Annotated in this window: 53 protein-coding genes, 1 tRNA gene and 1 pseudogene (1 of these 55 running past the window's edge); 45 read left to right on the top strand and 10 right to left on the bottom strand. The window is 61.8% G+C overall.

Translation table 11 applies throughout. The features are described from left to right. Positions 1-308, top strand: partial view of an exodeoxyribonuclease I gene (sbcB, locus tag PHS32_RS02235; RefSeq protein WP_301077136.1) — the 3' end only. The gene continues 1,150 nt to the left of window position 1, outside the view; 308 of the gene's 1,458 nt are visible here — the last part of the coding sequence; its start codon lies off the left edge, out of view; its stop codon occupies positions 306-308. A gap of 68 nt (positions 309-376) precedes the next feature. Here the strand turns inward: sbcB and PHS32_RS02230 are convergent, their stop codons facing one another. From PHS32_RS02230 to upp, 4 genes are all read right to left on the bottom strand, one after another. Next, positions 377-865: a hypothetical protein gene (locus PHS32_RS02230; RefSeq protein WP_301077135.1), complete on the bottom strand. Its 489-nt coding sequence runs from the start codon at positions 863-865 to the stop codon at positions 377-379. Between the two features lie 232 nt (positions 866-1,097). Beyond that, a complete protein-coding gene (locus tag PHS32_RS02225; protein ID WP_301077134.1) occupies positions 1,098-1,748 on the bottom strand; it encodes a response regulator transcription factor in 651 nt (216 codons plus the stop codon). Positions 1,749-1,759: 11 nt separating this feature from the next. Next, on the bottom strand, positions 1,760-3,958 hold the full coding sequence (locus tag PHS32_RS02220; RefSeq protein WP_301077133.1) for a cache domain-containing protein: 2,199 nt from the start codon (positions 3,956-3,958) through the stop codon (positions 1,760-1,762). A gap of 85 nt (positions 3,959-4,043) precedes the next feature. Then, positions 4,044-4,694, bottom strand: a complete 651-nt coding sequence (gene upp, locus PHS32_RS02215; protein WP_301077131.1) for a uracil phosphoribosyltransferase — start codon at positions 4,692-4,694, stop codon at positions 4,044-4,046. A 63-nt stretch (positions 4,695-4,757) separates the two neighbouring features. Between upp and PHS32_RS02210 the strand changes: the two genes are divergently transcribed. From PHS32_RS02210 to PHS32_RS02160, 11 genes and pseudogenes are all read left to right on the top strand, one after another. Further along, entirely contained in the window at positions 4,758-5,492 is a 735-nt protein-coding gene (locus PHS32_RS02210) for a YebC/PmpR family DNA-binding transcriptional regulator (RefSeq protein WP_301077130.1), read from the top strand. After that, positions 5,489-6,781, top strand: coding sequence for a phosphoribosylamine--glycine ligase (gene purD, locus PHS32_RS02205; RefSeq protein WP_301077129.1), 1,293 nt, complete (start codon positions 5,489-5,491; stop codon positions 6,779-6,781). Before PHS32_RS02210 ends, purD begins: the two co-directional genes overlap by 4 nt. 8 nt (positions 6,782-6,789) lie before the next feature. Then, positions 6,790-7,437, top strand: coding sequence for a 1-acyl-sn-glycerol-3-phosphate acyltransferase (locus PHS32_RS02200; RefSeq protein ID WP_301077128.1), 648 nt, complete (start codon positions 6,790-6,792; stop codon positions 7,435-7,437). Beyond that, complete coding sequence (gene hemF / locus PHS32_RS02195) at positions 7,434-8,366, top strand: oxygen-dependent coproporphyrinogen oxidase (RefSeq protein WP_301077127.1); 933 nt, start codon at positions 7,434-7,436, stop codon at positions 8,364-8,366. The genes PHS32_RS02200 and hemF overlap by 4 nt, the downstream gene beginning before the upstream one ends. 1 nt (position 8,367) lies before the next feature. Continuing rightward, positions 8,368-8,991, top strand: a complete 624-nt coding sequence (gene nadD / locus PHS32_RS02190; protein WP_301077126.1) for a nicotinate (nicotinamide) nucleotide adenylyltransferase — start codon at positions 8,368-8,370, stop codon at positions 8,989-8,991. Continuing rightward, the gene (gene rsfS, locus PHS32_RS02185; protein WP_301077125.1) at positions 8,991-9,635 is read left to right on the top strand and encodes a ribosome silencing factor; all 645 of its coding nucleotides are present in this window, start codon (positions 8,991-8,993) and stop codon (positions 9,633-9,635) included. The genes nadD and rsfS overlap by 1 nt, the downstream gene beginning before the upstream one ends. Before the next feature lie 11 nt (positions 9,636-9,646). Then, complete coding sequence (rlmH, locus tag PHS32_RS02180) at positions 9,647-10,114, top strand: 23S rRNA (pseudouridine(1915)-N(3))-methyltransferase RlmH (RefSeq protein ID WP_301077124.1); 468 nt, start codon at positions 9,647-9,649, stop codon at positions 10,112-10,114. Then, positions 10,107-10,688, top strand: a pseudogene (locus PHS32_RS02175) (Maf family protein); the annotation flags it as partial. The gene rlmH and the pseudogene PHS32_RS02175, both read left to right, overlap by 8 nt. A gap of 161 nt (positions 10,689-10,849) precedes the next feature. Next, complete coding sequence (rng, locus tag PHS32_RS02170) at positions 10,850-12,325, top strand: ribonuclease G (RefSeq protein ID WP_301077123.1); 1,476 nt, start codon at positions 10,850-10,852, stop codon at positions 12,323-12,325. Between the two features lie 21 nt (positions 12,326-12,346). Further along, positions 12,347-13,099 (top strand): polysaccharide deacetylase family protein, encoded by a 753-nt coding sequence (locus PHS32_RS02165; protein ID WP_301077122.1) that lies wholly within the window; start codon positions 12,347-12,349, stop codon positions 13,097-13,099. Next, on the top strand, positions 13,096-14,259 hold the full coding sequence (locus PHS32_RS02160) for a glycosyltransferase family 4 protein (protein ID WP_301077121.1): 1,164 nt from the start codon (positions 13,096-13,098) through the stop codon (positions 14,257-14,259). The genes PHS32_RS02165 and PHS32_RS02160 overlap by 4 nt, the downstream gene beginning before the upstream one ends. Positions 14,260-14,293: 34 nt before the next feature. Here the strand turns inward: PHS32_RS02160 and msbA are convergent, their stop codons facing one another. Then, positions 14,294-16,066, bottom strand: coding sequence for a lipid A export permease/ATP-binding protein MsbA (gene msbA, locus PHS32_RS02155; RefSeq protein WP_301077120.1), 1,773 nt, complete (start codon positions 16,064-16,066; stop codon positions 14,294-14,296). Positions 16,067-16,078: 12 nt separating this feature from the next. Further along, positions 16,079-17,287, bottom strand: coding sequence for an O-antigen ligase family protein (locus PHS32_RS02150; protein ID WP_301077119.1), 1,209 nt, complete (start codon positions 17,285-17,287; stop codon positions 16,079-16,081). Positions 17,288-17,471: 184 nt separating this feature from the next. Between PHS32_RS02150 and PHS32_RS02145 the strand changes: the two genes are divergently transcribed. The 9 genes from PHS32_RS02145 to PHS32_RS02105 all read left to right on the top strand — a co-directional run bounded on the left by PHS32_RS02145 (position 17,472) and on the right by PHS32_RS02105 (position 24,203). Beyond that, positions 17,472-18,257: a glycosyltransferase family 2 protein gene (locus PHS32_RS02145; RefSeq protein WP_301077117.1), complete on the top strand. Its 786-nt coding sequence runs from the start codon at positions 17,472-17,474 to the stop codon at positions 18,255-18,257. Continuing rightward, entirely contained in the window at positions 18,226-19,521 is a 1,296-nt protein-coding gene (tolB, locus tag PHS32_RS02140) for a Tol-Pal system beta propeller repeat protein TolB (protein WP_301077116.1), read from the top strand. Before PHS32_RS02145 ends, tolB begins: the two co-directional genes overlap by 32 nt. 21 nt (positions 19,522-19,542) lie before the next feature. Continuing rightward, positions 19,543-20,076, top strand: coding sequence for a peptidoglycan-associated lipoprotein Pal (gene pal, locus PHS32_RS02135; protein ID WP_301077115.1), 534 nt, complete (start codon positions 19,543-19,545; stop codon positions 20,074-20,076). Between the two features lie 26 nt (positions 20,077-20,102). Then, on the top strand, positions 20,103-20,861 hold the full coding sequence (ybgF, locus tag PHS32_RS02130) for a tol-pal system protein YbgF (RefSeq protein WP_301077114.1): 759 nt from the start codon (positions 20,103-20,105) through the stop codon (positions 20,859-20,861). A 20-nt stretch (positions 20,862-20,881) separates the two neighbouring features. Then, complete coding sequence (locus PHS32_RS02125) at positions 20,882-21,619, top strand: tRNA threonylcarbamoyladenosine dehydratase (RefSeq protein ID WP_301077113.1); 738 nt, start codon at positions 20,882-20,884, stop codon at positions 21,617-21,619. Positions 21,620-21,694: 75 nt separating this feature from the next. Then, positions 21,695-21,770 (top strand) — tRNA-Lys (locus PHS32_RS02120). Between the two features lie 188 nt (positions 21,771-21,958). After that, positions 21,959-22,303 carry a hypothetical protein gene (locus PHS32_RS02115; RefSeq protein ID WP_301077112.1) on the top strand — a complete coding sequence of 115 codons (345 nt, stop codon included), beginning with the start codon at positions 21,959-21,961 and terminating at the stop codon, positions 22,301-22,303. Positions 22,304-22,356: 53 nt separating this feature from the next. Then, positions 22,357-23,394, top strand: coding sequence for a methionine synthase (locus tag PHS32_RS02110; protein WP_301077111.1), 1,038 nt, complete (start codon positions 22,357-22,359; stop codon positions 23,392-23,394). After that, positions 23,391-24,203 (top strand): HpcH/HpaI aldolase/citrate lyase family protein, encoded by an 813-nt coding sequence (locus PHS32_RS02105; RefSeq protein WP_301077110.1) that lies wholly within the window; start codon positions 23,391-23,393, stop codon positions 24,201-24,203. The genes PHS32_RS02110 and PHS32_RS02105 overlap by 4 nt, the downstream gene beginning before the upstream one ends. A gap of 1 nt (position 24,204) precedes the next feature. Here PHS32_RS02105 and PHS32_RS02100 read toward each other — a convergent pair whose 3' ends face one another. Continuing rightward, positions 24,205-25,476, bottom strand: a complete 1,272-nt coding sequence (locus PHS32_RS02100) for a patatin-like phospholipase family protein (protein ID WP_301077109.1) — start codon at positions 25,474-25,476, stop codon at positions 24,205-24,207. Positions 25,477-25,552: 76 nt separating this feature from the next. Here PHS32_RS02100 and apbC point away from each other — a divergent pair, with 76 nt between their 5' ends. From apbC to PHS32_RS02015, 17 genes are all read left to right on the top strand, one after another. After that, complete coding sequence (gene apbC / locus PHS32_RS02095) at positions 25,553-26,644, top strand: iron-sulfur cluster carrier protein ApbC (protein ID WP_301077251.1); 1,092 nt, start codon at positions 25,553-25,555, stop codon at positions 26,642-26,644. A 169-nt stretch (positions 26,645-26,813) separates the two neighbouring features. Then, positions 26,814-29,081, top strand: a complete 2,268-nt coding sequence (locus PHS32_RS02090; protein WP_301077108.1) for a DUF6600 domain-containing protein — start codon at positions 26,814-26,816, stop codon at positions 29,079-29,081. Between the two features lie 104 nt (positions 29,082-29,185). Then, a complete protein-coding gene (locus tag PHS32_RS02085; RefSeq protein ID WP_301077107.1) occupies positions 29,186-30,934 on the top strand; it encodes an NADH-ubiquinone oxidoreductase-F iron-sulfur binding region domain-containing protein in 1,749 nt (582 codons plus the stop codon). 1 nt (position 30,935) lies between these two features. Next, the gene (fdhF, locus tag PHS32_RS02080; RefSeq protein WP_301077106.1) at positions 30,936-33,779 is read left to right on the top strand and encodes a formate dehydrogenase subunit alpha; all 2,844 of its coding nucleotides are present in this window, start codon (positions 30,936-30,938) and stop codon (positions 33,777-33,779) included. A 511-nt stretch (positions 33,780-34,290) separates the two neighbouring features. Next, entirely contained in the window at positions 34,291-36,459 is a 2,169-nt protein-coding gene (locus tag PHS32_RS02075; protein ID WP_301077105.1) for a PAS domain S-box protein, read from the top strand. Positions 36,460-36,551: 92 nt separating this feature from the next. Next, a complete protein-coding gene (locus tag PHS32_RS02070; RefSeq protein ID WP_301077104.1) occupies positions 36,552-37,130 on the top strand; it encodes a DUF3305 domain-containing protein in 579 nt (192 codons plus the stop codon). Next, the gene (locus tag PHS32_RS02065) at positions 37,123-37,695 is read left to right on the top strand and encodes a DUF3306 domain-containing protein (RefSeq protein ID WP_301077103.1); all 573 of its coding nucleotides are present in this window, start codon (positions 37,123-37,125) and stop codon (positions 37,693-37,695) included. The genes PHS32_RS02070 and PHS32_RS02065 overlap by 8 nt, the downstream gene beginning before the upstream one ends. Then, positions 37,692-39,818, top strand: coding sequence for a 4Fe-4S binding protein (locus PHS32_RS02060; RefSeq protein ID WP_301077102.1), 2,127 nt, complete (start codon positions 37,692-37,694; stop codon positions 39,816-39,818). Before PHS32_RS02065 ends, PHS32_RS02060 begins: the two co-directional genes overlap by 4 nt. 2 nt (positions 39,819-39,820) lie before the next feature. Continuing rightward, positions 39,821-40,444 (top strand): molecular chaperone TorD family protein, encoded by a 624-nt coding sequence (locus tag PHS32_RS02055; RefSeq protein ID WP_301077101.1) that lies wholly within the window; start codon positions 39,821-39,823, stop codon positions 40,442-40,444. Between the two features lie 184 nt (positions 40,445-40,628). Further along, a complete protein-coding gene (locus PHS32_RS02050; protein WP_301077100.1) occupies positions 40,629-40,829 on the top strand; it encodes a formate dehydrogenase in 201 nt (66 codons plus the stop codon). Positions 40,830-40,862: 33 nt separating this feature from the next. Then, on the top strand, positions 40,863-43,823 hold the full coding sequence (locus PHS32_RS02045) for a formate dehydrogenase subunit alpha (protein ID WP_301077099.1): 2,961 nt from the start codon (positions 40,863-40,865) through the stop codon (positions 43,821-43,823). Positions 43,824-43,893: 70 nt separating this feature from the next. Next, the gene (fdh3B, locus tag PHS32_RS02040) at positions 43,894-44,526 is read left to right on the top strand and encodes a formate dehydrogenase FDH3 subunit beta (protein WP_301077098.1); all 633 of its coding nucleotides are present in this window, start codon (positions 43,894-43,896) and stop codon (positions 44,524-44,526) included. Beyond that, the gene (locus PHS32_RS02035) at positions 44,523-44,744 is read left to right on the top strand and encodes a hypothetical protein (protein ID WP_301077097.1); all 222 of its coding nucleotides are present in this window, start codon (positions 44,523-44,525) and stop codon (positions 44,742-44,744) included. The genes fdh3B and PHS32_RS02035 overlap by 4 nt, the downstream gene beginning before the upstream one ends. 13 nt (positions 44,745-44,757) lie before the next feature. Continuing rightward, positions 44,758-45,927, top strand: coding sequence for a formate dehydrogenase subunit gamma (locus PHS32_RS02030; RefSeq protein WP_301077096.1), 1,170 nt, complete (start codon positions 44,758-44,760; stop codon positions 45,925-45,927). 9 nt (positions 45,928-45,936) lie between these two features. Then, positions 45,937-46,281: a hypothetical protein gene (locus tag PHS32_RS02025; protein ID WP_301077095.1), complete on the top strand. Its 345-nt coding sequence runs from the start codon at positions 45,937-45,939 to the stop codon at positions 46,279-46,281. Beyond that, positions 46,278-47,120 (top strand): formate dehydrogenase accessory sulfurtransferase FdhD, encoded by an 843-nt coding sequence (gene fdhD / locus PHS32_RS02020; protein ID WP_301077250.1) that lies wholly within the window; start codon positions 46,278-46,280, stop codon positions 47,118-47,120. The genes PHS32_RS02025 and fdhD overlap by 4 nt, the downstream gene beginning before the upstream one ends. Positions 47,121-47,182: 62 nt before the next feature. Further along, positions 47,183-47,632: a hypothetical protein gene (locus tag PHS32_RS02015; protein WP_301077094.1), complete on the top strand. Its 450-nt coding sequence runs from the start codon at positions 47,183-47,185 to the stop codon at positions 47,630-47,632. Here the strand turns inward: PHS32_RS02015 and PHS32_RS02010 are convergent. Next, entirely contained in the window at positions 47,629-47,799 is a 171-nt protein-coding gene (locus PHS32_RS02010) for a hypothetical protein (RefSeq protein WP_301077093.1), read from the bottom strand. The two genes, PHS32_RS02015 and PHS32_RS02010, sit on opposite strands and share 4 nt — an antisense overlap. Before the next feature lie 149 nt (positions 47,800-47,948). Here PHS32_RS02010 and PHS32_RS02005 point away from each other — a divergent pair, with 149 nt between their 5' ends. The 6 genes from PHS32_RS02005 to PHS32_RS01980 all read left to right on the top strand — a co-directional run bounded on the left by PHS32_RS02005 (position 47,949) and on the right by PHS32_RS01980 (position 55,690). Continuing rightward, positions 47,949-48,629 (top strand): response regulator transcription factor, encoded by a 681-nt coding sequence (locus PHS32_RS02005; protein ID WP_301077249.1) that lies wholly within the window; start codon positions 47,949-47,951, stop codon positions 48,627-48,629. Beyond that, positions 48,622-50,034: a HAMP domain-containing sensor histidine kinase gene (locus PHS32_RS02000; RefSeq protein WP_301077092.1), complete on the top strand. Its 1,413-nt coding sequence runs from the start codon at positions 48,622-48,624 to the stop codon at positions 50,032-50,034. The genes PHS32_RS02005 and PHS32_RS02000 overlap by 8 nt, the downstream gene beginning before the upstream one ends. Before the next feature lie 331 nt (positions 50,035-50,365). Then, positions 50,366-51,763: a cytochrome C gene (locus tag PHS32_RS01995; protein WP_301077091.1), complete on the top strand. Its 1,398-nt coding sequence runs from the start codon at positions 50,366-50,368 to the stop codon at positions 51,761-51,763. Between the two features lie 3 nt (positions 51,764-51,766). After that, a complete protein-coding gene (locus tag PHS32_RS01990; protein WP_301077090.1) occupies positions 51,767-52,486 on the top strand; it encodes a c-type cytochrome in 720 nt (239 codons plus the stop codon). Between the two features lie 66 nt (positions 52,487-52,552). Next, positions 52,553-53,119 (top strand): YceI family protein, encoded by a 567-nt coding sequence (locus PHS32_RS01985; protein ID WP_301077089.1) that lies wholly within the window; start codon positions 52,553-52,555, stop codon positions 53,117-53,119. Between the two features lie 51 nt (positions 53,120-53,170). Then, positions 53,171-55,690, top strand: coding sequence for an FtsX-like permease family protein (locus PHS32_RS01980; RefSeq protein WP_301077088.1), 2,520 nt, complete (start codon positions 53,171-53,173; stop codon positions 55,688-55,690). A 31-nt stretch (positions 55,691-55,721) separates the two neighbouring features. Here the strand turns inward: PHS32_RS01980 and PHS32_RS01975 are convergent, their stop codons facing one another. After that, the gene (locus PHS32_RS01975; protein WP_301077087.1) at positions 55,722-56,378 is read right to left on the bottom strand and encodes a Smr/MutS family protein; all 657 of its coding nucleotides are present in this window, start codon (positions 56,376-56,378) and stop codon (positions 55,722-55,724) included. Then, entirely contained in the window at positions 56,375-57,079 is a 705-nt protein-coding gene (radC, locus tag PHS32_RS01970; protein WP_301077086.1) for a DNA repair protein RadC, read from the bottom strand. Before radC ends, PHS32_RS01975 begins: the two co-directional genes overlap by 4 nt. A gap of 43 nt (positions 57,080-57,122) precedes the next feature. On the opposite strand from radC, the gene ispH reads away from it, so the two are divergent. After that, positions 57,123-57,671 (top strand): 4-hydroxy-3-methylbut-2-enyl diphosphate reductase (gene ispH, locus PHS32_RS01965; protein WP_301077085.1); only part of this gene is annotated, 549 nt, incomplete at its 3' end.

The following is a 57,671-nucleotide window of genomic DNA, read 5'->3' as shown; positions in this document are numbered from 1 at the left end:
ACCAGTTGCGTGGCCTCTCAAGTGAAAAGCTGGCCGCCGCGCGCACCGTGTTCGACGATCCGAGACTGCCGGAGTTGGTATTTCGCTACCGGGCACGCAATTTCCCGGCCAGCTTGAGTGTGCCGGAGCGCGCGCGCTGGGAAGAGCATCGTGCCGAGCGCTTGTTTGACGGCGCGGGCGGTGCGCGCACCCTGGAAGCCTTGTCGGCCGAGATTGACGCACTCAGCGAGAGCACCGACGAGCGCGGCGAAGAGATCCTGGGCGCGCTGTACGACTACACGGAGATGATTGCGCCGCAACGGCTGTGAAATCACTGGGTGCCAAAGATCCGGTCGCCGGCGTCACCCAGGCCCGGCAGGAGGCAAAACAGATCAAGCTATGTCTGCTGTACGGCAAACTCACTCTGGAAGTCATCACGGAACTCTTCGTCCAGATCGCGCATCAGCGCCCAGACGGCCCAAATGGCCGAGATGGCCCAGATGGCCCAAATAGCTGAGATCGCCGAGATGGCCGAGATCGCCGAGATGGCTCCAATGGCCCAGATAGCCCAGATAGCCCAGGTGACCCAGATAGCCCCGGTGGCCCAGATAGCCAAGATGGCCCAGGTGATCCAGATAACCCAGGTGGCCCAGATAGCCCAGATAGCCCAAGCGGTCCAGGCGGTCCAGATAGCCCAGGCGGTCCCGACGGCCCCAGCAGTCCCGATGGCCCAGATCGCCCAGATGGCCCAGAGAACCCCGATGACCCAGGTGATCCAGAGGGCTCGGATAGCCCGGATGGCCCCGATGGCCCGGATCAGAAACGCAACCGTGGAGATTGAGTTTCTTAATTTCAGGCCGAGATTTTTAAATGCAGGTGTAGCCATAGGGTCTATTCACGGTGTGGTACACCGCGATCAGGGTTCCATGCTCGGATTTACGGTTGCGCCGCAGCCCGCTATTCAGGCGCAACGCAATACTTTCAACATGCGCCAGATGCTAGGCTTCTGGGCGAAAAGTGAAATCGGGGGGAGGCTGAAAAGCTGCAGGGGATGCCCTGATTGATAACTAAGGGAAACCCTTAGTTTTTGGCGTACCAATGATTGGAACGGGCGGTTCTCAGGATGGCTCTATCCAGCGAGTGGCAAAGCGCACCAGTTCCAGGCTGCTCTTGAGCTGGAGCTTCTCCTGGATATTGCGGCGATGCGACTCTATCGTCTTGACGCTGCGGTTCATCAATTCGGCGCTGGCCCGCGTGCTCAATCCCTTGCCGACAAGTTTCAAGACCTCCAGTTCGGTATCGCTGAGCGTCTCCACCGGGGTGCTGGGCGCGTTGCCCTGGCCGTCGAAAATCTGCGCCAGCAACTTGGAGCGCATTTTGTCGCTGACATACATGTCACCCGCGAGGGTTTGGCGAATGGCTCGCAGAATGTTGTCCGGTGCCTCGTGTTTCATGATGTAGCCGCGCGCGCCGGCACGCAGCGCCCGTTCGGCGTAGATCGTTTCGTCGTGCATGGACATGACCAGAATCGGCATGTCGGCGTCGAGCGCCTTGATGGATTTGATCAGGCTGAGGCCGGAAACGCCCTCCAGCGACAGATCGACAATGACCAGATCGTGCCGGCAGTTCGCCAGCGCCTTCATGGCCACGGCTTCGTTGCCGGCTTCGCAACAGATTTCCAGGTCGTCCTCCTGATTGAGCATCTGACTCATGCCCCAGCGCACCACGGGATGGTCGTCGACGATCAGGATTTTGGACTTGACGGGCATGTTGGTCGGTGCTATTCGTGTTGGTAAGCGACGATCTCGGTTCCGCCCTCGGCGGCGGCACGGATGTCGAGGGTCGCACCAATCATGTTGGCGCGGTAGCGCATGATATGCAATCCCATGCCTGACGGTGGCGATGTTTTCGATGCGGCGACACCAACGCCGTTGTCCGTGATGCTGAGTCTGAGCTTTCCTTCGGCCTCGCTCAGCTCGATCAGGATGCGGCTTGCCCTGCCATGCTTGATTGCATTGTTGATCGCTTCCTGGGCGATCCGGTAGAAATTGATGGCGGTGATTCTATGCTCGACCAGGACCGGCGGGTCGCAACGGACCGAGCAGTCCACGCCGAAAACGTCGCTGGTTCTGCTTGCCAGGGAACCCAGCGCCGCCATCAGGCCGTTGGCTTCCACCTCGACTGGATACAAGCCGCGTGCCAACTGGCGCGTCTGGTCAATGGCCTGGGCCACCAGTTCGACGATCTTGCCGGCTGATGCGGTTTCCGGTCGCACCTGGTCGGCCAATTTTTTCTCCAGTCCCTTGCAGACGAAGGCGATGCCCGTAAGGAGTTGACCAAGGCCGTCGTGCAGTTCCTGCCCGATCGATTTCTGCCCTTCCTCGCTGATTTCGATGATCTCCTGCTCGAGGCGCCGCCTTTCGGCAATCTCGTTGCTGAGCGTCCGGTTGGTGGCATTCAGTGCCGCGGTGCGTTCCTCGACCCGCGCTTCAAGCTCCTGCTTGGCCTGCTGCAGGGCGCTTTCCATGCGCTTGCGTTCGGTGATGTTGGCCATCACCACGACGACACGCGGTGGTCCATCGGTTGCCATCACCGCGACGGCAATTTCGACTTCGAGGCGACGCTGGTCGCGCGTCAATATCGCTATTTCATAGCGATTGGTGAAATGTTCGCCGCTCAGGCGGCGCCGGTAGTTGCCGATGACGCGCTCGCGGTCGGCGGGGTGTGCCAGCATGGCGAACGACGGCAGTGCCAGGATTTCTTCCTGCGTATAGCCGTACAGGTGGCACAGCGCCTCGTTGGCGAAGCTTATGCGGTGGTTCTCAATGATGAAGACGCCTTCGCCGATTTCCGACTGGGCTTTCAGCAGCGTCTGGTACAGGTCGCGTTGCTGGCGCAACTCGCCGTCGAGTTGCTGGCGGCGAATTGCCAGCTCATTGAAGCTCTCCACCAGCAGCCCGATCTCGTCGTCATGCTGCACCGGTATCGGCGCAAACGGCGCCTTGCCGCTGGTCATGCGCCGGATTGCCGTGGCCGCCTGGTCGAGCGCGGAGAGTTGTCGCGTCAGCACGAAGCGTAGTGCCACGGCGATCAGCACCGACATCAGCAGGGCAATGATGTAGATCTGGCGCTTCAGCGTGCCAATCGGCTCGAACGCCTCCTGCGTCTTCAGGCCTGCCAGCACAAACCAGTCGGTGGTCTTCATGTTGCGAGCGACTGTGAAGACTTCATCGCCCAGCGAGTTGACGGTGACGCCGGCCGCCTCGTATCCCTGGTACATGCGCCGGTCGAACATGGGGTTCAAGCCCCTGGCCGGAACCGGTTGCAGCAGGCGGCGCTTGTCGGTTGCGGAAACGATGGTCCCGGTGCGGCGCGATATCACGACGAAGTAACCGGACTGGCCGATTTTTGATTCCCCGAGTTCACCGAACATATTGCCGTCGGACAGCGCAAGCGTGCCGATCAGGACGCCCTTGATGGTGCCGGCCGCATCGCGTATCGGCGCTGCCAAGCTGAGGATCGGTTCGTTGGAGAAGCGCCCCTGCACCGGCTGTCCGACCACGGTCTTGCCGCTCGCCATGGCTTCCTTGAAATACTCCCGGTCGGCGCGCGAGTTGCCGATGCGGCCTTCCTGAAACGGATGGAGCGCGAGGACCACGCCGTCTGTACTCAAAAGTTGAAGTCCGTGAGGAAATAGTTTGTAGGCGGTGATTTGACTGGCCATGAAGCGTTGCGCCCGGTCCGGGTTGGCGACCATGTCGCTACTGACCTGCCGGGCGATGTCGTCGATGGCCTGGACCCGCAGTTTGATTTCCGAATCGACTTCGCGCGCCACGTAGTCGACGGTACTGGTCATCTGGGCCGCCAACGATTGTTCCAGGTCCGATTCAAGCACGTAAGCCAGGCGCGTGGCGAGCCCCCAGATGCCTGCAAACATGAGCAGGGTGAAGACAAGCAAGATCCGGTTCTTGAGGCTCATGGGACCGCTTTCCGCCGCGGGTCACGAGCCGCCTTGGCTGCGGACGAAAAGCCCGTCGCAGTGGTCGATTCGTCTTTCGGAGCAATCACTGGGTGCCAAAGATCCGGTCGCCGGCATCGCCCAGGCCCGGCAGGATGTAACCGTGGCTGTTGAGTTGGCGGTCGATGGCGGCGGTGTAGATTTCCACATCCGGGTGCGCCTGGCGCAGCGTGGCAATGCCTTCCGGGCAGGTCAGCAGGCAGACGAACTTGATCGATTTGGGCTTCAGGGCTTTCACGCGGTCGATCGCCGCCACCGCTGAATTGCCGGTGGCCAGCATCGGGTCCACCACCACCACGTCGCGTTCCTGGGTGTCCTTGGGCATCTTGAAGTAGTACTCCACCGCTTGCAGTGTTTTGGGATCGCGGTACAGCCCGATATGGCCGACGCGCGCGCCCGGTACCACGCTCAGCATGCCGTCCAGAATACCGGTGCCGGCGCGCAGGATGGAGACAAAGACGAGCTTTTTGCCGTCGATCATTTTTGCGGTCATGGTCTCCAGTGGCGTTTCGATCTGGACGTCCTGCATCGGCATGTCGCGGGTCACTTCGTAGGCCATCAACATGCTGACCTCGTTGAGCAGGGTACGAAAGCTGTAGGTGCTGGCATCTTTTCTGCGCATCAGGGTCAGTTTGTGCTGAACCAGCGGGTGGCTCACCAAATGGACATGCGGGGAGGTGTTGTCTGAGAGGCTCATGTTGGTCTTTCTCAAAAAGTACAATTGACCCCAATAGCGTAACGAATTTTTGAAGGATTTCTCGTGGCAGGACACAGCAAATGGGCCAATATTCAGCACCGTAAGGGTCGTCAGGATGAAAAACGGGGCAAGATATGGACCCGCATCATCCGGGAAATCACGGTGGCGGCCCGCTCTGGTGGCGGCGATCTGGGCACCAATCCGCGCCTGCGCCTGGCGGTGGACCGGGCCAAGGCGGCCAACATGCCGGCCGACCGCGTCAAATACAACATCGACAAGGCCACCGGCAACCAGGAAGGCGTGACCTACGAGGAAATCCGTTACGAGGGCTACGGCATTGGCGGCGCTGCCATCCTGGTCGACACCATGACCGACAACAAGGTGCGCACGGTGGCCGAAGTGCGGCACGCCTTCAGCAAATACGGTGGCAACATGGGCACCGAAGGTTCGGTGGCGTTCCAGTTCAAACATTGTGGCCAGCTGATTTTTGCGCCCGGTACGAATGAAGACAAAGTGATGGAACTGGCGCTGGAGGCCGGCGCCGAGGATGTGATCGCGGACGACGACGGTGCCATTGAAGTGCTGACCGCGCCGGCCGACTTTGAGGCGGTCAAGAATGCGCTGGAAGTGGCCGGTCTGAAGCCCGAAGTGGCCGAGATCACGATGCGCGCCGAGAACCCGATTGAGCTGGGCGGTGACGAGGCGGCGCGCATGCAAAAACTGCTGGACGCGCTGGAAGAGTTGGACGACGTGCAAGAGATTTACCACAACGCAGAGATTGACAGCGAAGCGCTATGAAGATCCTGGTGATAGGCGGCGGTGGTCGTGAACATGCCCTGGCCTGGAAACTGGCGCAGTCGCCCAAGGTGCGCAAGATTTACGTCGCGCCGGGTAACGGCGGCACGGCCCTGGACCACCGGTTTGAGAACGTCAATATCACGGGCGTTGAAGAGCTGCGCGCCTGGGCCGCTGCAAAGAAAATAACGCTCACCGTGGTTGGACCGGAAGCGCCGCTGGCCGCCGGGGTGGTCGATGAATTTCGCAAACACGGCCTGCGCGTGTTTGGTCCGACCCGTGCCGCAGCGCAGTTGGAGAGTTCCAAGGCTTTCTCCAAGGCGTTCATGAAGCGTCATGCCATTCCGACGGCCGAGTACGAGACCTTTACCGACCCGCAGGCGGCGCACGCTTACATCGAGCAAAAAGGCGCGCCGATTGTGATCAAGGCCGACGGTCTGGCGGCCGGCAAGGGGGTGGTGGTGGCCCTGACGCTGGCGCAGGCGCATCAGGCGGTGGACTTCATGCTGGTCGATAACACGCTGGGAGTGAAGCACAACGAGGGCGGGGCACGGGTTGTCATCGAGGAATTTCTGCTTGGTGAAGAAGCCAGCTTTATCGTGCTGTGCGATGGCAAGAATGTGTTGGCGCTGGCCACCAGCCAGGATCACAAGCGTTTGCTCGATGGCGATCTGGGGCCCAATACCGGCGGCATGGGCGCCTATTCGCCGGCGCCGGTGGTGACCCCCGATGTACATGCCCGCGCCATGCGGGAGATCATCTTGCCGACCATCAAGGGCATGGAGAAAGACGGTATTCCGTACACCGGGTTTTTGTACGCCGGGCTGATGATCGATGGCAGTGGCCAGCCCAAGACGCTGGAGTTCAACTGCCGCATGGGGGACCCGGAGACGCAGCCGATTCTGATGCGTCTGAAGACCGATCTGGTGGATGTGATGCTGGCTGCCACCGAGCCGGGTCCGCACGGGCGCCTCGACAACATCGAATTGCAATGGGACCGGCGCACCGCCCTGGGCGTGGTCCTGGCGGCGCATGGTTACCCGCTGCAGCCGCGCTCGGGCGACCTGATTTCCGGCTTGCCCAAGGAGCAGGAAGATGCGGTCGTGTTCCATGCCGGTACCGCCCTGGTTGAGGGCAACCTCGTCACCTCGGGCGGTCGGGTGTTGTGCGTCACGGTGCTGGCGGACAACGTCAAGCAAGCCCAGCAACGCGCTTATGAAGTGGCGCTGGGCATTCATTTTGAGGGCAAGCAATACCGCACTGATATTGGCCATCGGGCTGCCAAGAACTGACGAAGTCGATGTCGGCGATCGAGTTCTCAAGACCGTTTCCGATCCGGTTTTCCGGCAGTCCAGCGGCCCGTTGGCTGTTGCAGCGGCTGGGCTGGCGCGTGCACTTTGAAGGGTTGCCTGCCAAGCAGGGCGTGTTGGTCGTTTATCCGCATACCAGCAACTGGGACTTTGTGATTTTGGTGCTGGCAAAGTGGGCGATCGGCATTCCCGTATGTTTTTGGGGCAAGGATAGGCTCTTTCGGGTGCCTCTGTTGGGACCGTGGCTGCGCTCGCTAGGGGGGGGGCCGGTGAACCGGTCGGCGTCGCAGGGGGTGGTCGAACAGACGGTGGACCAATTCGTCCGGGCCAGGGCACAGGGCCGCTATTTCTGGTTGGCTTTATCGCCCGAGGGCACCCGCAAACAAAAGCCGGGCTGGCGCAGCGGTTTTTACCAGACCGCCTTGAAGGCCAGGGTGCCCCTGGGTCTGGTGCGACTCGATTACGGCCGTTCCGAAGTGGCGGTGCGGGACTTCATCTACCTGACCGGCGATGTGGTGGAAGATTTCAAACGCATGGCCCGTGCCTATGATGGCGTCACCGGCTATATTCCTGAAAATGCGGCGCCGATCCGACTGCTGGAGCCTTCTGTGTCACGTTCCGAAACCATCGTCAAATGAATCTTTCAAATCTTGAAATGCCCAGTGTGAGTGGGGTGCGCCAGTATCTGCTGGCACTGCAGGCTCGCATTACCAGGGCGGTTGCCGAACTCGATGGCGGCGTATTCCTGGTGGACGCCTGGGAGAAGCCGGCTGGCGAGCCGTTGCAAGGCAATGGCATCACCCAGATCCTGGAAGGTGGTGCGGTTTTCGAACGGGCCGGTTGCGGTTTTTCGCATGTGCGCGGGCCTAGGCTGCCGCCTTCGGCCACGCAACACCGTCCGGAACTGGCGGGTGCGCCCTTTGAGGCGATGGGTGTATCGCTGGTTTTTCATCCACGCAACCCGTATGTGCCCACGGTACACATGAACGTGCGCATGCTGGCCGCATGGGGGGCCGACGGCCAGCAGGTTTGCTGGTTTGGCGGCGGCATGGATTTGACGCCTTACTACGGTTTTGAAGAAGACGCGGTGCATTTTCACCGTTGTTGCAAGGCCGCACTGGAACCGTTTGGCGAGGACAAGTATCCGCGCTTCAAAACCTGGTGTGACGAGTACTTCTATCTGAAGCACCGCTCCGAACAGCGCGGCATCGGAGGTGTTTTCTTCGACGACTTCTCGGAGTTGGGTTTCGATCGCAGCCTGGCCATGATGCAGGCCGTTGGCGATGCTTTTTTACCGGCTTACCTGCCGATTGTGGAACGCCGCAGGAACCTGATCTACGGCGAACGTGAACGGGCATTTCAGCTCTACCGGCGCGGCCGTTATGTCGAATTCAACCTGGTGTGGGATCGCGGCACCCATTTTGGCTTGCAGTCCGGCGGACGCACCGAGTCCATTTTGCTGTCGATGCCGCCACTGGTGAGCTGGTCGTATCAGAACGTGACCGAAGTCGGCTCGCCGGAAGCCGAACTGTATAGCAAGTTCCTGCAACGCAAGGACTGGATTTGACATGTCGCTGACGCCGGCACAGGGCGGAAAGCGGCGCATCGGCATCTTTGGCGGTGCTTTTGACCCGCCGCACGCGGCGCATCTGGCGCTGGTACGCGCCGCCGTGGCTGATTTACAACTCGACGAGCTTCACGTTATTCCGACCGGACACGCCTGGCACAAGGCCCGGCCACTGAGTCCGGCCCATCATCGCCTGGCGATGGCACAACTGGCCTTTGGCGAGCTGCCCAGGGTGGTGGTTGACGACCGCGAGACCCGGCGCGCCGGCCCCAGCTACACGGTAGATACCCTGCGCGAGTTGCATGCCCAATGGCCCGAGGCGGAGTTGTTCGTGTTGCTGGGGGAAGACCAGGCCCGCGCGCTGTCAAGCTGGCGCGCCTGGCAGGAAATCTTGCGGCTTGCTATAATTTACGTAGCTGAGCGCGGCGATTGGACCGGAACGAAGCCACCGTTTGTGGCGCCAAAGTTGTATGAATCGCGCTTCCGGCGTCTGAAAATGCCAGCCATGCCTGTCAGTGCGACCGATATTCGGGCCCGAATTGCAGCGCATCAAAGCCTTGGCCCTCTGGTTTTTGAACCGGTTGCGCGTTATATTGAACACCATCACCTTTACCAGACCGCTTGATGACTACCACAACCCTTGCAAAAAAAGACATTCAAAAACTCCAGCGCGCCATCGTCGATGGTTTGGAAGAGGTAAAAGCACAGGACATTGTGGTGTTCGACACCGAGCATCTGTCAAGCTTGTTTGAGCGGGTGATCATTGCCTCGGGCGCGTCCAACCGGCAGACCAAGGCCTTGGCCGGCAGCGTGCGGGATGCGGTTCGCGAAGCTGGTTTTGCCAAACCCCGTGTCGAGGGCGAGACCAATGGCGAATGGATCATTGTCGATTGCGGACCCGCCGTTGTGCACATCATGCAACCGAATTTCCGCCAGTACTACAAGCTGGAGGAACTGTGGGGCGAGAAGCCCGTGCGCCTCAAATTCGGCGCCAGCAAGCCGGTCGTGAAAGAGGTCGCCAAGTCTCTCAAGGAGCAGCCAGCGCCGGCCAAGCCGCAAGCCAGTCTGAAGCGTTCCAACGCCGCCAAGAAAGGGGTGCAGGAAGCTTTCCCCTCCAAGGCACAGGTGAAGAAGACGCTGGCCGCCAAGTCGGCGCCGGCGAAAACCCCGGCAAAAAAGGCGGTTGCCAAGAAAGCGCCGATTAAAGTAGTGGTCAAGGTTGCGGCCAAAAAAGTGGCGGCCAAGAAGACGGCAACGCGCAAAGTCTGACCAGGACTTTTGTGAGGCTGGTGATTGTTGCGGTGGGCCAGCGAGTGCCTGACTGGGCACAAACAGCCTGGGACGACTACGCCAAGCGCTTTCCCTACGATCTCAAGGTAGAACTGAAAGCCGTCAAGACCGAGCCGCGCGCTTCCAAGACGGTCTCCGCCCTGCAGGCGGCGGAGCGCTTGCGAATCGAAGCCGCTTTGCCCAAAGGCTGTCGTATCGTGGCGCTGGATGAGCGCGGCAGCGCCCTGACGACGGTGGCGCTGGCGGCCAAGCTCAAGCACTGGCAATTGGAAAGCGACGCCGTGGCGCTGGTCATCGGTGGGCCGGACGGACTGGACGCGGCTTTCAAGCAGGCCGCGCACGAGCGCATTCGCCTGTCGGATTTGACGCTGCCGCACGCCTTGGTCAGGGTGTTGCTGATCGAACAGCTTTACCGTGCCTGGTCGATCAACGCCAACCATCCTTATCACCGTGAATAAGTTTATCTACCTGGCCTCGCAAAGTCCGCGCCGGCGCCAGTTGCTAGAGCAGCTTGGTGTGCGCCATGAGCTGCTGTTGCCCGATCCCGAGGAAGACAGCGAGGCGCTGGAACTGGTGCTGCCCAACGAAGTGCCGCTCGCCTACGTCAAGCGGGTTACGCAACTCAAGCTGGAGGCGGCCCTGGCGCGGTTGCAACGCCGGGGTTTGCCGATGGCGCCGATTCTTTGCTCCGACACCACGGTGGCTCTGGGGCGTACGATTTTCGGCAAGCCGGAACATGCTGCCGATGCCAGGCGCATGCTGACCGAGCTTTCCGGCAAGACCCACCGTGTGATGACGGCACTGGCGCTGGGCACGCGGCGCCGGCGCGAACAGGCGTTGTCCGAATCGCGCGTTACGTTTGAAGCCCTGAGTGCACAGCAAATTCGCCGCTACGTCGCCTCCGGCGAGCCGATCGGCAAGGCCGGCGCCTACGCCGTACAGGGCCGAGCGGCGGCCTTCATTTCGCACATCAGCGGCAGCTACTCCGGCATCATGGGGCTGCCCATGTTCGAGACCGCGCACCTGCTCCGTACTTTTGGAATATGTGATACCTTGCGGGACAGTCCGAAGCGCAGCGGAGCTCTGTCCCCAACCGATCTAGCCTTGCGGGACAGCCCGGAGCGCAGCGGAGTTCTGTCCCCAACCGAGCTAGCCTTGCGGGACAGCCCGTAGCGACAACTGGTTAGGACCTTATGCAAGAAGACATACTGATCAACTGGTCCCCGCAGGAGACACGTGTCGCCATCGTTGAAAGCGGCGTGTTGCAGGAATTGCATGTCGAACGCGCACTGGAGCGCGGGCTGGTTGGCAACGTCTATTTGGGCAAGGTTGCCAGGGTGCTGCCGGGCATGCAGTCGGCCTTCATTGACATTGGGCTGGAGCGTGCCGCGTTCCTGCACGTGGCCGATGTCTGGCACCGCCAGCCCGACGGCGAGCCGCCCAGCATGGTGCGCAACACCTTGCCGCTGGTTCCGATCGAGAAGCAGGTGTTCGAAGGCCAGGCGCTGATGGTCCAGGTCATCAAGGACCCGATCGGCAGCAAGGGCGCCCGCCTGTCGACGCAGATCAGCATTGCCGGGCGCATGCTGGTGTTTTTGCCGCAGGACGACCACGTCGGCGTGTCGCAAAAAATTCCGCCACAGCAACGCGACGAACTGCGCTCGCGCCTGCAGCAGCTGGCCGGCACGCAGGGCGGCGGATTCATCCTGAGGACCAATGGCGAGGACGCTTCGGATGCGGAGTTGTCGGAAGACATCAGCTATCTGCGCAAGGCCTGGGCGCGCATCAAGGAAGCCTCCATGCGCTTGCCGCCGATGGCTATCCTGCACCAGGATCTGAACCTGTTGCAGCGCGTGCTGCGTGATCTGGTGGCGGAGAACACGCAGAGCATCAAGGTTGATTCGCGCGAACAGTTTGAAGCGCTGCAGGCCTTCGGTCTCGAATTCATGCCGGTGGCGGCGGAGAAATTGCAGCATTACAAGGGCGAGCGCCCGATTTTTGACCTGTACGCCATCGACGAGGAAATTGCCAAGGCGTTGGGACGCCGGGTTGACCTGAAATCGGGCGGCTACCTGATCGTCGACCAGACCGAGGCCTTGACCACGGTCGATGTGAATACCGGCGGCTTTGTCGGTGCCCGCAATTTTGACGACACCATTTTCCGGACCAACCTGGAGGCCGCGCAGGCGATCGCGCGCCAATTGCGGCTGCGCAACCTGGGCGGCATCATCATCGTGGATTTCATCGACATGGTGCGGGACGATCATCGCGAGTCGGTTTTGGCGGAATTCCGCAAGCAGTTGATGCGCGACCGCGTCAAGACCATGGCCGGCGGATTCTCGCAGTTGGGTCTGGTCGAGATGACGCGCAAACGCACGCGCGAGTCGCTGGCGCAGATGCTGTGCGAGCCGTGCCCGACCTGCGCCGGCAAAGGCATCGTCAAGACCGCGCGCAGTGTCACCTACGACATCTTTCGCGAGATCCTGCGCGAGGCCCGGCAATTCAACCCGCGGGAATTTCGGGTGGTGGCCTCGCCCAAGGTGATAGAGCTGTTCCTGGACGAAGAGAGCCAGCACCTGGCGGGCTTGAGCGAGTTCATTGGCAAGCCGGTCTCCTTGCAGAGCGAGAGCAGCATGGGGCAGGAACAATACGACATCGTCCTGCTGTAGATTCCTCGGTCTTGTTGTTCTATGCCAAGTCTTCGCACCGCCAATTTGTCGCCGATCCCGATTCTGACCTACCACCAGATAGAGACCAGCCCAGCCAAGGGCGCCCGCTTTCGCAGCCTGTATGTTTCGCCCGGTGCCTTTGCCCGGCAGATGGCTCTCTTGAGCCAGCTGGGCTATCGCGGGCTGTCGCTGTCGGCGCTGATGCCTTATTTGAGCGGCGAGCGCACCGGCAAGGTTGTCGGCATCAGTTTTGACGACGGCTATCTGAACAATTTGCACAACGCCTTGCCGGTATTGCTGCGCCACGGTTTTTCATCGACCTGTTATGCCGTCAGCCAGCAATTGGGCCAGACCAATGCGTGGGACCTTGCGCTGGGCGTGGCGCAAACACCGCTCATGACTGCGGCACAGCTGCGGCAGTGGCTGGCGGGTGGCCAGGAGGTCGGGGCACACACCCGTCACCACGTGCGCCTGACGCAGGCCAGCGCAGCGGCTTGCAGGGATGAGATCGCCCGCGGCAAGACCGAGTTGGAAGATTTGACCGGCTTCCCGGTTCGTCATTTTTGCTACCCGTACGGCGCAGCCACGGCTGAGCATGCGGCGATGGTGCGGGCGGCCGGGTTTGACTCGGCCACCACGACCCAGCGCGGCCGTTGCCAGCCGGGCGAGGACTGGATGCAATTGCCGCGCGTGCCGGTGCTGCGCGCTACCCTGCTGGCGCAGTTCTGGCTCAAGCTGGCCACCGGCTACGAGGATCGGCGGCGCGGGTCATGAGCGGCAGCGGAAAACGTTTGCGCATTGCCGTGCTGAACCGGGTTTTTGCCAGCGTCGGCGGCGGCGCCGAGTGTTACTCGATGGCCCTGGTGGAGCAATTGGCGCAGCGCCATGAAATCCATGTCTTTGCGCAGCAGATCGACCATCGCTGGCCAGGTGTCACTTACCACACCGTGTCGGCGCCGCTGGCCCGATCGCGCTGGCTCAATCAACTGTGGTACGCCGGCGCCACCTGGTGGGCCACGCGTCGCGGATTCGATGTGGTGCACTCGCACGAAAACGTTTGGCATGGACAGGTGCAGACGGTCCACGTGCTGCCGGTGAAAGCCAAACTCTTTCACGGCCGGACTGGCTGGCGGCGACTGCTGCGCGGCTTGAAGGTGCTGACCAGTCCGCGTCTGCTGGCCTATCTTTGGCTGGAGCAGCTTCGTTTTAGAGTCCGCGACGGTCGCTGCATCGTCATCGCTTCCGGCAGTTTGCGGGAACCAATGACAATAGCCTATCCCGCCACCGCAGCTGCGCTCCAGGTGGTGACTCCCGGTGTCACGCTGGTGGGCGGTCCGGCAACACCGGCTCTGCAACTCGCGGCGCGCCGCCGCCTGGGCTTGCCGGAAGGCGGTTGGGGCATTCTGTTGGTCGGCAATGATTACCGCAAGAAAGGCTTGCAGACCCTGATCAAGGCGCTTGCGCAATCGCCTGACAACGCCTGGCTGGCCGTGGTGGGAAACGGATCGCAGATCGCCGAATTCGCGCTTCAGACGAAGGCGGCGGGTGTTGCCCAGCGGGTCTTTTTTCTGGGTCCGCTGCGCGACGTTGGTGACGCCTATGCGGCAGCCGATTGCCTGGCCCATCCGACCCTGGAAGACACTTTTGCCATGGTAGTGCTGGAAGCCATGGCGCACGGCTTGCCGGTGCTGGTCAGCGGTCCGCGCCATTGCGGGATTTCGTTGCTGCTCACAAATGAAAGCAATGCCCTCATGCTGGCCGATCCGCTTGATGCAAAGGCGCTGGCGAGTGCCTTGCGCCGGGTGCTGGAAGAGCCCTTGTTGCGCCACGCGCTGACCGCGGCAGCGCTGACCTTTGCCAGTCAGTACCAATGGTCCATCATCGCCCGGCAGCAGGAGGCGATTTACTTTTCGGTTCTGGCGCGGCAGGCATGACAGCCCGAAAGTATTTTCGGCGACGGACAAGTTCTTAGAGCGTTTCGGTCGCGTCGGGGCTGTCGTGCAGACCGAGGCGGTAGAGCCGTGCGTAATGGCCGTCGCGTTGCATCAATTCGCCGTGACTTCCTGTTTCAACGATTTGACCGGCCTCCAGCACCACGATCCGGTTGGCATGCTGCACCGTTGACAGTCGGTGGGCGATCACCAGGGTGGTTCGGTTTTGCATCAGATGTTCCAGCGCCAGCTGGACGGCGCGCTCGGACTCCGAGTCGAGTGCCGACGTGGCCTCGTCCAGAATCAGGACCGGGGCATTCTTGTAGAGCGCCCGGGCGATCGCCAAGCGCTGGCGTTGTCCGCCCGAGAGCTGCATCGCATTGTGGCCGACCAGGGTGTCCATGCCCTGCGGCAAGTCGGTCAGCAGCGTGGCCAGACTGGCCGCCTGCAGGCACTGCGCGACACGTTGCCGGTCCAGCGCCTGCCCCAGGGAGACATTGGCCGCGATGCTGTCGTTGAGCATCAGCACGTGCTGGCTGACCAGGGCAAACTGCGAGCGCAGCGCTTGCAGATCCCATTGCTCCAGGGCATGGTCGTCGAGTTCAATGCTGCCGCTGCTGAGTTCGATAAAGCGCGGCAGCAGATTGACCAGGGTGGTCTTGCCGGAGCCCGAGGCGCCGACCAGGGCGATCGTCTCGCCCGGCTGCACCTCCAGGCTGAACTGGTGCAGGGCCGGTGTTGTGCTGTCAGGGTAGCTGACGCTGGCTTGCCGGAAGCGCAGGCGGCCCTGCGCTCTGGGTTTGGAAAAGGTGCCGCCGGATTCGCTGGCCGTCAGGGCGATCAGGTCCAGGCCTCTTTCCATCGCCGCCAGTCCGCGCGTAATGGGGTTGGCCAGTTCGGACAAATGCTTGATCGGGGCCACCAGCATCAGCATGGCCGTCACAAAGGCGGCAAAACTGCCAACCGAAGTGGCTTGTCCGGCACTTTGCGCCAAGGCCACCGAAATCACGGCAGACAGGGCAAAAGCCGCCAGGATTTGCGTCAGCGGTGTCATGGCGGCCGATGCTGCCGTCGATTTCATGGACAGGCGGCGCAGCGATTGACCCAGTTGGTCGAAGCGCTCAGCCTGCGATTTTTGCGCCGCCTGCAGGCGCACATCGCGGTGCGCCAGCACGTTTTCCTCGACCACATAAGCGAGGGCGTCGGTGGCATCCTGGCTGTCCTTGGTCAACCGGTATAAACGCTTGGAGAGGGTGCGCATGACGAAGGCGACCGCCGGGAACAGGCCCGTCACGATCAGCGTCAGCTTCCAGTTCAGGTACAGCAGATAGCCCACCAGCGCCAGCAGGGTCAGACTGTCGCGCGTCAGGGTGGTCACGGCATTGACCAGCAGAACGGAGCCGGTTTGAACCTCATAGACCAGCGTGTTGGCCAGGGTGCTGGAGGACTGCTGGCTGAACAGGGATAGTCTGGCATCGAGCAATTTGTCGAACATCGCCTTGCGCAGAATCAGCAGGCCGTGGTTGGTCACCTTGGCCAGGGCCAGCTGGGCTAAAAAACCGGCCAGTCCGCGTATCCCGAACAGCAGGATCAAGGCCACCGGGATCACCCAAATGGCCAGCGTACCCTGCTGAAAACCTTTGTCCAGCAACGGTTTCAGCAGGGCTGGAATCAGCGGCTCGGTCAGGGACAGCACCACGGTGGCGCCAAATACCATGATCCAGGCAGCGAAAGGTTTACCGAAATAAGGCCACAGACGGGCCAGTCGCCTGGCCAGTTGGGGCGGTGTTTTCGGTGCGGTGTCAGACATGTTGCAGATCCTTCAAACGCGCGGGGCGGCGGGGAAAGAGGGCGCCGCGCGTGCTTTCGCGTGAATTCCAAGTGCCAGCATAAGCGCCAGTGCGATACAGAAATAATCACCGATCAAGCTGTCGTACAGGGTGCAATTGAAAAGGCAGGCGATGGCCAGGGCCAACAACACCGACTGCATGGCTCTCCTGGCCGGCGTTTCCAGCCGCCGACTGTCGCGGTATAGCGCCAGCAGTATGGCACACAGCAGCAGCAGGCCGGGCAGCCCCAATTCGACACCCCACAGCAGGTACTCCTGGTGTGGGTTGTGGTGTTGCAGGCTGGGGTTGCTGGTGGCCGTGTCGGGCGCATGAATTGCTTCCTGGCGCTTGAATTCCCGATCCCAACTCCCTACCCCGGTGCCGTGCCACGGACTTTGCGCGAGGGACTGGAGCGAACGGTGCCAGAGATCAATCCGGATGCCGGAGGAAGACGAGATGTCGCCGGACTTCTTGAAAGAGGCAAGGCTGCTGCCAACTTCCGTCAAGCGCTGGCTGACCTTGTCTGAACTGGCGGCAATTGCCGCCGTCAATAGCAGCGGAATGAGCAGCAGCCAGAGGCGGAACCGGCTCGGCAATTCCCACACGATGGCCAAGGTGATCAGCGTCAGCGCCACCAGGTAGCCGGTGCGTCCCTGAAAAATGAAAAACACACAGACCATGGCCAGCCCGGCAGTGCTCAAGGCCAGAACGGTTCGCCAGCGTGTGGCCGCGTAGGAGCGCAGATGCCAGCAGACGGCCGCCAGCACGGCAGTCATGATGGACTGATCGAGATAGCTGGAGAATACGGCGTAGGAGCAGGTCTCGCAAACTCCCATTTCCTTCGAGGTCGCCCACGGTACCGCAACATCCATGAACATGAGCCAGGTGCTGGCAAGCGAAAAAACCTGACCGCCGACAAAGAAGGCGACGGCGACAAGCGCTTCACGGCGCGAGCGTATCAGATACAGGACAACCGGGAGCAGCACCAGTTTGCCGTGTTTGACGATGGCGAGCAGGGCTTCATCGGTCGAGCCGGTGCTCCACAAACCGCTGACCGCCAGCAGTGCCAGGGCCAGCAAAATCAGCAGCGACGTGCCGCTCGGCAGCAGTGGCGCACGCTGCTCCTGGCGCAGCCAGCCCTTCACCAGAACGACCAGTGCGCACAACAGCAGCAGGAGTTTGGCAATGCTGATGATGGCCATCGGCAACGCCACGGCAAGCGCGGCGAAACAGACGATCGAAAAGCGAACATTGGGAAACGACCGAAGCATCGAGATTGGGGGTTTTGTAGTCTTGCTGAAAGGCAAGTTCTTATTATCAACGCTGCTCATGCACGCGAGTCGGATATGCTCTGCGCCTGTCGTGAAACTTTGAAAATGTAGTAACTTGCCGCAACTCAGCGTCATCATCATTACCTTCAACGAGGCTGCCAATATCGAGGCCTGCCTGCAATCGGTGTCTTTTGCCGACGAGGTTCTGGTGCTGGATTCCGGCAGTACCGATCGAACCGTGGAACTGGCGCGCGGGCTGGGCGCCGTGGTGCATGTCAGCACCGACTGGCCCGGCTTTGGGCCGCAAAAAAATCGGGCCCTTGAATTGGCGCGTTACCCTTGGGTCTTGTCGCTGGACGCCGATGAACGGGTGCCGCCCGCTCTGGGCCAGCAGATTCGGGCAGTGCTGCTGGCGGACCAGGGCGCCAATGCCGCTTACGAGATCGCCCGCTTGACGCAATTTTGCGGTCGCTGGATTCGCCATTGCGGCTGGACGCCGGACTATGTGTTGCGCTTGTTCAGGAGGGATGCGGCCCGCTTCAGCGACGATCTGGTGCATGAACGGGTGCTGCTCAAGCAAGGTGTTCCGGGTCGCTTGACAGCACCACTGCTGCACTACAGTTACCCGACGCCGGCCCACTATTGGCGCAAACTGGAGCAGTACAGTCAGGCCTGGGCCCAGCAGCGTTTTGCTTTGGGCCAGAATACCTCGATGGCGCGGGCTGGCTTGGCCGGGGTGGTAGCATTCCTGCGCAGCTATTTTTTTCGTCTTGGTTTTCTCGATGGTGCAATGGGTTTCGCCGTGTGTGCCATGCAGGCCCAGGCGGCGTTTGGAAAGTATTTCGCTTTGTATTGCTTGAATCATAAAAATGACATTTCACCTATTCCACCGTCTGTCTGACGCGCTTCGTGTTGGCTGGGTCGGTCTGTTGCTGTTGACCGGCGTCGCGGCGCAAGCCCAATTCCGGGTTGATGTTTCGGGGATCGGCTTGAACCAGCTGCCGATTGCCGTTGCCGCTTTTCGCGGCGAGGACCGCGCGCCGCAAAAAATCGCTTCCATCGTGCAGGCCGACCTGGAACGCAGCGGGCAGTTTCGCGCCGTCGATGCGGCCGCCGCGGCGCTTGACGAACTGGCCCGGCCGGATGTCCAGGCCTGGCGGCAAAAAGGCGCCGACTCGCTGGTGTCGGGCAGCGTCACGCGGCTGGTGGATGGTCGTTATGACGTCCGATTCAGGTTGTGGGATGTGGTGCGGGGGCAGGACCTGGGGGGCCAGAGTTATGCCGTGACGCAAGCCGATCTGCGGCTGGCGGCTCATCGTATTGCCGATTTCATTTACGAGAAACTGACCGGCGAAAAAGGCGCTTTTTCGACCCGCATTGCCTATGTCACCAAGGCCACCCAGCGCTACCAGTTGTGGGTGGCGGATGCCGACGGCGAAAATGCCCAGTCGGCGCTGGCCAGCCCGGAACCGATTATTTCGCCCGCCTGGTCGCCCAATGGCAGTCAACTCGCCTACGTCTCGTTTGAGTCGCGCAAGCCGGTGGTGTACACCCATGACGTCGTCACTGGCAAACGCCGCCTGATTGCCAATTTCAGAGGCTCCAACAGTGCGCCGGCCTGGTCCCCCGACGGGCGCACGCTGGCGGTCACGCTGAGCCGGGACGGCGGCTCGCAGCTTTATGCCATTGATGCCGGCGGCGGCGAGCCGCGGCGGCTGGCGCAGTCCGGCAGCATCGATACCGAACCGGTTTACAGCCCGGATGGCAAATATATTTATTTCGTCAGCGACCGGGGTGGCGCACCTCAAATCTACAAAATGCCGGCACTCGGCGGAGCCGCCGAGCGCGTGACCTTTACCGGCAGTTACAACATTTCTCCGGCCATCAGCCCGGACGGTCGCTGGCTCGCCTATATTTCCCGGGTGAGTGGTGTTTTCAAGCTGCATCTGATGGAGCTTGCGAGTGGCGCGGTGAACGCAATCACGGATACTGCGGCGGATGAGAGTCCCAGTTTTGCCCCCAACAGCCGCTTGCTCGTTTACGCCACCCAGCAGCAGGGCCGGGAGGTTCTCATGACGACCACATTGGATGGCAAAATCAAAGCGCGCTTGACCGGTCAAGGCGGCATTATTCGGGAGCCGGACTGGGGTCCGTTTCAGAAGTAATTAATTTAAAAAGGTGATTTCATGAAGCATGCGGTGTTGGTTTTTTGCGTTGTTGCCATGCTGGCAGCTTGTGCCTCGTCGGTGAAACTTGACGAGGTGCCGGTCGAGGACAAGTCCGGGACGCCGGTGTCGCCGGCGGCGGCCGAAGGTAGCGGCAGTGCCGTTGGCAACAGTGGCGTTACGCCGGTGGACATCGGCAAATCAGGTCAAAAAGCGGTTGCTCCGGCAGGGCCGCAAATTGTTTATTTCGATCTCGACAGTTTTGTCATCAAACCCGAGTTTCAGTCCGTCATCGAGGCGCACGCCCGCTTTATCAAGGCCGACAAGAGCCGCAAGGTGGTGCTTGAGGGCCACACCGACGAGCGCGGTGGCCGTGAATACAACCTGGCCCTGGGCCAGAAGCGAGCCGAGGCGGTGCGCAGTGCACTGGGTCTGCTCGGTGTGGCGGACGGCCAGTTGGAGGCAGTCAGCTTTGGCAAGGAAAAACCGGCGGTGCTGGGGAACGACGAAGCGGCCATGGCCAAGAACCGTCGGACCGAGATCAGTTACCGCTAAGCCAGCCGAAAATTGGTGCACTGAATATGTTTCGCTGGACTGCTGTTTTCATACTCCTTTGCCTGGGAACTGTGTCGGCCAGTGCCGGCCTGTTCGACGATGAGGAAGCGCGCAAGGCGATACTCGACTTGCGCCAGCGCGTCGATGCCGTTCGCCTGCAATCGGAGCAGAGCGCCGGCCGCGCCAGTGACGAGAATGCTGCCTTGCGCCGGAGCCTGCTTGAGCTGCAAAACCAGATTGAAACCCTGCGCTCGGAGATGGCCAAGCTCAGAGGCCAGAACGAACAGTTGGCGCGCGACGTTTCCGACATGCAGCGCCGGCAGAAAGACATTGCCCAAGGCGTGGACGAGCGGCTGCGCCAGTTTGAACCGGCGAAGGTTACGCTGGATGGCCGCGAATTTCTGGCCGAACCGGCCGAAAAACGCGAGTTCGAAGCCGCTTTTGCGATTTTTAAAAAAGGCGATTTCGCTGCCGCGCAGTCCTCCTTCCTGGATTTTCTGAAACGCTACGGCCAGAGCGGCTATGCACCGTCGGCGCTGTTCTGGCTTGGCAATGCGCAATACGCCACGCGCGACTACAAAGAGGCCATGATCAACTTTCGGTCCCTGATCGCGCGCGAACCGGACCATATGCGGGCGCCCGAGGCGGTGTTGTCGATCGCCAACTGCCAGATCGAACTCAAGGACACCAAGGGTGCCCGCAAGACACTCGATGATCTGATCCGTGCCTATCCGCAATCAGAGGCAGCAGGGGCCGCCAAAGAGCGACTGCCGCGCCTCAAATAACGTCCGACCCAGGGCCAAGAATGGAGCGACGATTTGCCGGCGTGGCGCGCCTGTACGGCGTCCCGGGGGCGCAGCGCATCGCGGCGGCCCATGTGGCGGTGGTCGGTATTGGCGGCGTCGGTTCCTGGGCGGTGGAGGCGCTGGCCCGCAGCGGTGTGGCCCGCCTGACGCTGATCGATCTGGACCACGTGGCGGAATCGAACATCAACCGCCAAATTCACGCCCTTGAGGCAACCCTGGGGCAGGCCAAGGTACTGGCGATGCGGGACCGCGTTCTTTCATTCAGCCCGGCCTGCGACGTCACCTGCATTGAGGAATTTGTCGAGCCGGCCAACTGGCCCGGCTTGTTGCCGGCCGGGGTGACCGCCGTCATCGACGCTTGCGATCAGGTCCGCGCCAAGACCGCCATGGCGGCCTGGGCACTGGAAAGCAAGACCCTCTTCATTGCCGTCGGTGCCGCCGGTGGCAAGCGCCAGGCGCAGCGGGTCGATATTGATGACCTTGCCAATGCAACGCACGATCCCTTGTTGGCGCAACTGCGTTATCGCTTGCGCAAGGAACATGGCGCAGCGCGTGCCGGCGGAAAGATCGGAGTCGCTTGTGTTTTCAGCCGGGAAGCGGTGAAGGCGCCCGACCCGTCGTGCGCCGTGGCGGGCGATGGCACGCTCAATTGCCATGGTTACGGTTCGGTGGTCAGCGTGACCGCCACCTTCGGTCAATGCGCGGCCGGCTGGGTTCTTGACCGGATTGCCGCCTGAACCCAAGAAAGTCAAAAATAACGCTACAATCTAAGGCTTTACTGAGTAATGAAAATTACCAAGTGAAGACCCGATGGGATGTTAGCTCAGCTGGTAGAGCAGCGGACTTTTAATCCGTTGGTCGGGAGTTCGAATCTCCCACATCCTACCAAATCTGCCTCATGGGCATTGAAAAGCCTGCTACTTAATTGCTAGCAGGCTTTTTTTTTGCCCAAGGCTACCGGTGGCCGACTTTACGGGCCTGACGCGGGTCAGGGACCTGGCCCCGTCGGACGCCTTTGCCGGCGCCGGCGAGCAACGCAGTCATGCCACAATGCAGGAACCATTGAGTACCGTCAAATGTCCATCCGCATCGGTTTTTTTGTCATTGCCAGCTGGCTGGTTGCGGCCCACTTTTTTCGCTCCGGCAGTTATCTGCTGGTCGCCCTGTGTCTGGCGGCGCCGCTGCTGTTTTTCTACAAAAAACGCTGGAGCCTTGTCCTGCTGCAGCTCGCTGCCTATTGGGCCAGCGCGATCTGGCTGAGTGCGCTGCTTGAGTTGGTACAGTTTCGCCAGCAAAGCGGTCGGCCGTGGACCGCGGCCGCCGTCATTCTGGGTAGCGTCGCTCTGCTGACGCTGCTGGCCGGACTGCTGCTGAATTCCCGTTGCCTGCGTGAGCGCTACCCGTTTCGATCTTCTCGCTGATTGGACGACCCTCCAGGCAGCACCCGACTAATTCAAACACTATGGAGTTCAACGTGTTTCAAACATCCATCGCGGGCAGTTTGCCCAAACCGGCCTGGCTTTCCGAGACGCAAAAACTGTGGCCGCAATGGAAGGCGCAAGGCGCCGAGTTGCAGCAGGCGAAGGCCGATGCCACGCTGTTGTGGATCAAGGCGCAGGAAGACGCCGGCCTGGACATCGTCGGCGACGGCGAGCAGTCGCGCCAGCATTTCGTCCATGGTTTTCTGGAGCAGGTCGAGGGCATTGATTTCGAGCACAAGGTCACCATGGGCATTCGCAATGGCCGCTACGATGCCCAGGTGCCGCAGGTCATTGCCCCGCTGAAACTGAAAGGGCGGGTGCATGCTTTTGAGGCGCAACTGGCGCGCGCGCACACCAAAAAGAAGCTCAAGTTCACCTTGCCCGGTCCGCTCACCATTGTCGACACGGTGGCCGATCGCTTCTATGGCGACAAGGTCAAAATGGCGTTTGCTTTTGCCGAACTGCTCAATCAGGAGGCACTGGCTTTGCAGGCCGACGGCGTCGACATCATCCAGTTCGATGAGCCGGCATTCAACGTCTACATGCAGGATGCCGCGGATTGGGGTGTCGCCGCGCTGGAGCGCGCCGCCCGGGGCTTGACCTGCACCACCGCCGTGCATATCTGCTACGGCTACGGCATCAAGGCCAACGTCGACTGGAAGGAATCGCTGGGCCAGGAATGGCGGCAGTACGAGGCCATCTTTCCGGCCCTTGCCAAGAGCAGCATTCAGCAGATCAGCCTGGAGTGCTATCACTCGCATGTGCCGCCGGATCTGATGGCGCTGCTGGCTGGCAAGGACGTGATGGTGGGGGTGATCGATGTCGCCAGTGACGAGGTTGAAACGCCGGAACAGGTGGCCGATACGATCGGCAAGGCGCTGCAGTTTGTGCCGAAGAATCGTTTGTTCCCCTGTACCAACTGCGGTCTGGCGCCCATGAGCCGGGCCGTCGCGGTGAAAAAACTGGAAGCCTTGGCAGCCGGCGCGGCGTTGGCCCGGCAACGCTACGCCGCAACGGGAGAATTGGCATGATGCTTCCCGTCAACCCCTTCAAGCAGGCGTTGCTTCAAAAGCAACTGCAAATCGGCCTGTGGCTGGGACTGGCCAACCCCTACACGACCGAGATTTGCGCTGGCGCCGGTTTCGACTGGCTGCTGATTGATGGCGAGCATGCGCCCAACGACTTGAACTCGATTCTGGCGCAACTCCAGGTCATCGCCGGCTACCCGGCCACGCACGCGATTGCCCGGGTGCCGGTGGGGCACGGTGACGTCGGTACGGCGCTGATCAAGCAATACCTTGATTTGGGTGTGCAAACCATTCTGGTGCCCATGGTGGACACGGCCGAGCAGGCACGCGCCGTCGTGCAAGCCACGCGCTACCCGCCGCAGGGCATTCGCGGGATGGGTGGCGCCAGAGCCTCACGCTGGGGCCGTATTGCGCGCTATGGCCTGGAAGCCAACGATCAGATCTGTGTTCTGGTGCAGGCCGAAACCCAGACGGCACTGGACAACCTGGATGCCATTGCCGGGGTCGACGGCGTCGACGGTGTCTTTATCGGTCCGGCCGATTTGTCGGCCTCGCTCGGTCACGTCGGCGAACAGGACCACCCACAGGTACGCGCCGCCATCGAAGACGCCTTTGGGCGCATTGCGTGTGCCGGCAAGGCGCCCGGCATTCTGATGGCCGATGAAACGCTGGCGCGCCGTTATATTGACCTCGGTGGCGTGTTCGTCGCGGTGGGCCTGGACAACCAGTTGTTGGCCCGTCACAGCGCTGCCTTGGCGGCCCGTTTCAAGCCGCCGCTCGCCGGCGCGGGACTATCGACGCCCGGCTCTTGAGTCAGCGCGGGCGCAGTGGATCGAGCCTGCGCTCGGCCGTCGCCGCGCTAACGCTGCCGGCGCTGGGCGTGGCCTCTGTCCAGTCGAAGAACTTGCAGATCTCGTCGCGCTGGCGCTGCGCGTCGGCATAGCCCAGTGCCATCAGTTCACGGGTGTAGCTGGATTCGAACAACAGATAACTGGCCAGTGCGGCGCCCTTGATGTCGGAGGCTTTGACGGAGACGCCGACGCCGCCCAGCATGGTGCGCACCGCCGGTGGCAAATCGCCGACATGGCGTGCGGCAATGGTGTCGAGACGTTGCGAGGGTGAAATCAGCAACAGGTCGACCTGGCGCAGCGCGCTGGCGCCGCGTGCCTCGGGCGGCACCAGGGACATCGTCAGGTTGATGCGGCGCACCCGCTCTACATCCACCGCCAGTGCGTCCAGAAAAATGCTCGACAACGCGTGTCCGGCAATCTGCGCCAGTGACGGGTAGCTGGCGGTGTGCCGTGCCAGTTCGTCGCGCGGTTCGGTCATGCGCCCGGCGCCCACCACCAGGATCCGGCTGGCGCCCAAATGGATGGGCGGCGCCACCGGAGCCGATTGACGCATCGAGCCATCGCCAAAATACTCGGTTTGTCCGTCGAGTTGCAGCGGCATGGCCGGAAAGACAAAAGGAATCGCGGCCGAGGCCAGCAGGTGCGCGTAACTGATGTGATCCCGCACCGAACGGCGGCGCGAGCGGACCCAGGGCAGCAGGCGCTTGTCGCCCTCGAAAAAAGTGATGTGCTCGCCCGAGCTGTAGCTTGACGCCGTGACCGCCAAGGCCTGGAGATGGCCCTGGCGGATCAGGTCCGGCAGGCGTTCCAGTGGCGCTATGTGCTTGAGCAAGTCCATGGCCGGGGCGTTGTTGAGCAGGGAGCGGGGCTTGAGGTGGCGCCACTTGGCAATCAGCCAGCCCAGCGACAGCAAGGTCATCAAGGTGGCGCCGGAGCGCAGCATGCTCAAGGAGTCGGCCCGGTAGACCTGCTCGGCACGGATGTCTTTCCAGACCTCGACGATGCGTCGGACCGCGCCATCAAAATCGTCGGCGCCACAGGCCAGGGCCGCGGCATTGATGGCGCCGGCCGAGGTGCCGGCGATGATCGGGAACGGGTTGGGCTGATCCACTGCGCCGGACGCTTTTCGGATATCGGCGATTGCCTCCAGCACCCCGACCTGGTACGCGGCGCGGGCCCCGCCGCCGCTGAGCAGCAGTCCGGTGGCGCTGGTTGTGGCGGAGTAATTCGGCATTAAATCATTATCCCCCGCGATTCAGGGGCAAGCGATTCTTCGCTAGACTACAAGCCTTCAGGAGTAAGCCATGACAGTGACCGTGACAGAACAGAACTTGATGGACGCGCTGGCGTCTGTCATCGATCCCAATACCGGACGCGACTTCGTGTCCTCCAAAGCCATCCGGAATTTGACGCTTCACCAGGGCGACGTGGCCTTCGACGTCGAGCTGGGCTATCCGGCCAAAAGCCAGATACCGGGGTTTCGAGCGGCGCTGATAGCGGCCGCCAAGGGCGTGGCCGGTGTCGCCAACGTGTCGGTCAACGTCAGCACGAAGATCACCGCGCATGCCGTGCAGCGCGGTGTGCAACTGCTGCCCAAGGTGAAGAACATCGTGGCGGTGGCTTCCGGCAAGGGCGGCGTCGGCAAGAGCACCACCGCCGTCAATCTGGCGCTGGCGCTGGCGGCCGAGGGGGCCAGCGTCGGCTTGCTGGACGCCGATATTTATGGCCCCAGCGTGCCCACCATGATGGGTATCAGCGGACGCCCCGAGAGCATTGACGGGCAGACCATGGAGCCGCTGGAAAATTACGGCGTGCAGGTGATGTCGATCGGCTTTCTGGTGGCGCAGGACGAGGCCATGATCTGGCGCGGTCCGATGGCCACGCAGGCGCTGGAGCAGTTGCTGCGCCAAACCAACTGGCGCGATCTGGATTATCTGGTTGTGGACATGCCGCCGGGTACCGGGGATATCCAGTTGACGCTGTCGCAGCGGGTCCCCATGACCGGTGCCGTGGTGGTGACGACACCGCAGGACATCGCGCTGCTGGATGCCAAGAAAGGCATCAAGATGTTCGAGAAAGTCGGCGTGCCGATTCTGGGGATCGTGGAAAACATGGCGGTCCACGTGTGCAGCAAGTGCGGCCACGTGGAACATATTTTTGGTGCCGACGGCGGCAAGAAAATGGCCGCCGAATACGGCATGGATTACCTGGGTGCCTTGCCGCTGGACATGCAGATTCGCCTGCAGGCCGACAGTGGCAAGCCGACCGTGGTATCCGACCCGGACAGCGAGGTGGCCGGCATCTACAAGGCGGTGGCGCGCCAGGTGGCGGTGTCGATCGCTGCCAAGAACAAGGATTTTTCGGCCAAGTTTCCGTCCATCAAGATATCCAAAGGTACCTGAGGCCTCGCGCCGGGCTGTGCGCTGCCGAACATACGAGAGGCCCGATCCGAGGCATGCTGCTGGGCGTCATTGCAACAAAAAGTAATCGATGGTGTCGAAACGGGAGAGTGCTGCGTTATAGCTGCAAGGTCGCCGTTTCAGAGCGCGTACTCTTTCGTAAGGAATCGTCATGCAGAAGCAGTCTCTCGTGCCACGGGCTTTGGCCTTGGTCCTCGGTGTCGCAGTTTTTGCCTTCAGCGGTGCCGCCAGCGCCGACCCGCCGGCGCGCATCGCGCGCCTGGGCTACACCGCTGGCGCTGTCAGTTTTTCTCCCGCCGGCGAAAACGATTGGGTTCAGGCGGTGGTCAACCGGCCCCTGAGCAACGGCGACCGGCTCTGGGTGGACGCCGGCGCGCGGGCCGAAATTCAGGATGGCGGCAGCATGTTGCGCCTGAACGCCAACACCAGTGTCTCGGTTCTCAATCTGGACGACCGGATCACCCAATTGCAGTTGACGCAGGGCATTCTGAACATTCGGGTGCGGCGCCTGGCAGCCGGCCAGGTGCTTGAAGTCGACACGCCGAATCTGGCCTTCACGCTGCGCCAGAGCGGTGATTACCGCATCGCCGTCGATCCCGATGGCAATGCGACGGACGTCATCGTGCGCCAGGGCCAGGCCGAGGTGTCGGGTCAAGGTGCCGGCTACATCGTCGATGCGCAGCAGGGATATCGCTTCCGTGGCAGCGATTTGCGCGACAACGAGTTTTTCGCCGCGCCGCGACCGGATGAATTCGATCGCTGGGCCGGGGAGCGCGATCGTGTATTCGACAACTCGGTCTCGGCGCGCTATGTTTCGCGCGACGTGGTCGGTTACCAGGACCTCGACGCAAACGGCAGTTGGCGGGTCGATGCCAACTACGGCAACGTCTGGATTCCCAGCCGCGTGGCCGCCGACTGGGTGCCCTACCGCGATGGGCATTGGGCCTGGGTAGACCCCTGGGGCTGGACCTGGGTCGACAATGCGCCCTGGGGCTTCGCCGTTTCCCATTACGGCCGCTGGGCCAATCTGGGCAGTACCTGGTGTTGGGTGCCGGGGCCGGTGCGCAGTACTGCTTATTACGCCCCGGCGTTGGTGGTGTTTGTCGGTGGCGACAATTTCCGCTTGACACTCTCCAGCGGCAATGTCGGCGGCGTCGCCTGGTTTCCGTTGGCGCCGCGCGAGGTCTATCGACCGTCTTACCCGGCCAGTCGCACCTATTTCGAAAACGTCAACCGCAGCAACACGGTGATCAACAACACCGTCATCAACAACACCTATAACACCTACAACACGACCAATGTGACCAATGTGGTGTACGCCAACCGGCAAGTCCCCGGCGCCGTGATTGCCGTGCCGAGGAATACTTTTGTGCAATCACAGTCGGTGGCCGGTGCCAGGGTTCGGCTGTCCGGCACGCAACTCGCCGGCGCGCCGCTGGTGAGTGCGCCGCGTGTGATGCCAACCGAGCAAAGCGTGCATGGTGCCGGCGGCCCGCGGGAGCGGCCGCCGGGGCGTGTTTTTGAACGGCCGGTGGTGGCTGTTACGGCACCGCCTGCGCCCCATCCGGGGTTTGCGGCGCAACAGCAGCAACTGACTTTGAATCCCGGTAAACCGCTCGATGACGCCGCTCGCAAGGAACTCAAACCGGGAGCCGCCGCCGCGCTGGCACCGGTGATCAAAGTGCTTGCTCCGGCGCCAGCAGCGCCATCAGCCGCACCTCCTGCGGCGCCTGCGCTGCTGCCAGCCGCACGACCAGTGGCGCCTGTGCCCCAGATGGCTCCGCAGCCGGTCAAACCGGGTCTGCCGGTAACGCCGCCGCAGGAACGGCGTGGCAACGCGGATCAGCGTGCAGGCGGCCCACAGCGTGCGCAAGCTGTCGCGCCTTCGCCGGCGCAACGCGTGGTCGAGCCAAGGCCCATCGCGCCGCAAGTTGTTCCATCGGCTCCGGCGACGCCGGTCCCGCCACAACGGTTGACACCGCCCAAGCCAGCCTTGCCGTCACAAGTCGCTGTGCCCGCGGCGGCACCTGGCGCAACGCAACTGGCGCCGCGTCCACCCGTGGCGGCAAGCAAACCAGCGCCACCGCCAGCCCAAATTCCGGCGGAGCCGAAGGCCCAGCAGCATGGCCCGGGGCCAGCGCGTGGGAACGATCAACAGCGCGCACCACCGGTCCCGTCGCCAGTGCCGCACGTGCCCGAGCCAAGGCTCAATGCGCCGCAAGTCGCAGCGCCGGCAGCCGCCCCGGCTGCCAGGCCGGTCGAACCCCGACCCCCTGTTGCGGTGCACCGACCAGCGCCGGCGCCCGGGGCGGAGCCGCATGGCCCAGCTTCAAGGCCTGCCGTCAGCAGACCTAACGAGATGGAAAATGGTCGCGATGCTGTCAAACGTCAGGATGAAAACCGCGAGCCGAAAAGGTAGCACGGAGCTGATGGCAAAGGTTCACATGCAATTGCCAGCCCGACTGCGCCAACTGCTGCGATTTGGGCTTGCCATTTGGCGCCAACTCAGTTAGTTTGTCGGCCATGCCAGATGACACTTTGATCCCGCCCACACCCGATGTTCTCCCTGTTCCACGGACGCCCGACCCGTTGCGCCGGACGGCCCGGCTTAAAGGCCGCCAGGTCGACGCCGCGTCGTTGCAGGAGGTGCGTGCACTGATCGGGATGCCGCCACCGGGTGGACACCGTCGAGATCTGTTGCTCGAATACCTGCACCAGCTCAACGATCACTACCGAGGTCTGTTCGAACGCCATCTGGTGGCTTTGGCCAGCGACATGAAGTTGGCCGTGGTCGAGGTCTACGAGGTGGCCACTTTCTATCACCACTTCGACGTCCTGCGCGATGATCAGGTGCCGGCCGCCTTGTGTGTTCGGGTCTGTGACGGTCTGAGCTGCACGATGGCGGGGTCCGCCGATTTGCTGTCGCGCCTGCCCGCTCTGGCGGGCGCGTCGGTGCGTGTGGTCAGGGCCCCCTGTCTGGGTCGTTGCGAGCAGGCACCCGCTGCGCTGGTCGGGCAGAAGGCGCTGGCGCAGGCCGATGTCCCGTTGCTGCTGAAGGCGGTTCAGGCCGAGATCAAGGATGCCTCGGGGCCTGCCAAAACAGCGCCAATCGCCACTGACTTTGTGACGTTGCAGAATTACCGCCGGCGCGGCGGCTACGCCTTGGCGGCGGCCGTGGTGAATGGCGAGGAAGCAGCGGAAGACGTCCTGCGGGCGCTGGAAGACTCGGGCCTGCGCGGCTTGGGCGGCGCCGGTTTCCCGGCCGGACGCAAGTGGCGTATCGTGCGCGAGCAGAGTGCTCCGCGTCTCATGGCCATCAATATCGACGAAGGCGAGCCGGGCACTTTCAAGGACCGCAGTTACCTGGAGCGCGACCCGCATCGCTTTCTGGAAGGTATGCTGATCGCCGCCCAGATCGCCGGCACCGAGGCCTGCTACATCTATCTGCGCGACGAGTACCACGATGCACGCAAGATGCTGACGCGCGAAATCGAGGCCTTGCAGTCCGATCCGCCGTGTCCCTTGCCGCACATCGAACTGCGCCGCGGTGCCGGAGCCTACATCTGCGGCGAAGAGTCGGCCATGATCGAAAGCATCGAGGGCAAGCGCGGCGAGCCGCGCTTGCGCCCGCCCTACATCGCGCAACGGGGCCTGTTTGGCCGCCCCACGCTGGAACACAATTTCGAGACCCTGTACTGGGTGCGTGACATTGTGGAGAAGGGGGCGGACTGGTTCAGCGGCTTCGGCCGCCATGGTCGCAAGGGCTTGCGCAGTTTCAGCGTCAGTGGTCGGGTCCGGCTGCCAGGCGTCAAGCTGGCGCCGGCCGGTATCACGGTGCAGGAGTTGATTGACGAGTATTGCGGCGGCATGCCCGATGGGCACCGCTTGTACGCCTACCTGCCGGGGGGCGCTTCCGGGGGCATCTTGCCGGCCAGTCTGAATCAGCTTCCGCTGGACTTCGACACGCTGCAACCGTATGGCTGCTTCATTGGCTCAGCGGCCGTCGTGGTGCTGAGCCAGCAGGACCGGGCGCGTGACGCGGCACTGAGCGCCATGCGCTTCTTTGCCGCCGAGAGTTGCGGCCAGTGCACGCCTTGCCGGGTCGGCACCGCCAAGGCCGCCCGGCTGATGCAGGCGCCAGTGTGGGATCAGGCCACGCTGAGCGACTTGTGCGCGGTGATGGCGGATGCTTCGATCTGCGGTCTGGGCCAGGCCGCGCCCAATCCGGTGCGCTGCGTGCAGAAGTATTTTGCCCACGAGGTTGGCGCTTGACATGGGCACGATCAGCTTCAAGCTCAATGATGCGACGCTGCAAGCGCAGGACGGTGAGACCATCCTCCAGGCAGCGCAACGTCATGGGGTGGAACTGCCGCACCTTTGCTGCAAGGACGACTTGCGTGGCGCCGGCAACTGCCGCGCCTGCGTGGTGGAGATCAAGGGCGAACGCAGCCTGGCTCCCAGTTGCTGCCGCGGCGTCGCGGCCGGCATGGAAGTGCAGAGCGGCAGCGAACGTGCCCTCAAGGGGCAGCAAATGGTGCTTGAATTGTTGCTGTCGGACCTGCCGGATGAGGGCTACAAATGGAATGACGGAGGTCGCGGCATGGACTGCGGTCCAGCCGCGGCGGTCGGTCAATATGGCGAGTTGAGCCACTGGGCGGCGCGCTGGAACGTGACGCTGCGCCCCGAACTCAAGGCCTTGCGCCGGGAACAACCCCAGTCCGATCTCAGCCATCCTGCGATAGCGGTCAACCTCGACGCCTGCATTCAGTGCACGCGCTGCCTGCGCGCCTGCCGCGACGCGCAAGTCAACGATGTGATTGGCGTTGCCGGGCGCGGCGCGCACAGCAAAATTGTGTTCGATCTCGATGACGCCCTGGCCGATAGCACCTGCGTGGCCTGCGGCGAGTGCGTGCAAGCCTGCCCGACCGGCGCCCTGATGCCCAAGACCCAGATCGGTTCGCAGCGGGTGGACCGGGTGGTGGACTCGGTGTGTCCGTTCTGCGGTGTCGGCTGCCTGCTGAGCTACCAGGTCCGGGACAACAGAATCGTCAGTGTCGAAGGACGTGACGGCCCGGCCAACCACGGCCGCCTGTGCGTCAAGGGCCGCTTTGGTTTTGACTACGCGCACAGCCCGCAGCGCCTGAGCGTGCCCTTGATTCGCCGCCCCGGTGTGGCCAAGGATGCGGCCGCCTTGCAGCAACTCAACCGGGATACAGCAGCCTGGTCGGCGGTGTTCCGGGAAGCCACCTGGGACGAGGCGCTGGCTCTGGCGGCGGGCACATTCAAGAACCTGCGCGACACGCATGGACCCAAGTCGCTGGCCGGCTTCGGCTCGGCCAAGGGCAGCAATGAGGAAGCTTATCTGTTCCAGAAACTGGTGCGCATCGGTTTTGGCTCCAACAATGTGGATCATTGCACGCGGCTGTGCCATGCCTCCAGCGTGGCGGCGCTGCTCGAAGGCGTGGGTTCGGCGGCAGTGAGCAACCAGGTCAACGACGTGGCCCATTCGGGCTTGATTTTTGTGATCGGCTCCAACCCCGCGTCGAATCATCCGGTGGCGGCGACCTGGATCAAGAACGCAGCCGAAAAAGGCGCCAAGATCGTGCTCGCCGACCCCCGGCTGACCGACCTCGGCAGGCACGCCTGGCGCACGCTGCAATTCAACGCCGACACCGACGTGGCGATGCTCAATGCGCTGATTCATACCGTGATCGAAGAGGGCTTGGTCGACCAGGATTTCATCGATCGGCGAACCCGCAATTTCGAGGCCTTGCGCGATAACGTCAAGGGCTACAGCCCCGAGGTCATGGCACCGATCTGCGGCATTGCGGCAGACACGCTGCGCGAAGTGGCGCGGGCGTTTGCCAAAGCCAGCAGCGCCATGATTCTGTGGGGCATGGGTGTCAGCCAGCACGTGCACGGGACCGACAACGTCCGCTGCCTGATTGCGTTGGCCGCAGTGACGGGCCAGATTGGCAAACCCGGCTCGGGCCTGCACCCGCTGCGCGGCCAGAACAATGTGCAGGGCGCCAGCGACGCCGGGCTGATCCCCATGATGTTTCCCAACTACCAGCCTGTGAGCGACCCGGCGGCGCATGCCTGGTTCGAGAATTTCTGGGGTACCCCACTGGACCACCAAGCCGGCTATACGGTGGTCGAGATCATGCACCAGGCGCTGGCGGCCGAGGCTGATCCGCACAAGGTGCGAGGCCTCTACGTCATGGGCGAGAACCCGGCCATGAGCGACCCCGATCTGAACCAGGCGCGCCACGCCCTCGCCAGCTTGCAGTGCTTGGTGGTGCAGGACATCTTCATGACCGAAACCGCCTGGCTGGCCGACGTGGTGCTGCCGGCCAGCGCCTGGCCCGAAAAGACCGGCAGCGTCAGCAACACCGACCGCATGCTGCAACTGGGCCGGCAGGCGATCGACCCGCCGGGTCAGGCCAGGTCCGATTTGTGGATCATTCAGCAGATCGCACAGCGCATGGGCCTGGATTGGAGTTACGAAGGCGCGCACCATGGCGTTGCCGCCGTCTATGAAGAAATGCGCCAGGCCATGCACAGCGCCATTGGCGGCATCAGCTGGGAGCGGCTGCAACGTGAAGCGAGCGTGACCTATCCCTGCCTGAGCGCGGACGATCCCGGCCAGCCCACGGTATTCATCGACCGTTTCCCGACCGACGATGGCCGTCTGCATTTGGTGCCGGTCGACATCATTCCCGCCAGCGAGCGGCCCGATGCGCAGTACCCCTTCGTCCTCATCACCGGGCGGCAACTGGAACATTGGCATACCGGCAGCATGACGCGCCGCACCAAGGTGCTGGACGCCCTGGAGCCGATCGCCACCGCCTCATTGTGCGCTGATGATCTGCAATCCCTTGGGTTGCAAGCGGGTGCGCTGATCACGGTGCAATCGCGTCGCGGCCAACTGACTCTCCAGGCACGCCAGGACGACGGTACGCCGCGTGGCGCGGTGTTCATCCCGTTTGCCTACTGCGAGGCGGCTGCCAATTTGCTGACCAATGCAGCGCTCGATCCGTTCGGCAAAATTCCCGAGTTCAAGTACTGTGCCGTTGCCATACGCCCCGGCGCAGTCTCCGCCCCGACGGCTGGCTAGGCAAGCACGCAAGTCAGCTCAGGCGATTATGAATTTTCCCGAAATAATGACATGCCAAATCCGCTCTGCGTACCGGGTGGATCAGGCTGGTGGGGCACTCAGCTTCGCGGCTGTCCCCCGGCCTTCGGCCTCCGCCTTTATGCCGCTACGCTGAGCGCCCCACCAGCCTGATCTTTCAAGCGGGGTTGGTATGCGACCTGCGCAAACCACCCACTGCGGCACCCTCGGCCACCACAGACCTGGACCTCAGTTCTTGACTTGCGAAAGCAAGCTGCATCAGGCGGGCTTGGCTGGAACGGTGTCGTGAATTTCGGAACTCTCCTTGATCCAGTTATAAGCGGTCTGTCACAAGTAGCCCTCCAGAACGCAAGCTCCTGGCCTACATCGTCATCGATGCTTGACTTGAATCAGTGGCTGTCAATACAAATGCCGCCTTATCCGTTTCGCTTGCCGTCCGTTGGTTACATAATGTTATCGAGTGGACTGATCAAGAAACAGTTGAGAGCGGTACATGAGCGAACCAGACTTGCTGACGTACAGCCTTCTATTTCTTGTGCCATTGCTGCTTCTTGCCGGGTATTGCTTTCACCGCCGTCAAGTGGCGCGCAAGCAGGTGCAGACAGCCATCGCCGAATCGCGAAATTTGCTGCGGACCGTTATCGATAGCGCACCGACGCGGGTTTATTGGAAGGACAGAAACTCACGCTATCTTGGCTGCAATATGGGCTTCGTCAAGGATGCCGGAGTCGGGCATCCCAGGGAACTGGTTGGCAAGGACGACTTCCAGATGCCATGGGCGGCACAGGCCGAGTCTTTTCGTGCCGATGACCGGACTGTCATGACGGTAGGCCAGGCCAAACTTTCCTATGATGAACAGCAGATGACGCCGGATGGCCGGATGATTTGGTGCCGCAAGTCCAAGGTGCCGCTTCGGAACAAGGACAACGAAGTCATCGGATTGCTGGGAATCTACCAGGATATCACCGAGCACAAAGGAGCCGAGGAAGAACTGCGCAAGCTTTCCATCGCGGTCGAGCAAAGCCCGGCCTCCGTGGTAATCACCGATTTACAAGCCCGTATCCAGTACGTCAACCCCCGCTTCACGGAAGTCACCGGCTACAGCGCCGCCGAGGCCTTGGGACAGAACCCGCGCATTCTCCAATCAGGGCAAACGGCGAAAGAAATATACCGGGAACTGTGGGACAAACTCACCAGCGGTCAGGCCTGGAAGGGCGAGCTTGTCAACCAGCGCAAGAACCATGAGATCTACTGGGAAGACTCGCAGATCGCCCCGGTCAAGAACCAGGCGGGCACTGTGACGCACTATGTGGCGGTGAAAACCGATATCAGCGAACGCAAACGCCTGGAGAACAAGCTCAAAGAGGCACTCAGTCGTTTGCAGAAAATCGCCAGCCGATTGCCGGGAGTGGTTTATCAATTCCGTATGCGCCCCGATGGCAGTTCGTGCTTTCCCTATGCCAGTGAGGCCATGACTGAAAATTTCCGGGTCAACCCGGAGGAGGTTCGCGAGGATGCAAGCAAAGTATTCGCCACTTTCCACCCGGACGATCATGACAGTGTTGTTGCTTCCATCCAGTCGTCGGCGCGCGACCTGAGTCCCTGGCACCATGAATTCCGGGTCAAGTTTGCTGATGGTACGGTGCACTGGCTGCTTGGCAACGCGATACCGCAGAAGGAGGAGGACGGCAGTGTGTTGTGGCACGGCTTCGTCACTGACAGCACCGAGCACAAGCGGGCGGAAGCGGTATTCCATGGCCTTTTCGATCAATCAATTTTTTTGGCTGGCATTCTTGATCAACAGGGCCGGCTGATCAAGGTCAACAACACCGCCTTGCTTTTGACCGACAGCCCACGCGAGGAACTCATCGGCAAGTATTTCCCCGACACGCCGTGGTGGAGCAATGCGCCAGACCGCGGCAAGTTGATTGATGCCTTGAATCTGGTTTGTGCGGGCCGACCGACCAGTTTCGAGGCAACTCACAACACCCCCAATGGAGGGCAGATCAATGTGATGGTCAGCGTGATGCCGATTTCCCTGGAGGATGGCATCCAGATTGCGGTCGTTGGCGTGGACATTACGGCGCGTAAACAGCTGGAAGACCAGGTGCGTCAACTGGCGTTCCAGGACGCACTGACCAAGCTCCCCAACCGGCGCCTGCTGACCGATCGATTGAGTCAAACCATGGCTGCGGCCAAGCGCACCGGCCGTCACGCCGCCCTGATGTTTCTTGATCTGGACAATTTCAAGCCGCTCAACGATGCAATGGGGCATGACGTTGGCGATCTGCTGTTGATCGAAGTGGCGGCCCGGCTGAAAAATTGTGTGCGCGAAATTGACACCGTGGGCCGCCTGGGTGGCGATGAGTTTGTGGTGCTTTTGAGCGATTTGAAGGTAGACCGGATCGAGTCGACCTGGCAAGCGGAGATGGTGGCGGAAAAGATCCGTGTCGCTTTGGCCGAGCCCTACCTACTGCACACCCAGCAGGACGGGAGGGAAGGCCGCAGCGTTGAGCATCACTGCACGGCGAGTATCGGTGTGGTCGTTTTCATCGACCATGAAGCCAGCCAGCACGACATTCTCAAGTGGGCCGATGCGGCGATGTACCAAGCCAAGGAAGAGGGGCGCAATACGGTCCGGTTTCATGCGGTAGATAGATGAATTGAAATCCGGCGCATGGCCGTGAACGGAAATACCTGAACCCGGCGGCTTGGGCGACAGCGCGAGCCGGTCAGGTTACATTGCGGGTTGCCATGAACACACCACGCCCTGAATTGAAAGTTGCCGTCGTCATGCGCCGTGAGCGCATTGAAGGCCCCATGAGCCGCTGGCAGAGCTGGCGCTGGGTGTTGGCGGACGTGGTGCCGCACGAGGAAGGCTTTGGCAGCGCGGCGCGCCTGCTCTACAAAAACGATAACGAAGAACGCTGGCTGCATCCGGGTTACGTGGTGGAGCTGTTCAAGGACGATGTCGAAGGCTACTACCTGAACGTCAGCACACCGGCGCCCTGCTGGTTTGTTTTGTGGCGCATCGAGGAAACCGCCAGCCTGGCCGAGGAACCGCTGGCCAAACCCGAAGTGGTGAGTCTGAGCTACGTTGACGCCGGCCGCTGGCTGGACGCGCAGGAAACCGTGGAGCAGGTTGCGGCCCCGGCGGAGGTGGTCGCGTGGTTAAGGGCTTTTGTCGATCAGCATCAGGTCAGCGAGCCGAGGCGGCGCAAGCGGCCCGAGAGCTTTAAACCCTTGGCCGATCGCTTTGGCAACCCCGCTTCCATCAGCACCGGGCCGAAGCCAGGTGGCGGTGCATCGGGTACCGGAGGCGCCCATGGCTGAGGGTTTTCTGGGCCGCTGGTCGCAACGCAAGCAGGCCGCCCGCGCCGGCCAGACGTTGCAAGAACCTCAGAGCCAGCCGGTCATCCAGCAGCCGGCGACCGGGCCGGCGCCTGAAGCGACTGTGGATCCCGACTTGCGCCAGGACGTTAGCCCACCCCAGCCACCACCACCGCTGACGCTGGCAGATGCCCAGGTGCTGACGCCGGAGTCCGATTTTGCCCCCTTCGTGGCGCGTGATGTCACCCCGGAAGTGCGCAATGCGGCCATGAAGAAGTTGTTTGCCGATCCGCACTACAACCAGATGGACCGGATGGACGTCTATGTTGACGATTATTCGCAAGCCGATCCTCTGCCGGAGTCGATGTTGCGGCAAATGGTCAGCGCCAAGTTTCTGCACTTGTTCGGGGACGAGGAAGAGGGTGCCGACAAAGGCGTGGCCAGCGCCGGGGCATCGGGTGACGCCAAGCGCGCCAACCTTGATTTCGTGGCACAGTCGACGCCGCCGGCGCAAGCCGGCACGGATGACTCGACAGAGAACTTGCCGCCAGAGCGGCACCCAACATGACCACACTGATTTGCGATTGCAACCGAACCATGCCGCTGGACCCCAGGAGCCTGGGTGCGGCATTGAATGAAAAGCTGACCCTTCATTCCTCATTGTGCCGTCGCGAGGCGCCGGCGTTTGTCCAGGCCCTGCAAACAGGCGACGACCTGGTGCTTGCCTGCACCCAGGAGAAGCGGCTGTTTGTCGAGCTGGCGCAGCAAGCCTGCGGCGCCCAGCGCGCTGCCTCCGGCTACGCCCCCCTGCGTTTCGTCAATATCCGGGAGACCGCTGGCTGGAGCAAGGATGCGGCCAGCGCCAGCCCCAAAATCGCGGCCCTGCTGGCAGCCGCCCAGCTGCCGGAACCGGAGCCGGTCGCCACCGTGACTTACCAGAGTGCCGGACGGCTGCTCATCATTGGCGAGTTGGGTGCGGCCGAGCGCGCGGCCGAACTGCTGGGCGATGAGCTGTCCATCACTTTGTTCACGCAGGGCGCGGGCGACCTGGGCGCCATGCAGGAGCATCGCTACCCGGTGCTGGGTGGCCAGATCCAAGCGCTTAGCGGCTGGCTGGGCGCCTTCGAGCTCAAGTGGCTGCGCAACAACCCGATCGATCTGGACCTGTGCACGCGCTGCAATGCCTGCCTGGCGGCTTGCCCTGAGGATGCCATCGGGCTCGATTATCAAATCGACCTGGGTGCCTGCAAGGCGCACCGCGCCTGCGTCAGCGCCTGCCAGGTGGCCGGTGCGATTGATTTCCAGCGTGCGCCGCAAGCCTTGAGCGAAAAATTCGACCTGGTTCTTGATCTGCGCGCCACGCCGGCTTTTACCCAGCACGCTTTGCCGCAAGGCTATTTGCGCTGGGACGGCCGCGACGCGAAGCCGTTGCTGCAGTTGCGCACGCTGGTCGGCGAATTTGAAAAACCCAGGTTTTTTGCCTACAAGCAGAACCTCTGTGCCCACAGCCGCAACCAGAAAACTGGTTGCCATGCCTGCATCGACATCTGCTCGGCCTCGGCCATAGCCAGCGACAGTCAGCGTCAGCAAATCAAGGTCAATCCGAGTCTGTGCATCGGTTGCGGTACCTGCACCACGGTTTGCCCCAGCGGCGCCTTGAGCTATGCCTATCCACGGGCCAGCCAGCAGGGCGTCAAGCTCAAGACCTTGCTAGGCACTTATGCGCGCGGCGGCGGCAAGAACGCGGCCTTGCTGTTGCACAGCCAGATGGGCGGTGAGCGGCTATTGGGTGATCTGGGCCGTGCGGCGCAACTCGACGGCGCCACCCATGGCGGAACTTACCAGGGCACGCAAGGCGTGCCGGCCCGGGTCTTGCCAGTGGCCCTTTGGCACACCTCGTCGCTGGGGCTGGAAGTCTGGCTGACCGCCATTGCCTATGGTGCCTCGCAGGTCTGGCTGTTGCTGACCGATGAGGAGGCGCCGCAATACCATGAGGCGCTGCGCAGCCAGATGGCGCTGGCGCAGGCGATTCTGAGCGGGCTGGGCTATCAGGGTGAGCATTTCCGTCTGCTGCACGCCAGGGATGCGCGCGATCTGGCAGCGCTGGACGCCGATTTGCGGGCCGCCCCGGCCCAGTGCGTCAGCCACAGCGCCAGCTTTGCGGTGCAGTCCGATAAACGCGCCACGCTGGAACTGGCACTGGACCATTTGATCGCGCACTCGCCGCTGAAACCGGAACTGATAGCGCTGCCCGCCGCTGGCTCCCCCTTGGGTGGCCTGACCCTCGACAAGGAGGCTTGCACCCTGTGTTTAAGCTGCGTCAGCGCCTGTCCGGTGGCGGCCTTGCAGGACAATGCCCAGTCGCCGCAGCTCAGATTCATCGAGAAGAACTGTGTCCAGTGCGGCCTGTGCGTCCAGACCTGTCCGGAGAAAGCGCTGGCGCTGCTGCCGCGCCTGAATCTGCGCCCTGAGCGCAAGCAGCCGGTGCTGCTTAACGAGATGCAGCCCTATGCCTGCGTGCGTTGCAACAAACCGTTCGGCACGCTCAAGGCGATCGAGGCCATGCTGGGCAAATTGAGCGGCCACAGCATGTTCCAGGGGGCCGCGCTGGAACGCCTGAAAATGTGCGCCGACTGTCGCGTGATCGATATTTATTCGGCGCCGGACGAATCCAAGATAACCGACTTTTGACCATGCTGCCCGTACCCTCTTTAGCGCCGTCCAGTGCGCTCGACGAAGAAACCGCCCGCTCCGAGCTTTACGGGCTGCTGGCTCTTTTGTACTATGCGCCGCCGACCGCCGCGTTGCTGGCGCAATTGCGGGTGGCCGTGACCGAGGCGCCAGCGGCTGGCGCTTTTCTGGAGGAGCCTTGGCGGGCTCTGGTGGGCCTGGCCCGCGAGCTGCCGGCAGAGGCCATTCAAAGTGAATACGATGCCTTGTTTGGCGGTATCGGAAAACCCGAAATTTACCTCTACGGTTCCCATTTTCTGAGCGGTTTCCTGAACGAAAAGCCACTCGCCAGGCTGCGTGCCGACCTGGACCAGCTCGGTCTGGCGCGCGATCAGAAGATGTCCGAGACCGAGGACCACATCGCCTACCTGTGTGAAGTCATGCGCTACCTGATCGCCGGTGACGACGTTGCCGTCGCCAACCTGACGCGCCAGCGCGAGTTCTTTGCGGTCCATCTGCAGCCCTGGGTGATGCGCTTGTGCGACGCGCTTGAGCAGCACCCGAAGGCTTGTTTTTATGCCGCGCTGGCCCAACTCACCCGCGCTTTTATGGGCGTTGAAGCCCAGGGTTTTGACATGTTGACTTAGAATGCGCGCCGGCAATTGGGGTGGCCTGAATTGATTTTCGGGGTTGCCTGCCGGACCCTGTTTACACCGGTGCAATCCCGGGTTTACCCTAGGTCGATAAATCCCTGTTTTCGTTGTGATGTGGCGCTGTTCTACCTACACTATGAACTCGATTGCATAAGCGCTAAATAAGTTGGAGAACTACATGCCTAACAGCCAGCCCAAGGCTTCGCGCCGGGGATTTTTTCTATCGGCATCCGTCGCCGGTGCCACGCTGGCTTCGGCCGGCTGGTTAAAGATGCAAACGCCGGTGGAGCCGCCATTGCCAAAACCGGCCCCTGAAAAAGGTGGCGGCTACTCCCTGAGCGATCACGTCAAGCAGTACTACAAGACGACGCTCGTCTGATTCCCCGCCATCACACCGTTGTTGGAGACTTTCATGTTGTTAACCAAGAAGTCGGGCACCGCTGGCTCAGTGGCCCATTCCCCTTTTTCGCACAGTTTGCGCCGTGGTTTGTCGCAAGCCTTGCCGACCATGGACCGGCGCGCCTTTCTGCGACGCTCTGGCCTGGGTGTTGGCGTCGGCATTGCGGCTTCGCAACTGACGCTGGTGAAAAAGGCTAACGCCGCACCGGGCAGCGTGGCGCTGGGTGACGGCAAGATCGAGATCAGGCGCACCGTTTGCACCCATTGTTCGGTCGGTTGCGCCGTTGATGCGGTGGTGGAGAACGGCGTCTGGGTGCGCCAGGAGCCGGTGTTTGATTCCCCGATCAACCTCGGTTCCCATTGCGCCAAGGGTGCCGCCCTGCGCGAGCACGGGCACGGCGAGTTCCGGCTGCGCTACCCGATGAAACTGGTCAACGGCAAGTATCAGCGCATCAGTTGGGACACCGCGTTGACCGAAATCAGCGCCAGGCTGATGGACTTGCGCAAGGCCAGTGGTCCGGACTCCATTTACTGGGTCGGCTCCAGCAAGCACAACAACGAGCAGGCCTACCTGCTGCGCAAATTCGTCAGCCTTTGGGGCAGCAACAACTGCGACCACCAGGCCCGCATCTGCCACTCCACCACCGTGGCCGGCGTCGCCAATACCTGGGGTTATGGCGCCATGACCAATTCGTACAACGACATGCAGAACAGCAAGTGTGCGCTGTACATCGGCTCGAACGCCGCCGAGGCGCATCCGGTGAGCCTGCTGCACATGTTGCACGCCAAGGAGGGCGGCACCAAGATGATTGTGGTGGACCCGCGCTTTACCCGTACCGCGGCCAAGGCCGACGAGTATGTGCGGATTCGCTCGGGTTCCGATATTCCGTTCCTGTTCGGTGTGCTGTACCACGTCTTCAAGAATGGTTGGGAAGACAAGAAGTACATCAATGACCGTGTCTATGGCATGGAGAAGGTCAAGGAAGAGGTGCTGGCCAAGTGGACGCCGGACAAGGTCGAAGAAGCCTGCGGTGTCGCGGAGGCGCAGGTGTTGCGCGTCGCCACCTTGATGAGCGAGAACCGGCCCAGCACCCTGGTCTGGTGCATGGGACAAACCCAGCACACCATTGGCAATGCCATGGTGCGGGCTTCCTGCATCCTGCAACTGGCGCTGGGCAATGTCGGCAAGTCCGGTGGCGGTACCAATATCTTCCGCGGCCACGACAACGTGCAGGGTGCCACCGATGTCGGTCCGAACCCTGACTCGCTGCCCGGTTACTTCGGCATCGTGGAAGGCTCCTGGAAGCATTTTGCCAAGGTCTGGGGGGTCGATTTCGAATGGATCAAAGGCCGCTTTTCGTCACCCGCCATGATGAGCAAGCCCGGCATTACGGTGTCGCGCTGGATCGATGGTGTGCTGGAGAAAAACGAGTTGATCGACCAGGATTCCAATCTGCGCGGCGGCTTCTACTGGGGCCACTCACCCAATTCCCAGACCCGGGGACTGGAGATGAAGCGCGCCATGGACAAGCTCGATTTGCTGGTGGTGGTTGACCCCTATCCATCGGCCACGGCGGCCATGGCGGCAATGCCCGGCAAGCCGGAGGACCTCAACCCGAACCGCGCGGTGTATCTGTTGCCGGCCGCCACCCAGTTCGAAACCAGCGGCTCGGTAACGGCCTCCAACCGTTCCCTGCAATGGCGTGAGAAAGTGATAGAGCCGCTGTGGGAAAGCCGCACCGACCACATGATCATGCAGCAGTTTGCCGACAAGCTGGGCTTTGGCAAGGAGTTGTCCAAGAACTACAAGATGCAGAAAGTCAAGGGCCTGGATGAGCCGGTGCCGGAGGACATTCTGCGCGAGATCAACGCCTCGATGTGGACCATTGGCTATACCGGCCAAAGCCCGGAACGGCTGAAGGCGCACATGCGCAACATGCATCTGTTTGACGTCAAGACGCTCCGGGCCAAAGGCGGTACCGACAAGCAGACCGGCTATGACTTCACCGGCGATTACTTCGGTCTGCCCTGGCCTTGCTACGGCAAGCCGGAACTCAAGCACCCGGGCTCGCCCAATCTGTACGACACCTCCAAGCACGTGATGGACGGCGGCGGCAACTTCCGCGCCAATTTCGGGGTCGAGCGCGAAGGCGTCAATCTGCTGGCCGAGGACGGTTCGCATTCCCTGGGTGCCGACATCACCACCGGCTACCCCGAGTTCGATCATGTGCTGCTGAAGAAACTGGGCTGGTGGGACGACCTCACGGAAGCCGAGAAGAAGGCGGCGGAAGGCAAGAACTGGAAGACCGATCTGTCGGGCGGCATCCAGCGCGTGGTCCTGAAAGTACATGGCTGCCATCCCTTTGGCAATGCCAAGGCGCGCGCCGTGGTGTGGAACTTCCCGGACGCCATTCCGCAGCACCGGGAGCCTTTGTACGGTATCCGGCCCGACCTGGTGGCCAAGTACCCGACGCATGACGACAAGAAAGCGTTCTGGCGTTTGCCGACACTGTACAAGACGGTCCAGCAAAAGAACATCGCCGACAAGGTGCACGAGAAGTTCCCCTTCATCATGACCTCGGGTCGCCTGGTCGAGTACGAAGGCGGCGGCGAGGAAACCCGCTCCAATCCGTGGCTGGCCGAGTTGCAGCAGGAGATGTTCATCGAGATCAACCCCAAGGTGGCGGCGGCCAAAGGCATTCGCAATGGCGAGCGGGCCTGGGTCTCCACCCCTACCGGCGCTCGCCTGAATGTCCAGGCGATGGTGACGGAACGGGTCGGAGCAGACACCGTGTTCATGCCGTTTCACTTCTCGGGGCGCTGGCAGGGCGTTGACATGCTGGCTTATTACCCCAATGGTGCGGCGCCCATCGTGCGCGGCGAGGCCATCAATACCGCGACCACTTACGGTTATGACTCCGTGACCATGATGCAAGAGACCAAGACGACCGTTTGCAACGTCGAAAAAGCATGAAACCTTGCGGGACAGACCAAGAATTGCGCAGCAATTTTGCTCTGTCCTCAACTGATTAGAGGAGAGTTGTATGGCCCGTATGAAATTTGTTTGTGACGCCGAGCGTTGCATTGAGTGCAACGGTTGCGTGACCGCTTGCAAGAACGAGCACGAGGTGCCCTGGGGTGTCAATCGGCGCCGCGTGGTCACCCTCAACGACGGTGTGCCGGGCGAGAAGTCGATCTCGGTGGCGTGCATGCATTGCAGCGATGCGCCGTGCATGGCGGTCTGCCCGGTCAACTGTTTTTACCGCACCGATGAAGGGGTGGTCTTGCACGACAAGGATGTCTGCATCGGCTGCGGCTACTGCGCTTACGCCTGTCCGTTCGGTGCACCGCAGTTTCCCTCGCAAGGCACTTTTGGCGTGCGCGGCAAGATGGACAAATGCACCTTCTGTGCCGGTGGCCCGGAGGCCAATGGCAGCCAGGCCGAGTTCGAAAAATACGGCCGCAATCGCCTGGCCGAAGGCAAATTGCCGATCTGCGCCGAAATGTGTTCCACCAAGGCCTTGATCGCCGGCGACGGCGATGTGGTGGCCGACATCTTCCGCAACCGTGTGCTCAAGCGCGGCAAGGGCGCGGAAGTGTGGGGCTGGGGCACTGCTTACGGTTCCAAACAGGCCGGGCAACCGGGCGTTGTGGCACCCGAGGGAGCCAAATCATGAAACACGCAATCTGGCTGGTGGCCTTGGCAGCGTTGCTCGGCGCTTGCGGCGAGAAGCCGCAGGCACTGGGCGCCGTGACGAAGGATGTGGCGCCTTACAACGGCACCGGCAAGGGGTTTGCCGCGGCGGGCTGGAAGCAGGGCGACAAGGTCAGTTGGGAGTCGCAGTTGAAGGCCCGCACGCAACAGGGTCAGAACGATTACGGTCGGATGAACTGAGCAGGAGGCTCGCATGAACAAAGCCTTTTCTGTTGCTCTGTTGCTGCTGCTGGCGGGCTCTGGCGTGCTGGCGCAAAGCAAGGCGCCTGGACCCAATCCACCGCTGGTGGCGGTGGCAGCCTCGGCTGTGCCGGCCGTTCAGAGTCAAAATATTCTGGATGTGAAACCCGATGCCAGCAGTGAGCCGGGTTATGCGACGCAGACCAACGGCGAACGCTCCAAGGTGCAGCCCGGCAACAATGCGCCGATGTGGCGCCAGGTCGGCTCCGGCGTCACCGGCTACAGCAGCCTGCCCAAATCGGAGGCACCCGAGGCCGGCAACCTGATTCAGCCCTATGTGCAATACCCAGGCTCGCGTTTGACCAATGCCGGCGAGGCCTGGCGTCAGGTGCGCAACCGGATCATCCTTCCCTACGGCGGGGCCTTGCTGCTGATTGTGCTGGTGGCGATCGCACTTTTTCACTGGCGCATAGGGCCCATGAAAGTGAAAGACGAACCGACCGGACGTTTGGTCGAGCGCTTCACGCCATTGGAGCGCTCCGCGCATTGGGCCAACGCCATCGCTTTCAGTGTCCTGGCTATTTCCGGTGTGGTGATGGCCTTTGGCAAATTCTTTCTGCTGCCGGTCCTGGGCAGCACCTTGTTTGGCTGGTTGGCCTATGTTTTGAAAAACGTGCACAATTTTGCCGGGCCGCTCTTTACGGTGTCCCTGTTGATCGTGATTGCAACCTTCATGCGCGATAACCTGCCGGCCCGGGGGGACCTGAACTGGATGCTCAAAGGCGGCGGCATTTTGTCCGGCCAGGAAATCGAATCGGGTCGCTTCAATGCCGGTGAGAAAGTGACCTATTGGGGTGGCGTCTTTGTGCTCGGTCTGATCGTGGTGGCGTCCGGCTTGTTCATGGACAAGCTGCTGCCCGGTTTGGTCTACGAGCGCGCCAGCATGCAGGTGGCCCACATGGTGCATGCGGTCTCCAATATCGCGATGCTGTGCATGTTCTTGGGTCACATCTACATGGGTACGCTGGGCACCAAGGGCGCCTACGAGGGCATGAAGACCGGTTATGTGGACGAGGCCTGGGCCAGGGAGCATCATGCGCTATGGCTTGCCGACATCAAGAGCGGCAAAATACCCGCGCAGCGCTCGCAAAGCGGCGCTGCCAGCCAGCCGGTTCAAGTATGAGGAGTCTGCATGAAGATTAGTCTGAAACAAATATTGACAATGGGCAGTGTGCTCTTGTTCGGCGGCGTTGCCATGGCCAAGCTGCCTGCTCCGTCCGACCAAGCCAAGGCCAAGGCGGCCGAAGCGGCTGCCAAGACCGCCTGGAGCGGCAAAGTCGACAACTATCTGCTGTGCAAATCGCAGGACAAGGTGGCGGCCCATTTTTACAAGACCGCCAAGGCCGGCGGCAAGGAGACCAGGCCGGCTGTTGCCACCGCGCCGTGCGCCGATCCAGGGCCTTTTGTTTACGCCCCCGCCGCCGCGAGTCCGGTAACGACTCCGGCTTCCAGCGCCCCCGCGGCCAAGAAATCCTGAGCCGCTTGCCTTATCTGACCCAGGCCCGCGCGCCCCTGACGCAGGAGGTTAGCGCGGTCAACGAATTTGGCGAGCTCTCCAGCGTCTCTGTCCCGGCCGAGCGGGCTCTTACCGTCTATGTCGACAAGCGTGAGTTGGTGACACTGATGACCCTGGGTGCCGAACCGGAATTGCTGGTACTGGGTTTCCTGCGCAATCAGCGCCTGGTGCGGTCGCCGCGGGAAGTCGAATCCATCACGGTCGACTGGGACGTAGGCGCGGCCGCCGTGAAAACGCGCCGTGGCATTTCCGACCTTCGCGCACGCACCGCCAAGCGAGTTGTTACCACCGGCTGCGGCCAGGGCAGCGTGTTTGGTGACCTGATGGATGAAGTGGACCAACTGGTGCTGCCGTCGGCCACCCTGACGCAATCGCAGTTGTACGGCATTGTCAACGTCATCCGGCAGCAGGAGAGCACCTACAAATCAGCCGGTTCGGTGCATGGCTGCGCCCTGTTTCGGGCCGAGGAGATGCTGCTGTTTGTGGAAGATGTAGGGCGCCACAATGCCATCGACACGATTGCCGGCTGGATGTGGCTGCAGGACATGGAGGGCACCGACAAAGTGTTCTACACGACCGGTCGATTGACCAGCGAGATGGTGATCAAGTCGGCGCAAATGGGGGTGCCGATTGTGGTATCGCGCAGCGGCATAACCCAGATGGGCCACCAAGTGGCGCAGCGGCTGGGTTTGTGCGCGATTGGCCGGGCCACCAACAAGCGTTTTCTTTGCTACACGGGCGCAGAGCGTCTGCAACTGCAGCCGGAACTGGCTGATCGCGGCTTGCGTTCCAGCGGCTGAGTCCGGGCGCTGTCATTGCTTGGTGCGAGAATGCGGGGTCGTTTCGGTTTGAGGTTAAAAGATTGATAGTTAAATGGGTTCTTGCTGCCGGTGTCGTTGTCCTTGTTCCCTTCGTTTGGGGCACTGATAGAGTCACGCTGCAAAGCGAGCGCACGGTGTACACCGTTGAATGTGTCAATGGCGCCTGGGCAGGCAACCGCTGTAGCGGACAACTGAGCGCTGCCGCGCGCTACCGTTATCGGGCTTTGAAGAACCGTGGCGAGGTTCTGTTCTGGGTCTTGGGTTCGCCCGAACCATCCGCCAAGCTCAGCCAATGCGTGATCCAGGACGGCCGCAACTGGACCTGTCCAGCCGGTCCGGAGGCCGCAAAATCGATCACCTTGGCCCTTGTGAAAGGCCAACCCGTACACAATGTCGCGTGGCCGACCAGACCGTTTTATTCGGTTTCCAAGCTGAACTGGACGCTCCTTAAACTGGGTCTGAAACTTTCCCAGTCGGCAGACACGGCTTAGAACTTGTCCGTAAATAACTGGGGGCCGCGCAAATGAATTTTCGGGATGGAATGCGAGGCGCAAAATCCAAGCCAAGGCTGGCTGCCTTGGCTGATTTTGTAACGAAGCAGACCGCCCGAAAATCCTTTTGCCCGCAGGGTTGGGTCGAAATCGGGCGATTTGCTCACCAAATTCCTTGCATGGGCAGGCAGCCCATGCTGCGAAATGTTGGCGGGCAACTCATCCCGATTGCGTCCCAACGCGACCTCCAGTTATTTACGGACAAGTTCTTGAGAGCCGTTCACCTGAGCGTTGCTGCGTCACAGTGATCGTGAATATGCGTGTTCTGGTGATTGAGGATGAAGCCGATACGGCCCGTTATCTGTGCAAGGGCTTGCAGGAAAGCGGCTACTCGGCGGCGCACTGCGCGGATGGCCTGGAGGGCTTGCATCTTGCAAAAAATGAACCCTGGGATCTGATGATTGTTGACCGCATGCTTGCGGGCGACATGGATGGTCTGGCAATCCTCAGGACTCTGCGGGAGTCCGGCATCAAGACACCGGTGCTGATCCTGAGTGCCTTGGCCAGCCTGGATGAACGGGTGCGCGGACTGCGCGGTGGCGCGGACGACTACCTGACCAAACCCTTTGCCTTCTCGGAACTGCTGGCCCGCATCGAAGCCTTGCTGCGGCGCACCGGCGTACGCGAGGACGTTGACGAACTCCAGGTGGCCGATCTCAAAGTCAATTTGAGAAGCCGCCGCGTCGAGCGCTCGGGCCAGTCGATTGCCTTGCAGCCGAGGGAGTTTCGCCTGCTCGAATATCTGGTGCGGCATCAGGGGCAGGTAGTGACACGGACCATGCTTTTGGAGGCGGTTTGGGATTTTCATTTCGATCCCAAGACGAACGTCATCGACGTTCAAATCAGCCGGCTGCGCAACAAGATCGACAAAGGGTTCAGCCCCGCCTTGCTGCATACGGTGCGCGGCGTCGGTTACCTGGTTGGATTGCGTGACTAGGATTTTGCATTCGGTCGCTTTCCGCCTGGCCTTGATCTGTGGCCTGCTGGTGCTGGTATCCACCGGGCTGTTATCGCTGGTGTTCTACGTCGGCACCGTCGGTGCACTGAGCCGGGCTGCCGACAGCAAGATCAGCGCCGTCAGCCAGCGATTTGCCGACGATGCCGAGGGCATGGGCTTGCCATCCCTGGTCAACCGGATCGAAGAGACCTTGAACGATGGAGTGGACTCGGACACTGAGATCTGCCTGCTGGTCGACCCCGTTGGGCGCAAGCTCGCTGGCAATATTTCTGCCTGGACCGATGGGACTGTGCCGATGGACCAGGTGATCGATCATGAGGTTGTGCGGCGCGGCCGAGCGTCTGTCGGCCGCGTGCGGCTGCACCGACTGTCCAACGGGGCGCTGCTGGTGGTCGGCCGCGACATGACGGACTTGAACCAGATTGGTCGCCTGATCGGTGAGGCCATCGCGTTGGGCGGTTTGCTGGCACTGCTGCTGGCGCTTGGCGGGACGCTGCTGTTGCGGCGACAGATCGAAAGCCGGATAGGGGCGATTCGCCGTACGGCCTCGGAAATCGAAATGGGCGACCTGAGCCGGCGCATCCCCTTGTCCAGGGAAGCCGACGAATTTGACCGGCTCGGCGCGGACATCAACCGCATGCTGGACCGCATCGAGCGTCTGATGGAAGGTGTTCGTCATGTTTCCAATACCATCGCGCACAATCTGCGAACCCCCCTGGGCCGGGTTCGCGGCCACTTGCACGAGGCATTGCAAGGCAGGCCGGAGGTGCGGAACCTGACGTTGGCGGGGAACTTCGCCATCGATCAAATCGACGGCCTGATCCTTGTACTGGACAAGTCGCTTCAGATCGCCGAGGCGGAATCGGGCACACGGCGCCGACCCTTTGAGCCGGTGTCGCTGCGCGAGGTCGTTACCCGACTGCTGGAACTCTATGACGCCGCGGCAGAGCATCAAGGCGTTGCCTTGACGGCCCACATCGAGGGCGAGCCAGTCGTTCTGGGCGACCAGGATCTGCTGGCCAGCATGTTGGCGAATCTGCTCGACAACGCGCTGAACTATGCCGGTAGTCCCGCCAGGATAGAAGTCCGGGTGGTACAGGAGTCAAGCAAGATCAACTTGATTGTGCAGGACAACGGCCCTGGTATTCCGAAAGATCAGCGCTTGAAAGTGCTACAGCGCTTCTATCGCCTTGATCGCCAGAAAGAAGGCACGGGCTTGGGTCTGTCCATCGTCGCCGCTTTCACCCAACTCCACGGTGGTGAGCTCCTGCTGGAAGACGCCGAGCCGGGATTGCGCGTGCGCATCATCCTGCCACGCAGCGATGGCAAAACATTGCCAAATGGTAATGCTTTGGACAGCTTGCGGAGAGGTGCCGCTTCGTAGAATCGTTCATGTAGTCCCGGCCTCGGGCGGCAACTGGGGAGGCGACCTGAACTCGGTTCCGGAACACCTGTTCATGGCCTGAGTGGCCGTGTCGCGCACGCACAGTGACTTTCCTTGGCCGTGGCAGCCCGGTGCCTGGCATGCCGAGTCGCGCCAACATCCGGTCAAGCTTCATGTGAGGGAACGAATGCCGCTACTTTCCACGCCAAGCACGCTGCACCGCAACAAGGAAAATTCGATGCCTTTTTTCTCAAGACAAACACTGCGTAGGTTTTTGAAAGTCTCGACCCTCGCTTTGGGGTCGCTTTCGGGTCTCGCGATTTTGGCGCCAATGGAGGCACAAGCGTTGCCGGTTTTTGCCCGCCAGACCGGTCAGAACTGTGTTGCTTGCCATGCCGGTGGCCAGTTCCCTGAACTGACGCCTTATGGCCGCATGTTCAAGATGACCGGCTACACCATTGGCGCCCGGGTCATGCCATTTTCGGTCATGGGCGTACTCAATTACGCCAAGGTTGCCGATACCTCCAAGAGCGACGACCCGGCAGCCGATTTTCAAAAAAATGGGGCTGGCGTTTTTTCATCCGGCAGTCTCTTCATTGCCGGCAAGGTCACCGACAACATCGGACTGTTTTCCCAGATCACTTACGACAACTACGCCAGTCTGAACGATGACGGAAGTTTTTCCGGACACTCCCAAGCAGACAATTTTGACCTGCGCTACGCCGACCGTTTTGTCGATGGCAATCGGGATCTGATCGTCGGACTGTCGGTCAACAACAATCCTTCCGTCTCCGATCCCTGGAACACCGCGGCGGCGTGGATGCAGTATGTCCCGGCGGCGAGTCTGACCAGCCATCAGTTTTCCGATGCCAGCACGCCTTACCCGGGCTACGGCTCGGGCGGCAACATCGCCGGCATCAGCGCTTATGCGTTCTGGAACAAGACGCTCTATGCCGAACTGGGCAGCTACCGGACAGCCAATCAAGGCCTGTCCTTCATGAGTGCCGGTATCGACGATGCCAGCAAGACAAAACTGGATGGCGGCAACAATCCCTATTGGCGGTTGGCACTGACGCGCGAGTGGGGTCCGCATAACTTCATGATCGGCACCTCCGGCATGCTTGCGCATGTCTACGACACAGGGTCCGACACCTCGGATCCGGGCAATCTGGGCCATTACCGCAACAACGGCATCGATGCCCAATACGAGTACTTGCTGGATCCGCATACCGTCACCGCCCAGTTGGCCTACATGCGTCAGGTGCAGACCTACTCGGCTAATGCACTGGCCGGCGCCACGGCCGCCGCCACTTACGTCCAGGCCGATGGCGTGACGCCGGTGGACGCTGCCAATGCTTCGGATACGACCAACGTTTTCCGGGCCAAGCTGTCGTATGTCTACCAGGCCAAATACGGTGGCGCTCTGGCTTTCTTCAACAAGACCGGTACCAGCAACACGCTCAATCAGACATCCGGTTTCGATCCCGCCGGCTGCGCTGGCGCGGTCTGCAACGCCTCGTCGACCCGCGTCACCGGCAATCTGGCGGGCAACCCGGCCACCAGCGGCATCACTTACGAAGCATTCTGGATACCCAAGCAGAATGTCCGGATTGGCGCCCAGTACACGGCTTACAGCAAGTTCAATGGTGCCAGCGACAACTATGACGGCTTCGGGCGCAATGCCAGCGACAACAACACCTTGTTCGGCTACATCTGGTTTGCCTACTAAATCATGACCTCCCTACACACACTGTCCCGCTCCAACAGCGACGCGCCCCTGATCACCAACCCGGTTAAGGGGAGAGTAAAGATGAACGGTATTGCATGGCTGCCAATGCTGGCAATGCTGGCCGCCTTGAGCGCTTGTTCCAATTTGGAGCGCTCACGCGATCTGGCCAATCCGGATGTGCCGCCGGCCGTCACCGCCATGCAGGTCTGCTCGATCTGCCATGGTGTCGACGGCAATTCGGTTTCACCCAACTTCCCGCGCCTGGCCGGTCAAACCCCCGGCTACATCGTTGCCCAGTTGGAAATCTTCAGAAGTCACCAACGTGCCGATCCGGCCGGCTTCGAATACATGTGGGGCATCAGCCACCACCTTTCAGATAATCAGATCAACGGGCTGGCGGAATACTTCGCCAGACAGGTGCCCAAACCCAACGCCCCGGTCGATCCGCAACAAATGGCCGCAGGCAAGGTGATTTTCGAGAACGGCGTGCCGGACAAGCAGGCCGCTCCCTGCATGGCCTGCCACGGACCCAAGGCACAGGGCATGGCAGCCTTCCCCCGGCTGGCCAATCAGCACCAGGACTACCTGATGAAACAGCTCAACGTTTTTCAGCGAACGGATGAGCGGCCGGGCACGCCCATGACGCAAATTGCGCACTTGCTGAGCCCCCAGGAAATCCAGGCTGTAGCCGGCTACTTGCAGGCCTTTCCCGGTGAACAATGATGCCAGGGCCGCGCCGTCAGCGACGCTGCTCGACCACTGCACAGGCACCTGCCCACGGAGATTCTCATGAATAAATGTCTTGCCATTTCGATGGTGTTGAGCAGCCTGGCCGGCTCGGCTTTTGCGGCCGACACCTATACGATAGATCCGGCCTATTCGCCGGCGCATTTCGACATTGCACGCGTAGGCTTCTCCTCGCAGAGGGGCAGCTTCAACAAGACGCACGGCAAAGTCACGCTGGATCTGGCCAACAAAACGGGCAGTGTTGATTTCACCATCCTGACAGGGTCCATCGACATGGGGTCGGCGGCCTGGACCAGCCATTTGTCCGACCCAGGCTTGTTCAACGTCAAGAAGTTTCCGACCATGAACTTCAAATCGGACAAGCTCATCTTCGAGGGCGACAAAGTGGTTGCCGCAGACGGCTTGTTCACCATGCTGGGCGTCAGCAAGCCGCTCAGGATCACGGTGAACGGTTTTCAGTGTGGGGTCAGCCCGGTTGACCAGAGGAAACTGTGTTCCGGCAATATATCCGCCAACCTGAAACGATCGGATTTCGGCTTGACCAAATACATCCCCGTGGTCAGTGACGAAGTCAGCATCAACGTTCCGGTGGACGCCTACAAGAACTGAGTTCCGCTGCCAGGCGCTGCGGCGTCGCCTCCGGTAGGTTATGGTAGCGCCATGAATATTACTTTTTGGCGCTTGGGCGCTCGCTCCCTGTGGCGCGATTTGCGCGCCGGCGAACTGCGTTTGCTGATTGTGGCGGTGACCTTGGCGGTGACGGCCTTGACCGCGGTTGGCTTCTTTGCCGATCGCTTCAAAAATGGATTGCAGCGCGACGCCAGGCAGTTGCTGGGTGGCGACGCGGTGATTTCCAGCAGCAATCCGACACCGATCGAATTCGCTGCCCAGGCGCGCGCCCTGGGGCTGGATGTGGTCCAGACGCTGGGCTTTCCGACCATGGGACGGGCCGCTGATGCCAAAGGCAGTGCCAGCAAATTGGTGGCGTTGAAGGTGGTCGAGCCGGGTTACCCTTTGCGCGGCAGCCTGAGCGTGACAAGTCAGCCCGGCGCGCCTGAGCGCTTGACGCGCGGCATCCCGGCGCCGGGTGAAGTCTGGATCGATGCGCCACTGCTCGATGCCCTGGCGCTGCAGATGGGGGACCAACTGCTGCTGGGCGAGACCCGTCTGCGGATTGCAAAAATCATTGTGAACGAACCGGACCGGGGTGCTGGCTTCATGAGTTTTGCGCCGCGTGTCATGATCAATCAGGCCGACGTCGAGGCCAGCAAACTGATCCAGCCCGCCAGCCGTATCAATTACCGTCTGGCGGTGGCCGGTGAAGACCAGGCGGTGGCCGCTTTTGTGGCCTGGGCGCAGGACCAGGTCAGGCGTCTTCGTGTGCGCGCGGTGCGTGTCGAATCGCTGGAAGGAGGGCGTCCGGAAATGGGGCAGACGCTGGATCGGGCGGAAAAGTTTCTTAACCTGATCGCCTTGCTGGCCGCACTCTTGAGCGCAGTGGCGGTGGCCTTGGCGGCACGCGGCTTTGCCGCCAAACACCTGGATGACTGCGCCATGTTGCGCGTGTTGGGCTTGAGCCAGCGCAGCATGGCGTCGGCCTATGCTTTCGAGTTCATCCTGATCGGTTTGCTCTCCAGCGGCTTGGGCGTGCTCCTGGGCTATGCGCTGCATTATGTGTTTGTGATCCTGCTGGCGGGTTTGCTGGCGGTGGCGCTGCCTGCTGCCGGCGCCTGGCCGGTGGTCTTTGGCATGGGCATGGGACTGACCTTGCTGCTGGCGTTTGGCCTGCCGCCGGTGCTGCAATTGGCACAGGTGCCGCCGCTGCGGGTAATCCGCCGCGATGTGGGCAACCTTAAGCCGGCGTCCCTGGGTGTCCTGGGTCTGGGGGTGGCCGGCTTTGCTGCTTTGCTGCTGGCCGCCAGTAGCGACCTGAAGCTGGGGCTGATCGCGGTGGGCGGCTTTGCCGCGGCCGCGCTGCTGTTCGCGACCCTGAGCTGGCTGGCCGTCAAGCTGCTGCGCTGGAGCGTCAACGACAGCACTGCCGCACGCTGGCTGATACTGGCGACGCGCCAGATATCGGCGCGTCCGGCGTTTGCGGTGCTGCAGGTCAGTGCCCTGGCGGTCGGTTTGCTGGCGCTCATTCTGCTGGTGCTGCTGCGTACCGACCTGATCAGCAGTTGGCGCAAAGCCACGCCGCCCGACGCACCGAACCGCTTTGTCATCAATGTCATGCCGGAGCAAGGGGAGGCTTTCAAGCTGGCCCTGCGCAATGCCGGGGTCAGCAAGTTTGACTGGTACCCGATGATGCGGGGCCGGCTGATTGCGATCAACGGCAAGGCAGTGACGCCCGACGACTACGCCGACGAGCGCGCCAAGCACCTGGTGGACCGCGAGTTCAATCTCTCCAACAGCGCCACCCAACCGTCGCAGAACCAGTTGGTGGCCGGCCGCTGGACCGAAAACGAGCAGGGCGCCATCAGTGTCGAGGAGGGCATTGCCAAAACCCTCGGGCTGAAGCTCGGCGACAGTCTGAGCTTTGATGTTGGCGGCACACAGACGGTGTCAAGAATAAGCTCCCTGCGCAAGGTCGACTGGGGTTCGATGCGGGCCAATTTCTTTGTCATGTACCCAGTAAGCAATCTGCCCAATGTGCCCACCACTTACATGAGTGCGTTCAAGGCGCCGCCCAGTGCCGGCTTTGACAATGCCTTGGTGCGCAGCTTTCCCAATATCACCAGCGTCGACATGACCAGCACCATTGCCCAGGTGCAGCGCGTGCTGGACCAGGTCATTGCTGCCGTCGAGTTTTTGTTTGGCTTTACCCTGGCAGCCGGTTTGGTGGTCTTGTTTGCGGCTGTCACGGCAACCCGTGACGAGCGCGCCAGGGAGTTCGCCATCATGCGCGCCATCGGTGCCAAGAGCACCTTGCTGCGCCAGGTGCAGCGCGCCGAGTTGTTGGGGGTAGGTTTGCTGGCCGGATTTCTGGCTTCCATAGTCGCCACGGCGGTCGGCTGGGCGCTGGCCCGGTATGTGTTCGACTTCGAGTGGGTGGTCTCGCTGTGGGTGCCGCTGCTGGGTTCCGTCAGCGGCGCCCTACTGGCGCTGGGGGCGGGCTGGTGGGGTTTGCGCGAAGTGTTGCGCCGCCCGGTGATGGAGACACTGCGGCGCGCGGCGTCGTAGCCGCATAACCCTGCTGCATCCTTGCTCGGATTCAGCTCTTCACCGGCGCCAGCAACACCAGCAGTGCACCCGCGCCGCCATCGGCCGGTTTGGCCTGCACAAAGGCCAGCACTTCCTGTTTTTGCACCAGCCAACTGTGCACGCGGCTTTTGAGCACCGGGGCCTTGCCGGGCGAGCCCAGGCCTTTGCCGTGCACCACGCGCACACAGCGAATGCCCTGCTTGTGCGCTTCCCGAATGAAAAAGCTCAAATGTTCCCGGGCCTCGTCGCGGCGCAGGCCGTGCAGGTCGATTTGACGCTGGATGGTCCAGTCACCGCGGCGCAGTTTGCGTGTCACATCGGTGCCGATGCCGGGGCGGCGAAAGCTCAACAGATCGTCGGCGTCAAGCAGCGTGCTGACGTCAAATTCATCACTGATGGCTTCCCTCAGAACGGCTTTTTCATCGCGCCGGTATTGCATTGCCTGCGGTTCCGTGGGCTGTATTTTCAGTAGCGCGTGACTTTTTTTGGGCAACGGCTGCACCGCGCCGGCGGCCTGGATAAAGAGATTTTTCTCCGCCGCAGCCTGTTGTTCGGCGCGCAAGGCCTGTGCCGCCTGCTGCTCCCGCAGCAGGGCTTGCGCCTCGATCTCGCGCTTGACCCGCTTGAGCTCGGCCAGACCGCCAAGCTTGACTGGTCTGCTGCTCACAGCAAACCCCGCTGGGCCATCGACAGCGCCTCACCGGGCGCCACGATCACATGATCGAGCACCCGCACATCAATCAGCGCCAGCGCCGTCTTGAGGGTTTGCGTCAAGGCTTCGTCGGCGCGCGACGGTTGTACCGTGCCGCTCGGGTGGTTGTGCGCCAGCACCACCGCCGCGGCCTGGTGGTGTAGGGCGCGCAGCACCACCTCGCGCGGGTAGACGCTGGTCTGCGTGAGCGTGCCGCGAAACAATTCCTCCATCGCCAGCAAGCGGTTTTGCACATCCAGAAAAAGCACCGCAAACACTTCATGCGCCTTGGCTGCGAGCTGCAGTTGCAGGTAGTGTTTGACCGTGTCGGGCGTGGCAAAGACGGCGCGCTCCCTGAGTTGCTGGGCCAGGGCGCGGCGCGACAGTTCCAGCACCGCCACCAGTTCGGCGCGTTTGGCCGGCCCCAGGCCCTTGACGCGCTGGAGGTCGTCGGCGCTGGCGTGCAGCAGGCCGGCGATGCCATCGAAGCCGTCGTTGTCGTCATGGCTGGAGGTTTTGAGATGCAGCAGCTCATGCGCCATTTGCAGCACGCCCTTGCCCTTGATGCCGGTGCGCAGCAGCAAGGCCAGCAGTTCGGCGTCGCTCAGGGCGCCGGGTCCGCGCGAGAGCAGCTTTTCGCGCGGCCGGGCGTCAAGAGGGAGGTCTTTCAAGGGCATGGGGTCTTTTAGAATGAGGCTTCAGTTTATCCGGGACTTCTCAATGCCATCCACTGCCAGTTCCACTTCACTCCAGGAAATCCTGCTGGCCGAGCCACGCGGGTTTTGCGCCGGGGTTGACCGGGCCATCGAAATTGTCGAGCGCGCGCTGCAGAAGTTTGGCGCGCCGATTTATGTGCGCCACGAAATTGTGCACAACACCTATGTGGTGAACGACCTCAAGGCCAAGGGCGCCGTCTTCATTGAATCACTGAACGATGTACCGCCCGGCGCCACGCTGATTTTTTCGGCCCACGGTGTCAGCCGCGCGGTGCAGGCGGAGGCTGCGGCGCGCGGTTTCCGGGTCTTTGATGCCACCTGCCCCCTGGTGACCAAGGTCCACGTGGAAGTAGCCAAGCTGCACAAGGAGGGCTTTGAATTCATCATGATTGGCCACAAGGGACATCCCGAAGTGGAGGGCACCATGGGCCAGTTGGAGAGCGGCATCCACTTGGTGGAAGAAGTGGCCGACGTGGCGCGCCTGCTGCCGGCCCAGACTGCCAGGCTGGCGGTGGTCACGCAAACCACGCTCAGCGTGGACGACGCGGCCGAG

Origin of the sequence: Rhodoferax sp. (genome assembly GCF_028714215.1) — a bacterium.
Classification (GTDB): Bacteria; Pseudomonadota; Gammaproteobacteria; order Burkholderiales; family Burkholderiaceae_C; genus Rhodoferax.
The sequence above is the reverse complement of the archived record's forward strand: the minus strand, read 5'-3'. Positions and strand labels throughout refer to the sequence as shown.

Bases quoted from the DNA above. Each gene is read 5' to 3' on its own strand.
- PHS32_RS02090 (WP_301077108.1), top strand. From the start codon at position 26,814: ATGCAGAAGCAGTCTCTCGTGCCACGGGCTTTGGCCTTGGTCCTCGGT.
- PHS32_RS02105 (WP_301077110.1), top strand. From the start codon at position 23,391: ATGATGCTTCCCGTCAACCCCTTCAAGCAGGCGTTGCTTCAAAAGCAA.
- PHS32_RS01990 (WP_301077090.1), top strand. From the start codon at position 51,767: ATGACCTCCCTACACACACTGTCCCGCTCCAACAGCGACGCGCCCCTG.
- PHS32_RS02030 (WP_301077096.1), top strand. From the start codon at position 44,758: ATGAACAAAGCCTTTTCTGTTGCTCTGTTGCTGCTGCTGGCGGGCTCT.
- PHS32_RS02125 (WP_301077113.1), top strand. From the start codon at position 20,882: ATGGAGCGACGATTTGCCGGCGTGGCGCGCCTGTACGGCGTCCCGGGG.
- PHS32_RS02050 (WP_301077100.1), top strand. From the start codon at position 40,629: ATGCCTAACAGCCAGCCCAAGGCTTCGCGCCGGGGATTTTTTCTATCG.
- PHS32_RS02075 (WP_301077105.1), top strand. From the start codon at position 34,291: ATGAGCGAACCAGACTTGCTGACGTACAGCCTTCTATTTCTTGTGCCA.
- rng (WP_301077123.1), top strand. From the start codon at position 10,850: ATGCAAGAAGACATACTGATCAACTGGTCCCCGCAGGAGACACGTGTC.
- PHS32_RS02220 (WP_301077133.1), bottom strand. From the start codon at position 3,958: ATGAGCCTCAAGAACCGGATCTTGCTTGTCTTCACCCTGCTCATGTTT.
- PHS32_RS02035 (WP_301077097.1), top strand. From the start codon at position 44,523: ATGAAACACGCAATCTGGCTGGTGGCCTTGGCAGCGTTGCTCGGCGCT.
- PHS32_RS02225 (WP_301077134.1), bottom strand. From the start codon at position 1,748: ATGCCCGTCAAGTCCAAAATCCTGATCGTCGACGACCATCCCGTGGTG.
- PHS32_RS02060 (WP_301077102.1), top strand. From the start codon at position 37,692: ATGACCACACTGATTTGCGATTGCAACCGAACCATGCCGCTGGACCCC.
- PHS32_RS02005 (WP_301077249.1), top strand. From the start codon at position 47,949: ATGCGTGTTCTGGTGATTGAGGATGAAGCCGATACGGCCCGTTATCTG.
- PHS32_RS02200 (WP_301077128.1), top strand. From the start codon at position 6,790: ATGTCGGCGATCGAGTTCTCAAGACCGTTTCCGATCCGGTTTTCCGGC.
- ybgF (WP_301077114.1), top strand. From the start codon at position 20,103: ATGTTTCGCTGGACTGCTGTTTTCATACTCCTTTGCCTGGGAACTGTG.
- PHS32_RS02230 (WP_301077135.1), bottom strand. From the start codon at position 865: ATGGCTACACCTGCATTTAAAAATCTCGGCCTGAAATTAAGAAACTCA.
- PHS32_RS01995 (WP_301077091.1), top strand. From the start codon at position 50,366: ATGGAGGCACAAGCGTTGCCGGTTTTTGCCCGCCAGACCGGTCAGAAC.
- PHS32_RS02085 (WP_301077107.1), top strand. From the start codon at position 29,186: ATGCCAGATGACACTTTGATCCCGCCCACACCCGATGTTCTCCCTGTT.
- purD (WP_301077129.1), top strand. From the start codon at position 5,489: ATGAAGATCCTGGTGATAGGCGGCGGTGGTCGTGAACATGCCCTGGCC.
- PHS32_RS02150 (WP_301077119.1), bottom strand. From the start codon at position 17,287: ATGGCCATCATCAGCATTGCCAAACTCCTGCTGCTGTTGTGCGCACTG.
- PHS32_RS02045 (WP_301077099.1), top strand. From the start codon at position 40,863: ATGTTGTTAACCAAGAAGTCGGGCACCGCTGGCTCAGTGGCCCATTCC.
- upp (WP_301077131.1), bottom strand. From the start codon at position 4,694: ATGAGCCTCTCAGACAACACCTCCCCGCATGTCCATTTGGTGAGCCAC.
- PHS32_RS01980 (WP_301077088.1), top strand. From the start codon at position 53,171: ATGAATATTACTTTTTGGCGCTTGGGCGCTCGCTCCCTGTGGCGCGAT.
- PHS32_RS02165 (WP_301077122.1), top strand. From the start codon at position 12,347: ATGCCAAGTCTTCGCACCGCCAATTTGTCGCCGATCCCGATTCTGACC.
- PHS32_RS01985 (WP_301077089.1), top strand. From the start codon at position 52,553: ATGAATAAATGTCTTGCCATTTCGATGGTGTTGAGCAGCCTGGCCGGC.
- msbA (WP_301077120.1), bottom strand. From the start codon at position 16,066: ATGTCTGACACCGCACCGAAAACACCGCCCCAACTGGCCAGGCGACTG.
- PHS32_RS02100 (WP_301077109.1), bottom strand. From the start codon at position 25,476: ATGCCGAATTACTCCGCCACAACCAGCGCCACCGGACTGCTGCTCAGC.
- PHS32_RS02160 (WP_301077121.1), top strand. From the start codon at position 13,096: ATGAGCGGCAGCGGAAAACGTTTGCGCATTGCCGTGCTGAACCGGGTT.
- hemF (WP_301077127.1), top strand. From the start codon at position 7,434: ATGAATCTTTCAAATCTTGAAATGCCCAGTGTGAGTGGGGTGCGCCAG.
- PHS32_RS02055 (WP_301077101.1), top strand. From the start codon at position 39,821: ATGCTGCCCGTACCCTCTTTAGCGCCGTCCAGTGCGCTCGACGAAGAA.
- fdh3B (WP_301077098.1), top strand. From the start codon at position 43,894: ATGGCCCGTATGAAATTTGTTTGTGACGCCGAGCGTTGCATTGAGTGC.
- PHS32_RS02070 (WP_301077104.1), top strand. From the start codon at position 36,552: ATGAACACACCACGCCCTGAATTGAAAGTTGCCGTCGTCATGCGCCGT.
- PHS32_RS02115 (WP_301077112.1), top strand. From the start codon at position 21,959: ATGTCCATCCGCATCGGTTTTTTTGTCATTGCCAGCTGGCTGGTTGCG.
- tolB (WP_301077116.1), top strand. From the start codon at position 18,226: ATGACATTTCACCTATTCCACCGTCTGTCTGACGCGCTTCGTGTTGGC.
- rsfS (WP_301077125.1), top strand. From the start codon at position 8,991: ATGACTACCACAACCCTTGCAAAAAAAGACATTCAAAAACTCCAGCGC.
- radC (WP_301077086.1), bottom strand. From the start codon at position 57,079: ATGCCCTTGAAAGACCTCCCTCTTGACGCCCGGCCGCGCGAAAAGCTG.
- nadD (WP_301077126.1), top strand. From the start codon at position 8,368: ATGTCGCTGACGCCGGCACAGGGCGGAAAGCGGCGCATCGGCATCTTT.
- fdhF (WP_301077106.1), top strand. From the start codon at position 30,936: ATGGGCACGATCAGCTTCAAGCTCAATGATGCGACGCTGCAAGCGCAG.
- PHS32_RS02025 (WP_301077095.1), top strand. From the start codon at position 45,937: ATGAAGATTAGTCTGAAACAAATATTGACAATGGGCAGTGTGCTCTTG.
- pal (WP_301077115.1), top strand. From the start codon at position 19,543: ATGAAGCATGCGGTGTTGGTTTTTTGCGTTGTTGCCATGCTGGCAGCT.
- PHS32_RS02065 (WP_301077103.1), top strand. From the start codon at position 37,123: ATGGCTGAGGGTTTTCTGGGCCGCTGGTCGCAACGCAAGCAGGCCGCC.